This is a genomic window from Anaerococcus obesiensis ph10 (assembly GCF_000311745.1).
In the GTDB taxonomy this organism is placed as follows: Bacteria; Bacillota; Clostridia; order Tissierellales; family Peptoniphilaceae; genus Anaerococcus; species Anaerococcus vaginalis.
Genome location: NZ_HE978533.1, coordinates 30,087 through 87,757 on the forward strand (window position 1 = coordinate 30,087; position 57,671 = coordinate 87,757).

Annotated in this window: 54 protein-coding genes and 1 CRISPR repeat array (1 of these 55 only partly in view); of the genes, 18 read left to right on the top strand and 36 right to left on the bottom strand. The window is 28.1% G+C overall.

What is annotated here, in order from left to right; genetic code table 11:
- Positions 1-103 precede the first annotated feature (103 nt).
- Positions 104-646, bottom strand: coding sequence for an ECF transporter S component (locus tag HGAG_RS09405; RefSeq protein WP_019118903.1), 543 nt, complete (start codon positions 644-646; stop codon positions 104-106).
- Positions 647-866: 220 nt separating this feature from the next.
- On the opposite strand from HGAG_RS09405, the gene HGAG_RS12215 reads away from it, so the two are divergent.
- The 3 genes from HGAG_RS12215 to HGAG_RS09415 are packed head-to-tail and all read left to right on the top strand — an operon-like array spanning position 867 to position 1,864.
- Positions 867-1,187, top strand: a complete 321-nt coding sequence (locus tag HGAG_RS12215) for a hypothetical protein (protein WP_244263858.1) — start codon at positions 867-869, stop codon at positions 1,185-1,187.
- Positions 1,188-1,192: 5 nt separating this feature from the next.
- Positions 1,193-1,522 carry a hypothetical protein gene (locus HGAG_RS12220; RefSeq protein WP_244263859.1) on the top strand — a complete coding sequence of 110 codons (330 nt, stop codon included), beginning with the start codon at positions 1,193-1,195 and terminating at the stop codon, positions 1,520-1,522.
- Between the two features lie 54 nt (positions 1,523-1,576).
- The gene (locus tag HGAG_RS09415) at positions 1,577-1,864 is read left to right on the top strand and encodes an AraC family ligand binding domain-containing protein (RefSeq protein WP_019118904.1); all 288 of its coding nucleotides are present in this window, start codon (positions 1,577-1,579) and stop codon (positions 1,862-1,864) included.
- Between the two features lie 158 nt (positions 1,865-2,022).
- On the opposite strand, the gene HGAG_RS09420 is transcribed toward HGAG_RS09415, so the two are convergent.
- The 4 genes from HGAG_RS09420 to HGAG_RS09435 all read right to left on the bottom strand — a co-directional run bounded on the left by HGAG_RS09420 (position 2,023) and on the right by HGAG_RS09435 (position 5,612).
- Positions 2,023-3,246, bottom strand: a complete 1,224-nt coding sequence (locus HGAG_RS09420; RefSeq protein WP_019118905.1) for an ABC transporter permease — start codon at positions 3,244-3,246, stop codon at positions 2,023-2,025.
- Positions 3,239-4,129 (bottom strand): ABC transporter ATP-binding protein, encoded by an 891-nt coding sequence (locus tag HGAG_RS09425; protein ID WP_019118906.1) that lies wholly within the window; start codon positions 4,127-4,129, stop codon positions 3,239-3,241. Before HGAG_RS09425 ends, HGAG_RS09420 begins: the two co-directional genes overlap by 8 nt.
- A 101-nt stretch (positions 4,130-4,230) precedes the next feature.
- Entirely contained in the window at positions 4,231-4,755 is a 525-nt protein-coding gene (locus HGAG_RS09430) for an FUSC family protein (RefSeq protein WP_019118907.1), read from the bottom strand.
- Entirely contained in the window at positions 4,752-5,612 is an 861-nt protein-coding gene (locus tag HGAG_RS09435) for a nucleoside hydrolase (RefSeq protein WP_019118908.1), read from the bottom strand. The genes HGAG_RS09430 and HGAG_RS09435 overlap by 4 nt, the downstream gene beginning before the upstream one ends.
- Before the next feature lie 260 nt (positions 5,613-5,872).
- On the opposite strand from HGAG_RS09435, the gene HGAG_RS09440 reads away from it, so the two are divergent.
- Complete coding sequence (locus tag HGAG_RS09440) at positions 5,873-6,898, top strand: PTS sugar transporter subunit IIC (RefSeq protein WP_019118909.1); 1,026 nt, start codon at positions 5,873-5,875, stop codon at positions 6,896-6,898.
- Between the two features lie 116 nt (positions 6,899-7,014).
- On the opposite strand, the gene HGAG_RS09445 is transcribed toward HGAG_RS09440, so the two are convergent.
- The 7 genes from HGAG_RS09445 to gltX form a co-directional block, all read right to left on the bottom strand.
- Entirely contained in the window at positions 7,015-10,101 is a 3,087-nt protein-coding gene (locus HGAG_RS09445) for a MiiA motif-containing surface protein (protein WP_019118910.1), read from the bottom strand.
- Positions 10,102-10,683: 582 nt separating this feature from the next.
- Positions 10,684-10,860: a hypothetical protein gene (locus HGAG_RS11665; RefSeq protein ID WP_019118911.1), complete on the bottom strand. Its 177-nt coding sequence runs from the start codon at positions 10,858-10,860 to the stop codon at positions 10,684-10,686.
- 162 nt (positions 10,861-11,022) lie between these two features.
- Positions 11,023-12,024 (bottom strand): sigma-70 family RNA polymerase sigma factor, encoded by a 1,002-nt coding sequence (locus HGAG_RS09455; protein WP_004839833.1) that lies wholly within the window; start codon positions 12,022-12,024, stop codon positions 11,023-11,025.
- Between the two features lie 89 nt (positions 12,025-12,113).
- Entirely contained in the window at positions 12,114-12,638 is a 525-nt protein-coding gene (locus tag HGAG_RS09460; protein ID WP_019118912.1) for an NYN domain-containing protein, read from the bottom strand.
- Positions 12,625-13,338 carry a 23S rRNA (guanosine(2251)-2'-O)-methyltransferase RlmB gene (gene rlmB / locus HGAG_RS09465; protein WP_019118913.1) on the bottom strand — a complete coding sequence of 238 codons (714 nt, stop codon included), beginning with the start codon at positions 13,336-13,338 and terminating at the stop codon, positions 12,625-12,627. The genes HGAG_RS09460 and rlmB overlap by 14 nt, the downstream gene beginning before the upstream one ends.
- The gene (gene cysS / locus HGAG_RS09470; protein WP_019118914.1) at positions 13,338-14,756 is read right to left on the bottom strand and encodes a cysteine--tRNA ligase; all 1,419 of its coding nucleotides are present in this window, start codon (positions 14,754-14,756) and stop codon (positions 13,338-13,340) included. The genes rlmB and cysS overlap by 1 nt, the downstream gene beginning before the upstream one ends.
- 1 nt (position 14,757) lies before the next feature.
- Complete coding sequence (gltX, locus tag HGAG_RS09475; protein WP_019118915.1) at positions 14,758-16,239, bottom strand: glutamate--tRNA ligase; 1,482 nt, start codon at positions 16,237-16,239, stop codon at positions 14,758-14,760.
- A 304-nt stretch (positions 16,240-16,543) separates the two neighbouring features.
- Here gltX and HGAG_RS09480 point away from each other — a divergent pair, with 304 nt between their 5' ends.
- Positions 16,544-19,351 carry an AAA family ATPase gene (locus tag HGAG_RS09480; RefSeq protein WP_019118916.1) on the top strand — a complete coding sequence of 936 codons (2,808 nt, stop codon included), beginning with the start codon at positions 16,544-16,546 and terminating at the stop codon, positions 19,349-19,351.
- 2 nt (positions 19,352-19,353) lie between these two features.
- Positions 19,354-20,022: a hypothetical protein gene (locus tag HGAG_RS09485; RefSeq protein WP_019118917.1), complete on the top strand. Its 669-nt coding sequence runs from the start codon at positions 19,354-19,356 to the stop codon at positions 20,020-20,022.
- Positions 20,023-20,063: 41 nt separating this feature from the next.
- On the opposite strand, the gene HGAG_RS09490 is transcribed toward HGAG_RS09485, so the two are convergent.
- The 12 genes from HGAG_RS09490 to HGAG_RS09545 all read right to left on the bottom strand — a co-directional run bounded on the left by HGAG_RS09490 (position 20,064) and on the right by HGAG_RS09545 (position 30,279).
- Complete coding sequence (locus HGAG_RS09490; protein ID WP_019118918.1) at positions 20,064-20,945, bottom strand: radical SAM protein; 882 nt, start codon at positions 20,943-20,945, stop codon at positions 20,064-20,066.
- 4 nt (positions 20,946-20,949) lie between these two features.
- On the bottom strand, positions 20,950-21,960 hold the full coding sequence (locus HGAG_RS09495) for a threonine aldolase family protein (RefSeq protein WP_019118919.1): 1,011 nt from the start codon (positions 21,958-21,960) through the stop codon (positions 20,950-20,952).
- 199 nt (positions 21,961-22,159) lie between these two features.
- Positions 22,160-24,232 carry a heavy metal translocating P-type ATPase gene (locus HGAG_RS09505; RefSeq protein ID WP_019118921.1) on the bottom strand — a complete coding sequence of 691 codons (2,073 nt, stop codon included), beginning with the start codon at positions 24,230-24,232 and terminating at the stop codon, positions 22,160-22,162.
- A gap of 1 nt (position 24,233) precedes the next feature.
- Positions 24,234-24,560 carry a DUF6110 family protein gene (locus tag HGAG_RS09510; protein ID WP_019118922.1) on the bottom strand — a complete coding sequence of 109 codons (327 nt, stop codon included), beginning with the start codon at positions 24,558-24,560 and terminating at the stop codon, positions 24,234-24,236.
- 228 nt (positions 24,561-24,788) lie between these two features.
- A complete protein-coding gene (locus HGAG_RS10995; protein WP_019118923.1) occupies positions 24,789-25,001 on the bottom strand; it encodes a hypothetical protein in 213 nt (70 codons plus the stop codon).
- A gap of 27 nt (positions 25,002-25,028) precedes the next feature.
- Positions 25,029-27,179, bottom strand: coding sequence for a ferrous iron transport protein B (feoB, locus tag HGAG_RS09520; RefSeq protein WP_019118924.1), 2,151 nt, complete (start codon positions 27,177-27,179; stop codon positions 25,029-25,031).
- Positions 27,180-27,404 (bottom strand): FeoA family protein, encoded by a 225-nt coding sequence (locus HGAG_RS09525; protein WP_019118925.1) that lies wholly within the window; start codon positions 27,402-27,404, stop codon positions 27,180-27,182.
- Positions 27,405-27,406: 2 nt separating this feature from the next.
- Positions 27,407-27,625, bottom strand: a complete 219-nt coding sequence (locus HGAG_RS09530; RefSeq protein WP_004839809.1) for a FeoA family protein — start codon at positions 27,623-27,625, stop codon at positions 27,407-27,409.
- 447 nt (positions 27,626-28,072) lie between these two features.
- Complete coding sequence (locus HGAG_RS09535; protein WP_019118926.1) at positions 28,073-28,288, bottom strand: hypothetical protein; 216 nt, start codon at positions 28,286-28,288, stop codon at positions 28,073-28,075.
- A gap of 19 nt (positions 28,289-28,307) precedes the next feature.
- Positions 28,308-28,823 (bottom strand): hypothetical protein, encoded by a 516-nt coding sequence (locus HGAG_RS09540; RefSeq protein WP_019118927.1) that lies wholly within the window; start codon positions 28,821-28,823, stop codon positions 28,308-28,310.
- 118 nt (positions 28,824-28,941) lie between these two features.
- Complete coding sequence (locus HGAG_RS12515; RefSeq protein ID WP_154645854.1) at positions 28,942-29,019, bottom strand: hypothetical protein; 78 nt, start codon at positions 29,017-29,019, stop codon at positions 28,942-28,944.
- 393 nt (positions 29,020-29,412) lie between these two features.
- The gene (locus tag HGAG_RS09545) at positions 29,413-30,279 is read right to left on the bottom strand and encodes a DegV family protein (protein WP_019118928.1); all 867 of its coding nucleotides are present in this window, start codon (positions 30,277-30,279) and stop codon (positions 29,413-29,415) included.
- Between the two features lie 252 nt (positions 30,280-30,531).
- On the opposite strand from HGAG_RS09545, the gene HGAG_RS09550 reads away from it, so the two are divergent.
- The 8 genes from HGAG_RS09550 (at position 30,532) to HGAG_RS09585 (ending at position 38,397) form a co-directional block, all read left to right on the top strand.
- Complete coding sequence (locus HGAG_RS09550; protein ID WP_019118929.1) at positions 30,532-31,578, top strand: exonuclease/endonuclease/phosphatase family protein; 1,047 nt, start codon at positions 30,532-30,534, stop codon at positions 31,576-31,578.
- A gap of 191 nt (positions 31,579-31,769) precedes the next feature.
- Positions 31,770-33,659 (top strand): BglG family transcription antiterminator, encoded by a 1,890-nt coding sequence (locus HGAG_RS09555; RefSeq protein WP_019118930.1) that lies wholly within the window; start codon positions 31,770-31,772, stop codon positions 33,657-33,659.
- Positions 33,646-34,290 carry a bifunctional 4-hydroxy-2-oxoglutarate aldolase/2-dehydro-3-deoxy-phosphogluconate aldolase gene (locus HGAG_RS09560; protein WP_019118931.1) on the top strand — a complete coding sequence of 215 codons (645 nt, stop codon included), beginning with the start codon at positions 33,646-33,648 and terminating at the stop codon, positions 34,288-34,290. Before HGAG_RS09555 ends, HGAG_RS09560 begins: the two co-directional genes overlap by 14 nt.
- Positions 34,291-34,755 (top strand): PTS sugar transporter subunit IIA, encoded by a 465-nt coding sequence (locus HGAG_RS09565; RefSeq protein WP_019118932.1) that lies wholly within the window; start codon positions 34,291-34,293, stop codon positions 34,753-34,755.
- Positions 34,748-35,047 (top strand): PTS sugar transporter subunit IIB, encoded by a 300-nt coding sequence (locus HGAG_RS09570; protein ID WP_019118933.1) that lies wholly within the window; start codon positions 34,748-34,750, stop codon positions 35,045-35,047. Before HGAG_RS09565 ends, HGAG_RS09570 begins: the two co-directional genes overlap by 8 nt.
- A gap of 12 nt (positions 35,048-35,059) precedes the next feature.
- Entirely contained in the window at positions 35,060-36,340 is a 1,281-nt protein-coding gene (locus HGAG_RS09575; protein ID WP_019118934.1) for a PTS galactitol transporter subunit IIC, read from the top strand.
- A gap of 4 nt (positions 36,341-36,344) precedes the next feature.
- Positions 36,345-37,493: a galactonate dehydratase gene (gene dgoD / locus HGAG_RS09580; RefSeq protein WP_019118935.1), complete on the top strand. Its 1,149-nt coding sequence runs from the start codon at positions 36,345-36,347 to the stop codon at positions 37,491-37,493.
- Position 37,494: 1 nt separating this feature from the next.
- Positions 37,495-38,397, top strand: a complete 903-nt coding sequence (locus tag HGAG_RS09585) for a phosphotriesterase family protein (protein WP_019118936.1) — start codon at positions 37,495-37,497, stop codon at positions 38,395-38,397.
- A 702-nt stretch (positions 38,398-39,099) separates the two neighbouring features.
- Here the strand turns inward: HGAG_RS09585 and HGAG_RS09590 are convergent.
- From HGAG_RS09590 to HGAG_RS09630, 9 genes are all read right to left on the bottom strand, one after another.
- Positions 39,100-39,612, bottom strand: coding sequence for a nitroreductase family protein (locus HGAG_RS09590; RefSeq protein ID WP_019118937.1), 513 nt, complete (start codon positions 39,610-39,612; stop codon positions 39,100-39,102).
- A 75-nt stretch (positions 39,613-39,687) separates the two neighbouring features.
- A CRISPR array of direct repeats spans positions 39,688-42,368; the repeat unit is 30 nt; unit sequence ATTTCAATACATCAAATGTTATCAATCAAC.
- Positions 42,369-42,502: 134 nt separating this feature from the next.
- Positions 42,503-42,784, bottom strand: coding sequence for a CRISPR-associated endonuclease Cas2 (gene cas2, locus HGAG_RS09595; protein WP_019118938.1), 282 nt, complete (start codon positions 42,782-42,784; stop codon positions 42,503-42,505).
- Positions 42,784-43,782, bottom strand: a complete 999-nt coding sequence (gene cas1b, locus HGAG_RS09600; RefSeq protein WP_019118939.1) for a type I-B CRISPR-associated endonuclease Cas1b — start codon at positions 43,780-43,782, stop codon at positions 42,784-42,786. Before cas1b ends, cas2 begins: the two co-directional genes overlap by 1 nt.
- An 8-nt stretch (positions 43,783-43,790) precedes the next feature.
- On the bottom strand, positions 43,791-44,276 hold the full coding sequence (gene cas4 / locus HGAG_RS09605; RefSeq protein ID WP_019118940.1) for a CRISPR-associated protein Cas4: 486 nt from the start codon (positions 44,274-44,276) through the stop codon (positions 43,791-43,793).
- Entirely contained in the window at positions 44,273-46,795 is a 2,523-nt protein-coding gene (locus HGAG_RS09610) for a CRISPR-associated helicase/endonuclease Cas3 (protein WP_019118941.1), read from the bottom strand. The genes cas4 and HGAG_RS09610 overlap by 4 nt, the downstream gene beginning before the upstream one ends.
- Positions 46,785-47,522, bottom strand: a complete 738-nt coding sequence (gene cas5b / locus HGAG_RS09615) for a type I-B CRISPR-associated protein Cas5b (protein ID WP_019118942.1) — start codon at positions 47,520-47,522, stop codon at positions 46,785-46,787. The genes HGAG_RS09610 and cas5b overlap by 11 nt, the downstream gene beginning before the upstream one ends.
- A gap of 1 nt (position 47,523) precedes the next feature.
- The gene (locus HGAG_RS09620) at positions 47,524-48,477 is read right to left on the bottom strand and encodes a type I CRISPR-associated protein Cas7 (RefSeq protein ID WP_019118943.1); all 954 of its coding nucleotides are present in this window, start codon (positions 48,475-48,477) and stop codon (positions 47,524-47,526) included.
- Positions 48,464-50,233: a hypothetical protein gene (locus HGAG_RS09625; protein WP_019118944.1), complete on the bottom strand. Its 1,770-nt coding sequence runs from the start codon at positions 50,231-50,233 to the stop codon at positions 48,464-48,466. The genes HGAG_RS09620 and HGAG_RS09625 overlap by 14 nt, the downstream gene beginning before the upstream one ends.
- 11 nt (positions 50,234-50,244) lie before the next feature.
- Positions 50,245-50,931 carry a CRISPR-associated endoribonuclease Cas6 gene (locus HGAG_RS09630; RefSeq protein WP_019118945.1) on the bottom strand — a complete coding sequence of 229 codons (687 nt, stop codon included), beginning with the start codon at positions 50,929-50,931 and terminating at the stop codon, positions 50,245-50,247.
- A gap of 412 nt (positions 50,932-51,343) precedes the next feature.
- Here HGAG_RS09630 and panD point away from each other — a divergent pair, with 412 nt between their 5' ends.
- Genes panD through HGAG_RS09645 form a run of 3 tightly spaced genes read left to right on the top strand, consistent with a single transcriptional unit; the run spans position 51,344 to position 53,580 of the window.
- Positions 51,344-51,727: an aspartate 1-decarboxylase gene (panD, locus tag HGAG_RS09635; RefSeq protein ID WP_019118946.1), complete on the top strand. Its 384-nt coding sequence runs from the start codon at positions 51,344-51,346 to the stop codon at positions 51,725-51,727.
- 54 nt (positions 51,728-51,781) lie between these two features.
- The gene (panC, locus tag HGAG_RS09640; RefSeq protein WP_019118947.1) at positions 51,782-52,621 is read left to right on the top strand and encodes a pantoate--beta-alanine ligase; all 840 of its coding nucleotides are present in this window, start codon (positions 51,782-51,784) and stop codon (positions 52,619-52,621) included.
- 2 nt (positions 52,622-52,623) lie between these two features.
- Entirely contained in the window at positions 52,624-53,580 is a 957-nt protein-coding gene (locus HGAG_RS09645; RefSeq protein ID WP_019118948.1) for a bile acid:sodium symporter family protein, read from the top strand.
- Positions 53,581-53,621: 41 nt separating this feature from the next.
- On the opposite strand, the gene HGAG_RS09650 is transcribed toward HGAG_RS09645, so the two are convergent.
- The 3 genes from HGAG_RS09650 to dsdA are packed head-to-tail and all read right to left on the bottom strand — an operon-like array spanning position 53,622 to position 57,425.
- A complete protein-coding gene (locus HGAG_RS09650; RefSeq protein WP_019118949.1) occupies positions 53,622-54,731 on the bottom strand; it encodes an alanine racemase in 1,110 nt (369 codons plus the stop codon).
- A 12-nt stretch (positions 54,732-54,743) separates the two neighbouring features.
- Positions 54,744-56,093, bottom strand: coding sequence for a GntP family permease (locus HGAG_RS09655; RefSeq protein WP_019118950.1), 1,350 nt, complete (start codon positions 56,091-56,093; stop codon positions 54,744-54,746).
- Positions 56,094-56,105: 12 nt separating this feature from the next.
- The gene (gene dsdA / locus HGAG_RS09660) at positions 56,106-57,425 is read right to left on the bottom strand and encodes a D-serine ammonia-lyase (RefSeq protein WP_019118951.1); all 1,320 of its coding nucleotides are present in this window, start codon (positions 57,423-57,425) and stop codon (positions 56,106-56,108) included.
- 134 nt (positions 57,426-57,559) lie between these two features.
- On the opposite strand from dsdA, the gene HGAG_RS09665 reads away from it, so the two are divergent.
- Positions 57,560-57,671, top strand: partial view of a helix-turn-helix domain-containing protein gene (locus HGAG_RS09665; protein WP_019118952.1) — the beginning only. The gene runs 458 nt beyond the window's last position; the window shows 112 of its 570 coding nt (coding positions 1-112); the start codon lies at positions 57,560-57,562; its stop codon lies off the right edge, out of view.

Consider the following 57,671-nt stretch of genomic DNA (forward strand, 5'->3'; position numbering starts at 1 on the left):
CCCCTTAGTAACGAAGTATTAAAAATTAATTGTAATTTAGTAAATCATAGAAAAACATTAAGCTTAAAAAATAAAAAAATCTGCATTTAAAAAAGGACTATTTCTAGTCCATTTTCACTCTTTTTAAAAGTGCCATTGCAAAAATAGCAGTAATTATTACAGAAATAACTCCATTTATTGAAGAAACTCCAAGTTTTTGTACAACTTCTACCATATTTGCTTCAAATGACAATCCCATAGCAACTTTATTTTTTATAAAAGTGTATAACAAATAAAGAATAATATAGGTTATTTGTCCAAAAAATCCTGCAAGAGCTGCTTTTGCTTTTTCATTTTTTATTTTTGTTTTGTGAAAAATCAAACCTGCCACAAAGCCCATCATAAATTTATTTATAAATGTAAATGGTGCTGATGCAAAATAAAGTGGATTTGTTAAATCAAAAATTGCAGAACCAACTCCTGCTGCAAGTCCTCCAAGTCCTGGTCCTAAAATTATTCCTCCCAAAAGACAAAAGGCATTTCCTAAATGAAATCTTGTATCTCCCATTGGCGTTTTGAGTGGTATTTGAAAAAATGCTGAAAAAATAAATACCAAGGCTATAAAAAGACCTGTATATGTAAGTTTTTTTGTAGATAATTTAATCATGAGTCCTCCTATTTTTATTTCTACGTTTTTCTATCACAAACTAATTATATAATACAAAGGAAAATGTGTAAATATATCATTTTTCTATAAAATATTTTATAAATATCCATTTTCAAATTTAAAATGCAATTTTTTTCTATAAAATTAAAAATGTAACATGAGTTACAGAAATTAATTTGAATTTTTTATATAATAAATTAAAAACAAAAAGGAGTTATAGATGAGCGAATTTTTAGGACCAATACATTATATGATGTATGAAAAAATAAAATTTCAAGATAAAATTACAAATTTTCTTTTAGATGGCAATACAAAAGAAATTGACGAAAAAATTAAACCAGTTTCAACTGATAATTTGGAAAATTTAATAGACCAAGAAAATATTCACGGCTGGCTTGATTCAAAAATTGATGTTGTAGAAAATAGACTTGCTTTTGCAATTAAAAATAGCAAAAATGCCAAGGAAAAATTATTTGATTTTGGAAAAAACAAGCAGTTGGAAAAAAATTTTCTGATTATAATGAAATTTTTAAGGATTTAAATGCCATGATTCTTGATGGAATGCCATGTGACAACGGACTTTCTGCAACAATTGATGAAAATGGAGATTTATTTTTAATTACAAATGTAAATACTCACGAAAAATATTTCAAAGATTTTATAAATCCAGAAGATTCTCTTTCAAACACTTGCGAAGGAGGCCACAGCCACGACCACCACGAAGCTTTTGAAATTAATAAAAATGGTTTTGAATTAAAAGAAGAAATTTCTCCATATCATGAATATAGGTACGAATTTTTAAAAGGATATTTTGAAAATTCTCCCTACGCAGTTGACCTTGTTTGTGGAATTAATTATAGAATTTACAAAAAATAAAAAATATTATACAAAATGGATAAGTATATCTTGGAAAAATAATAAGGAGGCTATATGAAAAAATTAAGTGCAAATATTTTAGATGGCAAATTTGAACATTTGATAGACGAAGACAAACTACAAATCACCCACCTACAAATCAAACAAGGTGAGGAAATTCCAAGCCATAAGTCAGATAAAAACGTAGTGGTTGTAATTTATAAGGGCAAGGTTAATTTCACTGGAGAAAATAAAAGTGAGATTATAGTGCCAGGTAATATAATAACTATGAAACCTAATGAAATGCACTCTTTAAAGGCAATTGAAGATAGTGATTTGATGGTTATAAAAGCAAAAATTTAAAAATAAAAAAAGGATGTTGCAAAATGATTAATCGTTTCAAAATAATCATAGGGAATTCTCATAAAGTTTCGTAACAATTGGCCATTAAACTCAACACGAAACTTAAAAAATTATGATTGTAAGACGATAGTAATTCACACTTTGCAACATCCACTTTTTTATTTGTTTTTCTTTTTAATTTTTAACTTTTTTTCTCTTCCAAACAATTTATTTGTTGAATAATTTAGGATATTTTTCTTGTAAACTCTTGCTGCGATTATATACATTAGAACTATTCCGCCTAACAAAATTACTAAGGAAATCATTCCTTGTAAAAGGCTTGCGTTTTCGTAGATCAATCTCATTGGCATAAAAAATGTTGACAAGAATGGGATGTAGGATAAAATTTTTATAAAATTATTTGGCTCACTTCCTACAAATGATGTGGAAATAAAATAGCAAAACATAATTATTAGCATAATTGGCGTTGCCATTTTGCCTGCATCTTCTTGCTTTTGTACCAAAGAACCAAGCATAGCTGAAAGGATTATATATAAAATCAATCCCAAAACCATAAATAAAACTATTTCTCCAACTAATTTATAATTTATTCCTTCAAAAATTTCAGAAATATTAAATCCTAGCATAGTTTTTATTTTTTCGTAAAATCCTGTAAATTTAATTATGGCAAATCCAACAAGTCCCAAGGCTAAATAAATTCCAAAATGAACTAGCATAGCAAGAATTGTTCCAAAAATTTTTCCAGCCATATAAGTGCCAGCTTTTACTGATGAGAAAATAAATTCTAGCATTTTTGTGCCTTTTTCAACTGCAATATCTTGCATTATTATTTGTGAATAAAAAATTAAAACAAAATACATTACAAAAATTGTAGCAAATAGGGCTAGCATATTTCCTGGATTTTTTAAATTATCTTTTATTTCGTGAAGATTTACTTCTGGTTTTTGGCTAATTATTGCATTTTGCTTGGCGTCAATATTAGAATTTTTCAAATTTTCTTTTCTTTGCATATCCTCTGCCAAAGAATTTATTACAAGCATAGGAGTTCTTGCTGTTGTATCTCCATAATAATCAAAATTTAAAAGTCCGTCTTTGTTTTTCACTTCAAGGTAGGCTGAAATATCTTTGTTATCAAGAGCTTTTTTCGCCTCATTTTTTTCTTTAAATTCAAAATCTACCATAGGATTATTACGGAAATTTTTCTTGTATTTTTCTTCCGTTACAACTGCAATTGTGTCTGGAGTTTTGGTTGAGTAAGAAATGTAGGAAATTATTCCAATAACTACAGCCATAATAAAAGGCATAAGAACCATAACCCAAAAAGTAGGCGATTTAAGGTGTTTTTTTAAAGTATCAACTGATACAGTCATAAATCTATTCATTTTCTTCCACCTTTCTTGCAAAAATTTCATTTAATGTAGGAGGCGATTGGTCAAAATATGGAACAAATCCAATATTATCTACAATTTTTTTGAAAATAACTTTTGCGTAATCTTCATTTTTCAAAATAAAAGTCCACTTATTACCATCTTGGCTAATCATTTCTATATTTTCATCGTTTAAGAAAAATAAATCTTCGCTTGATTCGACTACAATTTTATTTCTTTCGTAAGAATTTCTAATTTCTTGAGGCGAACCATTCAAAACAATATTTCCTTTTTTAAGCATTATCAATTTTTTGCAAAGACTTTCCACATTTTCCATATTGTGAGATGAAAACATAATTGTCGTTCCTTCTTTATTTACATCTTTGATTATTTTTTCCAAAAGTCTGATGTTGTATGGATCAAGACCAGAAAAAGGCTCATCCAAAATTACAAATTCTGGTTTATAAATTAAAGCACAAAGAAGTTGAACTTTTTGTTGGTTTCCTTTTGAAAGCTCCTTGATTTTTGATGATAATTTTCCATCAATTTCAAAATATTCAAACCATTCTTTCAATTTTTCATCAGAAATATTATTCATTTTATTTAATTTTGCAAAATATCTTATTTGATCTTCTACTTTTCTTTTTGAATCAAGAGATCTTTCTTCTGGCAAAAATCCAATTTTTTCCAAAGGAACTTTAGAAAATTTTTTGCCATTATAAGTAATCTTGCCATCATATTTTGAATAAAAGTTCATTATACACCTAAAAAGTGTTGACTTCCCAGCGCCATTTTGTCCTATAACTCCAAAAAGTTCTCCATCTTTCACTTCAAAATCAAGATTATTTAAAGCAAGAAGATCTCCAAAACTTTTACTTAATCTTTCTACTTTTAACATACGTACTCCTTAATTTTTTAGATACTAAAACGTATCCATTATTATTTTATCATAGAAAAGTAAATTAAAAAAAGGTGCTGTTGAAAAATTATGAATAATTATTATTCTTCAACATCACCTTTATTATTTTTGTATTTAATATATTTTAAAATTTCAAAATCAAGAGAATTTACCAAAATTGCAATTACAACTCCTACCAAAGTATCCAAAGTTCTATTTAGGGCAAAATTTATAGCTCCAAAATTTTCTCCATAATGATTTATTGAAACAGATGCAAAAACAATGCACATAATAGAAATTGCATTTGGCTTATCCATTGATGATAAAATCCAAATTAAAAATGCCATTATTATAGAAATCAAAAAATAATTTCCTATGTCATTTGTAAAATTTTTCCTAACAAATAAAAGATATAAAAATCCAACAAATCCTCCAATGCAAGTTCCCAAAATCCTATTTAATCCAATATCAATTGAGCCGTTTACGTCATTTTTTGTACAAATTATAGCAGCTATGGCAGAATAAAATGGCAAGGCATTTGCCGATCTAAAATGCGAAAATGTAAAAGATAAAAATACAGCCAAAGCTGTTTTGAAAATTCTTTGTCCCGGTTTTTTTAATTTCATAATCCAAGCCTATCAAATAAAAAATCAAAAAATGTATCTTCATTTACCCTGTTTGCTATATATTTTTTATTTTTTGAATTAATTTCAACAATACTTCCCCTATCAAAATCTTCATTTACCTTGATAGCTTTTTCTTCAAAAATAAATGCTTGTGGTTTCAAAACCATATAAAGCAAAATCCCTGCCTTTATTTCTCTTTCATTTTTTGGATAAAATTTATAAAGATTTTTGATATTTTCAAAAACAGGATCAGAAGTTGATTTTTTCAAAATTTCATCAGGCAAGGTCAATGAATTCGAAATATCTATTGGCAAAATAAAAGTTTCAATATCTTCTTTCAAAACAATATTTGTAGCCTTTGGATCGGTAAAAAAATTAAATTCTGAATTTTTTGTAATATCTCCAGAAGAAAAATTTGAACCCAAAATAAAAATATGGTCAATGTATGAAACAAAATCATCATATTTTATTATTGCTTTTGCTATATTTGTAAGAGGACCTGTCGCAATAATATCAAGCCTTCCACAATCTTTTGCCAAATCATATAAAAAATCTTCAGGACTTGCATCAGATAAATAATCTTTTTTCTTGTCAAAAATTAGAGAATTTTCTCCCCTAATCAAAATTTCTTGATTTTTCAAATTAGAAGATGAGCCCTCACAAATTGGCAAAATTAAATCTTCCATATTTGCCATAGAAAGAATATTTTTTGCGGCAAATTTTGAATCCATAAAAGAGCTTACAGAAGAAATTCCAACAATTTCAAATTCATTAGAATTAAATGCCATTTTAAGCATCAAAATTTCTGATAAAGTAAAATTTGTATCTATATAAATAAATGGTTTTTCTTTTTCCATAATTCACTTCCTTTTTTTAAAAATTATACCAATATTAATTGAATTTTCTATCAAATTTTATAAGCAAAAATATAAAGAATATATTTTTAATTTTTACAATCAATTAAAACTTCTTGGTTTTTAATTTTATTTTCAAAATATATAGTTGTTTGACAAAATACAAATTAATTAAATAAATATAAGAAGATGACCGATTTTTGTGAATATTTACAAATAATAATTTATATAATAAAATAGTTTTTAATGATTAGGAGGAAAAAATGAAAGAATTTTTAAAAAGAAAAGGAATAAGTTTATCGGCAAAAGTTTATTTTATTGATGCTCTAGGCTCAATGGCTTTCGGACTTTTTGCAACTCTTTTGGTTGGAACAATTTTAAACACAATCGGCAAATCTTTTGACATTAAATTTTTGTCAGAAACAATTTGGCCCCTTGCCCAAGAAGCCACAGGACCTGCAATCGCCGTATCAATCGCCTACGCTTTAAACGCTGACAGATTAATTTTATTTTCATCAACAATTGTAGGACTTTCTGCAAATAAATTGGGAGGTCCAATGGGAGTTTTTATCGCAACATTAATCTCCGTAGAAATTGCAAAAATAATTTCAAAAGAAACAAAAATCGACATAGTTTTAACTCCAGTTGTGACAGTTTTAGTTGGAGTAATGATTGCAAATTTAGTAGGGCCTTTTATCCAAACGCTCATGACAAAAATCGGAATAATTATAATGGATGCAACAAGACAAAAGCCTTTTATAATGGGGATTATTGTTTCAGTAATTGTAGGAATTGTTTTGACTCTTCCAATTTCATCGGCTGCTCTTTGTATGACCATAAGTCTTTCAGGACTTGCGGCAGGAGCTGCGACAATTGGTTGCTGTTGTCAAATGATAGGCTTTGCAGTAATTTCATTTAAAGAAAATAAAACCCAAGGCTTAATTGCTCAAGGACTTGGAACAAGTATGCTCCAAATGCCAAATATAATGAGAAATCCAAAAATTTTAATTCCGCCAACACTTGCCTCAGCAATACTAGGACCTTTTTCAACAATAATTTTTAAACTAGAAAATTCTCCAATAGGAGCCGGCATGGGAACATGCGGTTTGGTAGGACAAATTTCAACTTTCACAGCAATGAGCCATGTCCCATTTTTAAAATTATTATTTACAATAATAATAATAATGCATATAATCCTTCCAGCCATAGTTTCCTTAATAATTTATTATTTCATAAAAAAAATCGGCTGGATAAAAGATGGAGATATGAAGTTGGATTTCTCCAAATAAAATTTATTTAATAAAAATATTTTAAATTTAAAAATGGACTATGCAATGCACAGTCCATTTTTATTTGTAATTTTTTAAATTCTTATCCAAGTTTTCATCTATTAAATTGAATTTATTTATTTTTTTCTTTTTTTAGAAACAAATAGGCCGCCTACAGAACCTGCCAAGATTGTCAAAATACTTGCTGATGAACCTACTCCAGTTTTAACATTTTTTGATTTATTATTAGCTGGTGTAAGTTTTGCTTTTTTAGAATTTGATGTGATTTCTTTAGCTTTTTCACTTACAAGCTTAGAGCCATCAATCATATTTTTTGAACCATCTGGATATGTTATTGTTACACTACCATTTTTTGTCACTTCAATGTTGATAGCCTTTGGATTTGATTTTTTAACCTTACTAGCAATTTCTGCTTTTTCCTTATCAGTCAAATTATTTTTATCTTTAACCAAAGTCTTAGCCGGAATTACTGCTGGATTATTTTGAGCATCTGTTTTATTATTTTGTGCTTGTGCCATTTTCTCAACCAAATCGCTAGCATTAATTGTATCCTTAGAATTATCTGGATATGTTATTGTTACATTTCCTTTTTCATCTACTTCTACTTGTGTATTTTTTGGGAAATTATTTTTGTTTATGTCTTTTATTTTATTTTTAATTTCCTCTTTTTCTTTTTCTGTTAATTTTTCTAAATTATTAACTTTTATTTTATTTTTTGGAAGTAGTGGATTAATTATTTCAGAAATTGGCATTTCTGGTTTTTCAATTTCTGTTGCAGCACCTTTTGATTCTTGGAAAACTAATTTTCCTGATTCAATCATATCCTTTGATTTATCTGGATATGTTACACTTACATTTCCTTTTTCATCCACTTCTACTTGTGTATTTTCTGGGAAATTATTTTTGTTTATGTCTTTTATTTTATTTTTGATTTCCTCTTTTTCTTTTTCTGTTAATTTTTCTAAATTTTTAACTTTTATTTTATTTTTTGGAAGAATTGGGTCAATTGTATCAGCAATTGGTTTTTGTTCTAAAGCAGCTAGCATTTGTCTTTTCTTATTAATTTCAAGTCTTAGATTTTTTATTTCCAAATCTAGTCCCTTAATTTTTTCATCTATTTCTTTTATTTTTTCTCTTAACTCTTTTTCTTTTTCATCTTCAGCCTTTTGTTCTTCTTCTAATTTCAAAAGTTTTTCTTTAAGAGTTTTTATCTCATTTGCTGTCTTTTCACTTAAAGCCTTGCTAGCATTTTTTTCTTTTTCTAATTCTTCTATTTCTTTCTTATTTGCGTCAATTTTTTCTTGAATTTTTGCTTTTTCTTCTTCAAGTGCTTTAATCGCTTGGTCTTTGTTGTCTATAGCCTTTAATTTATTTTGTTTTTCTTCAATGCTATTTTGAATATTTTTAAGATTTTCTTTTTCAGCATCTACTTCTTCTTTAGCTTTTTCAACAAGTTTTTCTTGTTCTTCTTTTGCTGCTTTAAGCTCATTGACATTTTTTTCAGTTTCTGGCTTGATTTTCTTTATATCTTCAATCTCTTTTTCTAAACGCTCAATTTTTTTGTCAAGCTCAGCTTTTTTAGCCTCTAAATTTTCATAATCTTTAAGCTTTTCTTGTTTTTCTGAAATTTCTTTTCCAAGTTTTTCTTTTACTTGTTTTATAATATTTAATGCACTTTCTCCACCAATTTTTTTATTTTCAAGTTCTTTTATATCTTTTTTTAATTTCTCAATTTCATCAATTACATCTTGTGGTGTTTTATTATTTAATTTTTTTTCTAATTCTTCTTTTTCTTTTTGAATTGGTGCTATTTGAGCTTTTTTAGCCTTAATATTTGTTTTTATTTCTTGTATTTGTTTATCAAGTTCTTGATTTTTCTTAGCTAAGTCTATTGCATCTTTTTTAGCTTGTTCTTTCTTATTTGAAAGTTCAGCAATCTTATTTTGTATATTTGTGTTTTCTTGTTCTTTTTCTTGAATTTGTTTTTTTGAATTTTCAATTATTTCATCAAAATTAGGAATAACACCTTGAGGAGGATTACCAGCTTTTTTAGCCTCTTCATAGTTTTGTTTAGCTTCTTTTGTCCTTTCAATATGTGTATTCAAATTTTGAATATTTCTTTTATTTTCTTCGATTTTTGCTTGTTCGCCTGAAATTTTATTATCAAAGTCTGCTACTTCCTTGCCTTTTTCAGCGATAGTTGCAGAATTTCTTGTCTTTTCTTCCTCTAATTCTTTTACTTTTTTTTCAAGAGTAGACATTTCATCTTCAATTTTTTTAATTTCTTTTTCTTTATTTTCAATGTTTTTATCCAAATCAGTATCATAATCTGGATATTTATCTATCAATTTTTGCAATTCAGCCTTTTTCAATTCATAACTAGCATTAACAACCTTTAATTGATCCTCAAACCCTTTTTTATCTACTTCATTTTTCTTTTCTTTTGCTTTCAAATCAGTGATTTCTTGTATAAGGCTTGTCTTATTAGCGATTATATTGTTTAAACTTTCTTGAATTTTTTCTCTTTCTTCTTTAGCTTTTGGAAGTTCTTGTTCATACTTAGCCAAATCAGCTGTATATCTTTCTAAAAGAGCATTTTCTTTCTCATAAGCTTTTTTCTTTTTATCTAATTCTTCACTAGATTTTTCTAGGCTTTCCTCAAGTTTTTTCTTTTTATCTTCACTAGCTTTTTCTTTTTCCTTATCTTCTTCTATACTTTCTTCAAGAGCCTTCTTATCCTTTGCTGGATCAAAGTTTTTTATATCCTCAATTTCTTTTTCCTTTTTCTCAAGGGCTTTTCTTAAATTTTCTTTTTCCTCATTAGCTTTTGCTAATTTTTCATCAAAAGATTTAAGAATTTTTTGGTTTTCAGCTTCTTTATCCTCAAGTTCCTTGATTTTATTTTTTAAATCATCAATTTCCTTAGCCAACTTGTCATTTTTCTTGGATAATTTATTAGAAAGTTCAGATTTTTCTTTAAGCAAGTCTTCTTTTTCTTTTAATTTTTCATCCAATTGCTTTTCTAATTGAGCAATTTCTTTTTTAATAAGAGCAATTTTATTTTCAATTTCTCCCTTACTTTTCATATTTATAGAATTTACATTAAGATTTTCTTCAGCTCTTACCATTTTTCCATTTGAAAAAATAATGCTAGAAGACAAAGCAAGCACCATAGCGTATTTTGCTAATTTTTGTTTTTTCATAATTTATACCTCATCTTTTATATTGTATTAGTTTTGTTTTATACATTATTTTCATATCTTACCAAAATATTTCTAAAGTGTCAACAAAAAATTTTCAAGAAAGTTTATTGATTTAATTTAGCAAACTTAATAGGTGTATGTTAGTAAATATGAGCTTTTTGTGAAATAAAAATGTAAGAAATGTGAGGGATTTTTTAAATAGCAAAAGCAAAATTTGATTTTTAAATAAATATATCTAAAATTTACTCTGGGGAGAAAAAAATATTTGAAATTTTAAAAATAAAAATAAATAAAAATTATTTATTAGAAAATTTCAAGTTGTTAATAGAATTTTTTGTGAATTTTTAAAAAATTTTCAAAAAAAGAAAGTGCAAGCACTTTCTCAGACTGTTGACAAACTAAAAAAATATCCATTTCGAGCGAACGTAGTGAGTCGAGAAATCTCATGAGATCTCTCCGTGCGTTCGTTTCACTCACACTAAAACTCATTTATTTCGCAAACTTTTTCGTGATTTTTCACTTAGTTTTAGGGATGATTGTGCTAAATGAAGGCACAATCATCTAGTCGAGATGGACTGTAGATTAATCTCTATTTTTTCCTGTAAACTTTTTTATACAAAAATATACAATAGCAAAAGTAAAGTAACTTATACTTGCATTTGTGTTATAAAAATCAATATCCAAAATCAAGTTTAAAATTAAAGTTATTAGAAAAACTCCACCCATTACTGTTAATGTTTCATTTAGAGGATTTTTCATAAAATAGTCATCTCCCTTATTTTCTATAAAATAATATCAGAATTATTTTATCGTAACAACTTCCTATTAGAAACCTACCCGTTATGAGCTTGTTCAAACATTTAATATTTTTAGAGATTATTTTTGTGAATTTAAAAATCGTGCCAGTGGCACGATTTTTAGCTAGTCTTGATCGCTGTATTGTTTTAGTTTTCCTAGGGCTTGATTTTCTATTTGTCTTATTCTTTCTCTGGATAGATTATAAATTGTTCCTATTTCTTCTAGGGTTTTTGGTTTTTCGTTATCCAAACCGTATCTATAAATTATTATTTGTTTTTCTCTATCTGAAAGTTGATCCAAAGCTTTCATTAGGAAATCTTCCATATCTTTTTTTAGGATTTGATCGTCTACTGGAATTGAATCGTCTCCTACCATATCCATCAGCTCATCGCCTGTTGAATCTTCTGAGTCAAGATTTATGTTTAGGCTTGTTGAATTTACTTGATTTCTGTTTATCAAAAATAAATCGTCGGCTTGTTTTTTGTCGATTCCTTCTTGTTTTAAAATCTTGTATAATTCTTCTTCGCTTGCTTCTGGATTTGCTTTTAATATTTGTTTTAATTTGTTTAATTTTAAATATTTTCCAGCTGGTATTCTTATTGTATGACCTTCTTTGTTGATTGCTTTTCTTATTGCTTTATCAATCCACTTGTAGGCGTAGGTTGTAAATTTGTATCCTAATGTTAGATCAAATTTTTCTGCAGCCCTTATCATTCCAAGCATGCCTGATTGGACTAAATCTTCAAGTTCAAGGTCGTTTCCATGTGAGCGATAAAAATATGAAGCCCTGCTTCTGACTAAACCTTGGTTTTTATCTACTAAGGCTCCAAGGGCATTTTGATTTCCTTCTTGAAATTGTTCTACAATTTGCTCATTTGTTAAATCAGAAAGCCTAATTATGTCAGATCTTTGCCTTGCAACGATAGAATTTTTTATTTTTTTTCTATCTTCTTCCTCTTCTATTTCCAGTTCTTCATCTTCCAAAAACTGTTCAAATTCTTCTTTTTCATCTTCTGTTAAGCCCTTATAAATTTTTTGGGCTTGTTTTTCATCAATATCATCTTCATCGAAAAAATCTTTAAATTTTTCAAAGACTTCTTCGTCATTAAAATCTATTTTATCCATATAACCACCATAATTGATCTGCCTAAGCAGCCAAGTTCTTATAAAAATGATTTAAATTTTTATAAATTGAATTTATCTACCTTTACCATTTATTTTTCCAAGTCTTTTTTTATATCATCAAGTTTTTTTATTATTTGATCTGATAAGGGAAATTGCTTGAAATTATTTGAGAAATCTTTTTTTTGATTTCTTTTTATTTTTACCCTCTTATTTAAAAGATCATTCCTAAGCTCAAGGGCAGTCATCCTGCTTGCTCCTCTTTCGAAAGCAAGTGATTGAATTTGCCCATCGTCGGTTACAACTTTTACATTGTGACGACGTGCATATTTGTTTGTCATTTTTTCAATGTAGGTATCTGCTGTTTGAAATTTTTTGGTATAGACTATTTCTATGCCTAGTTTTTCAAATATATTTTCTTTTTCACCGTCTGAATTGTAGGCATCAAAGACTACAATAACTTTTTCATTTGAAAGGGATGCGTATTCTGCCATCTCGTCTATTAATTTTTCACGAGCAAGCTCTAGGGAATTTTCTTTTATATGAATTAATTCAGGCCAAGAATTTATTATGTTATAGCCATCAACATAGGTTATATTTTTTTTAGTTAAAGCCATTTTGTCTTAGACTTTCATAGATTGCGATTGCACTTGCTACCGATGCGTTTAATGAATTTATTTTGCCAAGCATTGGTATTTTTATTAGTCCATCGCAATTTTCTCTTACAAGTCTTGAAAGTCCCTTTCCTTCATTGCCAACAACTAGGGCAATTTTTCCTGTAAGATCTGTTTGGGTAATATCTCCTTCTGCTTCTCCAGCTAGTCCATAAACCCAAAAATTTTCTTTTTTTATTTCTTTTATGGCCCTATTTATATTCTTAACCATGGCTATATCAATGTTATTGATTGCACCTGCACTTGTTTTGTAAACTGTTGAATTTACTTTTGCAGATCTTCTTTCTGAAATAATTATTCCATCAAATCCAAAGGCCTCTGCACTTCTAATTATTGCACCAAGATTGTGAGGATCTTCTATTTGGTCTAGAATCATTAATCTTTTTTTATCTTTTAAATCATCAAGGTCCTTGTATTTGTAATCTTCTACTTCAATTTCAACACCTTGGTGGTTGCCAGAAATTTTTGAAAAATAATCCTTGTCTTCATAAAAAATCGGAATATTTTTATCTTCTAATTTATTTATAATTTTATCAATTAGCTTGTGATTTTTGCCTTTATTATTTAAAATATGAGCTTTTTTTATATTTTCTCCTGCATCAATGGTTTCAAGTACAGATTTTCTTCCATATATACTTGCCATTATTTAAGCTCCCACTTGGTTCCTTCTCTGGTATCTTTGATTAAAATTCCCATTTCAGAAAGTTTATCACGAATTTGGTCAGCTTTAGCAAAATCTTTTGCTTTTTTCGCTTCTTTTCTTTCTTCAATTAATTTATTTATCAAATCTTCATCAAGAGAGTCATCTGTTTTTTTCCTATTTTCTATTCCAAGAACATCTTCAAGTTTTATAAATAAATCTCTAGTTTTTTCTACAAATTCTTTTGAAGAATTTTCATCTAGTTTGGTATTAGCAAATTTTGAAATTTCAAATAAAACTGTAAGGGCATCTGCAGTGTTTAGGTCATCATCCATAACTTTTCTAAAATTATTTTCAAAATTATCAAGCTCTCTTACCAATTCTTTTTCTTCATCTTTTAAATTTCCACTTGCTTTTTCTAAGAGATCGTCCATCCTAAATTTGGCATTGTTTAATCTTTCTAGGGAATTTTTTGCTTGCTCTATTATTTCTCTTGTGAAATTTATTGGAAGTCTATAGCTTGCAGACAAAAGCCAAAATCTTACAACCATAAGGTCGTATTCTTTTTTAATATCGTGTAGGGTAAAGAAATTTCCCAAAGACTTGCTCATTTTGGTTCCATCAACTTGGATCATGCCGTTGTGCATCCAATAATTTGCAAATTTTTTGCCTGACCTTGTTTCTGATTGGGCAATTTCATTTTCGTGATGAGGGAATTGTAAATCTTCTCCACCAGCATGAAGGTCAATTGTTTCTCCCAATATTTTTTTACTCATGGTTGAACATTCTATATGCCAGCCCGGTCTACCCTTGCCCCAAGGAGAATCCCAAGAGATTTCTCCCTCTTTTTTTGTAGCTTTCCATAGGGTAAAATCCATAGGATTTCTTTTTTTGCCCTTGTCCTTATCATCTAATCTGTTTGATGCGCCTTCTCTTAAATCTTCAATATTTTTTCCAGAAAGATGACCATAATCTTTTGCTTTTGAAATATCAAAATAAACATCTCCATCAGATTCGTAGGCACAATCCTTATCCACCAATTCTTTTACAAATTCTATAATATCATCGATAGTTTCTGTAGCTTTTGGGTGAATGGTCTGATCTTCATCAAGATTTAAATCTTTTGCATCTTCCATATAAGCTTTTATATACTTATCTGTAACTTCCTTAGTTGATATTTTATCTTTAATGGCCTTGTTTATAATTTTATCGTCAACATCTGTAAAATTTACAACATATTTTACGTCATTGCCAAGATATCTTAAATACCTTCTCATTGTATCAAAAATTACCAAAGGACGGGCGTTTCCTATGTGCATATAATCATAAACTGTTGGGCCGCATACATACATTCTTACCTTATTTTCATCAATTGTCTTGAAATCTTCTTTTTGTCTTGTGAATGTATTATATATTTTCATATTAAAAATTTTCCTTAACGTAATTTAATCTGTCGATCATTTTTTCCTTGCCCATAATTACAAAGGCATTTACAAGTTCTGGTCCGTGAACATTTCCTGTAAGTCCTGCCCTAACTGGGAACCATAAATTCTTTCCTTTTATTCCTGTTTCTTTTTGGATAGATTTCATTATGGTTTTTGCAAAGTCTAGGTCAACTTCATCAACTTCTTCAAGTTTTCCAATAAAGGCATCAAATAAAGTTTTAGCATCATCAGTTTTTATAGCTTCAACCGCTTCATCAGTCCATTTCATATCTTTATCATCTACATAATAAACATATGCCTCATCCTTGATGTCAGAAAATTTATCAATTGCTGATTGCCAAGTTGCTGCAAGAAGATTTAATTTTTCTTCTGGATAATCTTCGCCGAAAAATCCTGCTTCAATACAATATGGTTTAATTGCAGCTGCTAAATCTTCAACGCTCATTTCCCTTACATAATGACCGTTAACCCAATCAAGTTTTCTTACATCAAAAACTGCTCCGGTTTTATTTACCCTATCAAAAGTAAATTGGTCAGCAAGTTCTTTCATTGTAAAAATTTCTTCTTCACTATCAGGTGACCATCCCAAAAGAGCCAAATAATTTATAAGTCCTTCTGGTAAATATCCTCTTTCGATGAAATCTTCAACCATTCCATCTCCATTTCTCTTAGAATATTTTTTGTGATCTTTATTTAAAACTGTAGGAAGGTGGATATATTCTGGAGCTTCCCATCCAAAAGCTTGGTATAAAAATACGTGTTTTGGAGTTGAAGAAATCCATTCATCCCCTCTTACAACGTGAGTGATTCCCATTTCGTGATCGTCAACAATAACTGCAAAATGATAAGTTGGATATCCGTCTTCTTTTATTAAAACTTGGTCATCCATATCATTTGTATTAAAGGTGATTTTTCCCTTAATTCTATCTTCAAAAGAAATATCTGTATCTTTTGGAAGTTTTAATCTTACAGTATATTTTTCTCCGTTAGCAATTTTTTCTTTTGCTTCTTCTAGTGTTAATGAACGACAAAGTCCATCATATTTTGGAGTAAGACCATCAGCTTTTTGTCTTGCTCTTAAATTGTCAAGTCTTTCTTTTGAGCAAAAACAATAATAAGCCTTGCCTTCTTCGATTAATTTTTCAATATATTTATCATAAATTCCAGCCTTAACCCTATCAGATTGGATATAAGGACCGCAATTTCCTTTTTCGGTAATTTCTCCATTTTCATCAAGCATAACACCTTCGTCAATTTCAATTCCTGACCATTTTAAAGTCTTCAATAAATTTTCCAAGGCTCCTTCAACAAATCTGGTTCTGTCTGTATCTTCAATTCTTAAAAGCATTTTTCCACCAGTATGTCTTGCATAAAGGTAATTAAAAAGTGCTGTTCTAAGTCCACCGATGTGGAGGTAACCCGTTGGTGATGGTGCAAATCTAACTCTTGTTTCTGTCATAAGTCCTCCTTAAAAATATCACTTTTATTATATAATATCTCGACTAATTTATAAACTTATATTTTTTTGAAATTTTTCACATTTTTTAAAAATAGCGAAAACGAAAGGGAGTGCAAAACTCACTCCCTCCCAAATACTTCTTATATATTAGCATAAAAAATAATTTTTTTCAAGATTTATTATCAATTATAAGGATCTACTTTTAAATGAAAATAAATTATTTTTCAAAGAATAACTTCCTATTACTAATTGATATTTTTATATTTTAAATATGATATAATTAAATAAAATTAAGGAGGAACAAATGGCAAGATATTTAATAGGCAATTCTAACGATACTTGGAATTTTTATCAAGCTTATTATGCTTGTAGTCCTGGCGATATTTTAGAATTAAAAGAAAATTTTCATCTAATTTTAGAAGATGGATTTTTTGAAATAGATAAAGATTTGACCTTAGAAGGTCACGTTAATTTTGAAGATAATACAAATTATTATACAAATAAAATTGTTGGAAGACTTAACATAAAAAATAAAGCAAATGTAAATATAAATAGTTTGTGGTTAGAATCAAATAATAAATTTGATAATATTTTAAATATTAAAGATTCTTCCACTGTTTTTTTAAATAAAGTAATAATAGATAGGACTGATCTTATAAAATTAGATTCTAGTCAAGAAAAATATCCAGAAGTTTATGTTTCTGAAAATTCAAGCTTAAATTTTGAAAATGTTAGTACATTTGATAAGGGAGATTTTTATTCTAAATTATATGCAAAAAATTCTAATATAGAAATCAACAATTCAGACTTATGTCTTTCTTTATCATTTGATTATTCTAATGTAAGTATTAACAAGTCCTGTATAAAAAAATATTACACAAATGCAATAAATGCTAAACATTCAGATTTAAAAATTAATAACTCCACTGTCAACGGAGGAGATACCCAAAAAAGATATCCTTGTTTATACATATATAACACAAATATAAATTCAAATAACAATTTATTTATACAAAAAAATTACCCTAGCTGCTTGTTTTTAAATGAAAACTCATATTTGATCTCTAATGATGACATAGTTTCATCTGTGGATATTAATTCTAGTAGAGCTTTTATTTCAAAATTAACTGTTAATGAAATATTTTGTATAAATCAAAAATCTCTTGCAATTGTAGAAGACTCCTTTAATTTAAAAGGAGAGAATAATGAAAAAATTGACTTGCTTATTCAAGATAACTCTATACTTAAAGCTTACGAAATTTCCCTTAATAGATATTTTGCCCCTAATATTAGAATTAATGGTAGCTCTACCTTATTAACTGAATTTTTATCTATTAACGGCGAATATTATTATGATGAAAATTCTCCAATAAAAATAGAAAGGTCTGATGATTCCTATTATAAGGTCGGCTTAATTGAAAATGATAATTTGGATGAGGAATTTTTATATGACGATATAGATGATGATGAAAATATCTCATCAAATGAAAACGAGCTTTCGCCATACGATAAGCTTAATAAATTAGTTGGATTAAATTCTGTAAAAAATGAAATAAACAAAATGATTAGGATGGTCGAATTTAATAATAAAAGAATCCAAATGGGTTTTCTTCCTGAAGAAAATTCGCTCCATTCTGTATTTCTTGGAAATCCTGGAACTGGAAAAACAACTGTAGCAAGGCTTATCGGAGAGATTTTATTTGAATATAAGGCCTTATATAATAAGGAAGAATTTATTTTCATTGAAGCTAGTGAATCTGATTTGATTTCATCTAATGTAGGTCAAACTGCTGAGCAAACTTATAAATTATTAGAAAAAGCAAAAGGCGGAATTTTATTTATAGATGAAGCTTACACCTTAAATAAGGGAGATTCCTCTGTAAATTTCGGTCAAGAAGCTATAAATACTATTCTTAAATATATGGAAGATCACAGAAGTGAAATTATGATAATTTTTGCTGGATACACTAAGGAAATGGAGGAATTTTTAGATACAAATCCTGGTCTAAACTCTAGAGTTGCCAACAAATTTGTTTTTGAAGATTACTCAAGTGATGAGATTGTTCAAATCGGAGAAAGTATTTTAATTGAAAAGCAATATGTAATAGAAGATAGAAATTATTATGAAAAAAATGTGAAATTTGCTTATGAACAATCTATAGATAAATCTAACGCTAGATGGATTAGAAACTTTAACGAAAAACTACTAAAAGTATTTGCGACAAGAGTTATAGAAAGTGAATCAACAGATCTTTCGACTTTAACAAACGAGGATATTGATCAGGTATTTAATATTGGCAAATACAAAAACTATGATGGAAAAGATGAGGATGCTTATAATAAATTACAAAATCTTATAGGAATAGACCAAGTAAAAAGGCAAGTTGATGAATTTATTTCTATGGCAGAGCTAAATAAAAAAAGAAGAGATTCAGGACAAAAAATCCAAAACTTCACTTTGCATTCCTTATTTCTTGGAAATCCTGGTACAGGAAAAACCACCGTCGCTAGAATTTTAGGTAATCTTCTCTATCAAAAATCTATTATAAAAGAAAATAAATTTATAGAAGTTTCAAGATCAGATCTTGTCGCAGGTTATATAGGTCAAACTGCAATTAAAACAAGAGCCGTTTTAAAATCAGCACTTGGTGGAATTTTATTTATAGACGAAGCCTACAGCCTATCACAAGGATCTGATAATGATTTTGGAAATGAAGCAATAGATGAAATCTTGAAATTTATGGAAGATTATAGAGAAAGCATAGTAATAATATTTGCTGGATATAGCAAGGAAATGAAAGAATTTCTATCTTTAAATTCAGGTCTTCAGTCAAGAGTTCCAAACAAATTTTATTTTGAAGACTACACTGTAGATGAGCTTGTAAAAATCGGCTTATCAAGCTTAGATAAATTCGCATATAAGGTTGATGAACAACTCTACTATCAAGTTGTAAAAAACAATTATAACAAATCAAACGACCATAGTAATGGACGATGGATTAGAAATTTTAACGAAAAATTAATCAGAATAATGAGCCAAAGAATTTCAAATACAAATGAAGATGATGTAAACACAATTACAATAGAGGATTTGGAACAAATTAAGGAGTAAAAATGGCTAATCAAAATCAATATATTAAACCACCATCAAAAGATAATAATAAAGTTATTAATAATGATGACGAATATATTACACCACCTTCCAAAAAAGAAGCAGAATATGTAAAACCTCCAACAATTGAAGAAACTACCAATCAAAATGTTACTTATGATAATAAGTCTAAAGATGAATTTATTGACCCTTACAAAAATCCATCTTATTTTTCCACACCAAAAATGGGAATAACATTTTATATAAATTCATATATAATAATTTCTTCAATTTTTATTCTTATTAGCTTTGATTATAGCTTTCTAAAAGGAATGCTTTATTTAGCGTATTTTTTATTAACAAATTATACTTATTCGTGGTATGCAGATTATAAAAGATATGTTGGTGGAAGATTTTCATCATTTTTCAATCCTTATGGAGCTGTAAATATGGCAAAAGCTTCAAGCAAATTTATGAACTATCACGAATCATCCACTAGCACAAATTGGCTTGGCGAAACAAAAACAACCTATAGGAGAGATGTAAGTACATCAACATTTGTATTTTTTATTGTCCTACTATTTACAGAGCTAATTAAATATTTTATAACCATACCTTTGGCCTTCTTAACATTATTTTTTCATAAAAGAACCATAAGAAAATATAATGAGGCTGTTGATAATAATAACTAAAAAATAGGCTGTTGCAAAAAAATCTTGCAACAGCCTATTTTTTAAATTGCCCTACCCATATTTTTGGAATCTAGGATTTTTTCGTCTAGATTTTCTAGGGCGTCTTCTAATTTTTTTATCATTTTTTCTTTATTTCTCATGTGAGATGTTACTTTTACAAGATTTACTATGTGTCCTGATGAGTAGAGGACATTTCCCGGAACATCTAGATTTTTTAATAATTCTATTTGTTCTTCTAGGTTTTCTCTGTTACTTGTTTCTTTAAAATCTCCTTCTTCTCTCATTTTATATAATTTTGACCCTCTTTGAACGTCTGTACTCATTATAAAAATTCCTATTGGTGGATAGAGGTTTAAAAATTTTGCTGTTTCTCTTGCATTTTCTTTTGAATTTCCATTTCCTGCAACTCCTTGCATTACTATGGCGTTGTAGGTCATGTTTGCATATTTCATTTTCTCTATACCTTTTTTATAATCTTTTAGATCTGCTCCCTTATCAAGCCAGTCTAGGACTTTTTGATTTCCTGTTTCTACTCCAAACCAAAGTTCATTGTAGCCTTTTTCTCTTAAGAGTTTCAAATCTTCTTTGGTTTTATTTTTTAAATTATAAAAACTTGCGTAGGAAGTTATTGTTTTTACTTCTGGGATATATTTGTGGATTAAATCGGCAATTTCTACTAATTTTACTGTTGAAAGGACAAAGGGATCTCCGTTTAATAAATAAATTCTTTCTATTGGTCTTGGATAGGTCATGGAAATTTCTAAAATATCACTTTCTACATCTTTTAAAGGAGAAATTCCAAAATTTGTCATACCATACATGGTACAAAAGGCACACTTATTGTGGGAACAGCCGTAAGTAACTTCCAAAAGTGGAGTGTAGGCTTCAAGTGGTGGTCTATAAACTTGTCCTGTGTAATGCATAATACTAAATCCTTTCTAAAAATTCTTCGATTTCTTCTTCTTTGCTCTTGTAGGTTGTTACAAATCTTGCTACGAATTTATCTTCTCTTTTTTCTCCCACTTCAAAATAAGCAAATTCTTCCCATTTTTTTATATCTTTATCTGAAATTTCTACAAAAACTTGGTTTGATTCAAATTCATAGGCAAGCTTGTAGCCTTTTTCTTCAAAGCCTTTTGCCAATTTTTCTGCCATTTTGTAGGCTTTTTTTGCTCCTTTGATATACAAATCATCTTGGAAGAGTCTTTCAAACATAATTCCTGTAACAAAACCTTTGGCAAGCATAGCTCCTTTTTGTTTTTGCAAATTTCTGAAATTTTTCTTCAAATTATCATTTACAATTACAAGGGCTTCCCCGAACATAAGTCCGTTTTTTGTTCCTCCAAAATAAAAAATATCGCAAAGTTTGGTCAAATCTTTAAATTTTAGATCAGATTTTTCATTTGCCATGGCGTGTGCTAGTCTTGCCCCGTCCATAAATAAATATAAGTCGTGTTTTTTACAAAAATCGTAAAGCTCTTCCAAATCTTTTTTACTATAAAGTGTTCCAACTTCTGTTGTGTTTGATATATAAACTTTTCTTGGAACTGTGTGGTGTTCGTTGGTAAAAGATTTATATTTTTCTTCCAATAATTTTTTTGTGATCTTTCCGTCATTTGTTGGAATTGTTTCGATTTTTATTCCACAAGCCTCGATTGCTCCTGCTTCTTGATCTTCAATGTGGCCTGTTGTTGCAGAAATTATTGATTCTTGTGCCACCATTCCTACACTTGCCCCAAGAATATTTGCTCCTGTTCCCCCGTGGATAAAATAAATATCAACATTTTCATCTTCTAATTTTTCTTTAATCAATTTTTCAGCATTTTTGCTGTGATCATCAACCCCATATCCTGGATTTATTTGGTCAAGATTTTCTTTTATAGCATCTAAAATTTCTGGATAACAAATATCTGAATAGTCATTTCTAAAATTAATCATAAATTCTCCTTATAAAAAACGATTTTCTTATTCCTATCATACATTTTTCATAAGTTTTTTCCATTTTAAAATTTACAACCATCACTTTGTTAGTCGAATTTAATTCCTAGGATTTCTTTACTTTTAATATTTTTAAAATTTTATTTACTAATTAATTAAATTTTCCCAAAGAAAAAACCAAAGCTTTAAACTTTGGTTTTTAAAATTTATATTTTTTCATATTTTCACTTGCTATAGCTACAGTGGAAATATTGTGTAAAAGTGCTGATTGAGTATTTGTTATAAACGATGTTAAACCTAACGCTATCAATAAACTATTAAAGGCAATTATTTTTTCATAATCATTTTTTACCCTCTTATCTACACTTCTTGAAAGTTTTACAAGATCAACTAATTCTTTGAGCGAATCTGTTTTTATTGAAACGTCAGAGATTTCTTTGGCAAGATCTGCACCTTTTGACATAGAAATTCCCACGTCTGCCCTTGATAGAGCAATTGAATCGTTTACTCCATCTCCTATCATTATAATTTTTCTTCCCATTTGTTTCATTTTTCTTACATAATTTTCTTTGTCCTCTGGAAGAACTTGGGATTTATAAAAATCTAAATCAAGTTTTTTGCTTACAGCTCTAGCAGAATTTTCATTATCTCCTGTAAGCATAGCAATATGAGTAAAACCTAAATCTCTCAAAGCCATTACTGTCTTTTTTGCATCTTCTCTAATTGGATCATCAATGCATAAAACCGCCATCAATTTATTGTCATAAGCCATAAACAAAAGAGAATATTCTTCTTTTAATGAATTTATCAAATCTCCTTGTTGGGAATTAATTTTTATTCCTTCGTCTTCAAGAATAAAATGTTCGCTTCCTATGAGAGCTGTTTTTCCATTTATTTTTGATTTTATACCATGAGCCATTATATATTCTGGCTTTGAATGCATTTCTTCGTGGCAAAGATTTTTTTCCACAGCTTTTTTCACAACAGCTCTTGCTATTGAATGAGGAAAATGTTCCTCAAGGCAAGCAGCTATTCTTAAAGCCTCATCCTCATCAATATCAAAGGAAATTACTTTTTTGACTTCTGGCTGGGACTTGGTTAATGTTCCAGTTTTATCAAAAATAATTGTGTCAGCTTTAGCTATGCTCTCAAAATATTTTCCACCTTTTACCAAAATATTTTCTTCTCCAGCCTGACTTATAGCCTTCATATATGCAATTGGAATTGTAAGTTTTAAGGCACAAGAATAATCTACCATCAAAAATGATTTTGCTTTTATGAAATTTCTTGTAAATAAATATGTTAATCCTGCCCCAATAAAAGAATATTTTACCAAAGAATCAGCCATAGATTCTGCTTTTAATTGAGCAAGAGATTTATTTTTTTCACTATCTTCAATAAGTTTTATTATGTGATTTAATCTAGAATCTCCATATTTTTTATTAGTTTTTACTAAAAGCTCTCCTTCTTCAAGAACAGTCCCTGCAAAAACAGTAGAATTTTCATTTTTTTCAACAGCTTTTGCCTCTCCAGTAAATGAAGCCTCATTTACCATGGCAAATCCCTCAACAACTTCTCCATCCACAGGAATTTTACTTCCCATAGAAATATAAATTAAATCTCCGATTTCTACATCTTTTAAATTTTTGATTATTTTTTGATTTCCATCTTTTACAAAAACTTTATCAACATTTAAAGCAAGCGAAGATTTTAAATTAAGTCTTGATTTTTTTAAGGTATAATCCTCAAGCTCTTCTCCCAATGATAAGAGGGCCATTATGCTAGCCGCATCCCCAAATTTTCCTGTAATTATAGAAATTGTAATTGCACTTGCATCCAAAACTGCCACATCTATCTTTCTATTTTTTATGGATTTTAAGCCTTCCTTTATAAAAGGATAAGCTCTCAAAAGTGTAAAAAATGGCCTAATACTGATAGGCATAAGATAACCAAACACAATTCTCTTGTATGCTGAATTTCTTAATATATGAAAAATTGATTTATCAACCTGAGGAATAAAATCCGCATCTTCAATATCAAAATTATCCAAAGATTTCAAATCAAAATCTAGGATAAATCTTGCAATATTTCCTATCAAATCTTCATCATAATTTACAATAATAGATTTTGATATATAAGAAATTTCACAAGATTTCACGCCCTTTACTTGTTCAATTTTGTACTTTAATTTATTGATGTTAGATTTTTTTAGATAATCCTCGTAAATAAACCTACTTCTTCCAATAGTTCTCGCCTTTATGGCCGCTCTCATCCTAGTCCTCTTTAATTTCTTTTATTATTTCTTCCTTAACTTCTTCTTTAGCTTCTGAAGCAACATTTTCTATATCAAGCTTATCTTTTGCTTCAGCTTCAAGTCTTTCTTCTATTTCATTTTTAATTTTTGCTTCAGCCACTATATCATCAGTTGTAACTTTTATATTTTCTACAGTCTTATCAACAGCACTTTTTGCTTTCAATCCTTGTTGGACTGTAGCTACAGCAGCCTTTTTTGCTAATTTTGATGTAAGAACCTTTCCCCCAATAGCTCCCGCTATTACTCCAATACCTGTACTTATAATTTTTTTGTTTACTTTAATCATCTTTTCCTCCTATTTTTTTTATTGAAATAATTATAACCGCTTTAATTATTTTTTGCAAATTTTTTTAGCTTTATTTTAAATTTTGCTAATAAAAATCTTTATCATTTGTAATGATTTCTAATATCGGCAAAATTTATTGTGAATTATTTTATATTTTTAAAAAAGAGCTTTTGCAAATACATCCTTCATGGAAATAATCAATTTACAAAAGCCTTTCTTAATTAAGAATTATTTTAAAATTAAATCAGTCACAATATGGACATGATTTAGATTTTTCTTTATTTTTTTCTTTTTACTTTGACACTTTCCACTATTGCAAGAAGTTTTTTGAGCACAGTCTTTGCAACCAAAATTTGAGCCTTCTTTTATAAATCTAGTATAGATAATATAAGAGCAAGTTCCCAAAATTATTATCAAAAGTATCCAAGATTGTATATTCATAAAACCATCCCTTCATAATGATTTTTTTTATTTTCTTGCAAAATTTAATTTGTAAGATCTTTTTTCTTCTTTGTATTTTACAGGTCTAAAAATCAAATACAAAACACCTATCAACACTATTATTGCAAGTATTGTCATAAATGAAAATTCTTTATATACAAAGAAATTTGCTAAATGATAGAAAATAAATGCAATCGCATAGGCAAATGCCATTTGGTATCCTATAGCAATAAGTGTCCATCTATTATTATTCATTTCTGTTTTTATAGCTCCAACTGCTGCAAAACATGGCATACAAAGCATATTGAAAAGCAAGAATGAATATCCAGCAACTGGTGTTCCTATAGCTTGGTTGAAAGCTGTAATTAATTGTCTATTTGTTTCATCAAGATCTGCTCCAATTCCAAGAACAACACCCATTGTTGAAACTACGTTTTCTTTTGCAACGAATCCTGTAATTGTTGCTACTGCTGATTGCCATTGTCCAAATCCTAATGGTTTAAATAAAACTGCTAAATATCCACCCAAAACTGCAAGCATTGAGTTTTCTGATTCAGCTTCTACCAATTTAAATGAGAAGTCAAAGTTTGATAAGAACCAAATAATTATTGATGATACTAAAATTATTGTTCCTGCTCTTTTTACAAAGCTCATTCCTTTATTAAATACATCTCTTAAAACTGAAGTAACCCTTGGTGCGTGGTATGGTGGAAGTTCCATAACAAATGGAGCTGGCTCTGATGCAAATTCTTTAAATTTCTTTAAAATAATTCCAGAAATTATTACAGAAACTATTCCAATTATATAAAATGAAAATGTAACTAGGGCTTGGTTTTCTTTGAAAAATGCTCCAGCGATTAAAGCTATTACAGGAAGTTTTGCAGAACATGGCATGAAAGATGTAGTTATAATTGTAATTCTTCTGTCTCTTTCATTTTCTATTGTTCTTGATGATTGGATTCCTGGAACTGAACAACCTGTTCCAATCATTACTGGTATAAATGATTTTCCAGAAAGTCCAAATTTTCTAAATACTCTATCCATTACGAAAGCAACTCTTGCCATGTATCCTATATCTTCAAGAATTGAAAGTAGGGCAAACAATACTAACATTTGTGGTAAAAATCCAAGAACTGCTCCAACTCCAGCAATAATTCCATCAGTTACAAGTCCTACTAAAACATCGTTAATTCCCATATTTGTTAGAAAATCTGCAACGGCAGGTGTCATTGTATCTTCAAAAAATCCATTTACAGCATCAGTTGCACCAGTTCCTAAAGTTGAAATTGCTATATAATAAATAATAAACATTACAAGGGCAAAAATTGGAAGTCCCAAAATCCTATTTGTAACTATTTTATCGATTTTGTCAGTTGTTGAAAGTTTTGGAGGAGCTTTCTTTAAAACTTTTTCTCCAACTTCTCCAAGAGCTTCATATCTTTCTGTAGTTATAATTCCCTCAGCAACATCATCTTCTTTTTTCTCAAAATCTTCTCTTAAAGTCTTTATATTTTCTTTTTGGCTAGTTGATAAAGAAATATTTTCAAACATATCTTCATCATTTTCAAAAGCCTTTATTGATAAATATCTTTCTAATTTAGAATCAACAGAATCTGAAATTTCACTAGAAATTTTTTCTAAAACTTCTTCTAGCTCTCCAGAATATATCAATGGCTTAGGCAAAGATAATTTATTTTGTGATTTTACAATTTTTTCTATTAAATCTTTTGTTCCTTTTTTCTTACTAGCAACAATTTCTACAACTGGGCAGCCAAGAATTTCAGAAAGATTATCTTTATCAATAACATCGCCGTTTGATTTAACAATATCCATCATATTCAAAGCTATTATTGTTGGAATACCAAGTTCAATAAGCTGACTTGTAAGATAAAGATTTCTAATCAAATTTGAACCATCAACTAAATTTACAATCAAATCTGGTTTTTGTTCAACCAAATATTCTCTTGAAACCACTTCTTCCATTGTATAAGGAGAAAGTGAATAAATTCCTGGCAAATCTTGGATAATAATATCCTTGTGCCCTTTTAATTTTCCTTCTTTTTTATCAACCGTAACCCCTGGCCAGTTACCCACTCTTTGGCTTGAACCTGTAAGCTCATTAAAAAGAGTAGTTTTTCCTGAATTAGGATTTCCAGCTAAAGCAACTGTATAGGTCATCTATTCCTCCACTACTATATTTTTTGCATCTTCTTTTCTAAGAGTTAATTCATAACCACGCAAATTAACTTGGATAGGATCTCCCAATGGAGCAATTTTTCTTACATAAACTTCAGTTTTTTTTGTAAGACCCATATCCATAATTCTTCTTATGGTAGCTCCATCTCCCTTAATTTTTTTTATTATAGCAGTTTCTCCTACTGCTACATCTTTTAAAGTTTTCATTATTATATCTCCCTCACGTATATTCTTTTTGCTAAGTCTTTGTTAAGAGCATACTTGCTATTGTCAACCATAATAATGTAATTTACTCCATCAAAGAAAAATAATTTAACTTTTTTCCCCTTTACAAAACCTAAATTTGAAAGATGGGTTTTCATTTCATCATTTCCAGTTACTCTAATAACTTCTGCTTCTTGTCCATTATTTAATAAGGTTATTGGCATATATTCCTTCTTTCTATTTATTAATCTATTATTTTAAATAAATTTATTTATGGCTTATAATTATATGATTTTTCGTAATAATAGTCAATATCAGCAATCTCTAAAAAAAAAGAAATCCAGCTAACCGAACCAGTGAAGTTTTACTTAGTCATAATAATAATAATATGTAAAATAATGATATATATTATCACTATCTTCATTAACAATTATACACCGAATAATCTGATATTGAATATCATTATATTGGTTTTATTTTTTGAGAACATAAATATAAATAAAAAAATTTTGTTATTAAAAGATTTTTATTTTCTACAACTAAAAAAATAATAAAAATTTAAATTTCTTCATCTATGTTTTTCATTTTCTGTTTTCCTTTCTTTATGTTTTTGAGCAAAGAAAAAACAGTAAACTATTTTTGATTTACTGTTTCTTAAATCTATATTTTTCTTATTTGAAGCTATTTTCTATTATCGTCTGTACTTGCCCTAATGGAATATTAAATATTATTCCATAAATAGACATTCCAAGTAGTAATATTGCAATAAGAATTCCTATTCCATAAAGACAGCCATTGCTAACCTTATCTTTTTTAACTTTTATATTTATAAAACTATATATTAGGAATACTGTAAGTATAAAAGCCAAAATATAATTTGGTAACATATTAATAATAAATTACCTTTTATTTACAAAATTTATTCCAAAAATCCACCCAACTACTATGTACTTCTCTTTGGTCAATGTAAGTAAATGTATCTTCATCATACCAATCATGGTTGACTATATCATCAATAGTCTCAGGAACAAAAAAGTTAAAAAATTCTTTCTTAAACGAATTTCCATATTGTAAATAATATGCACCTACCATCTTTGTAAAATTGGTTTTCTTTACATCTTGCGGTTTATACAAAAGAGCTTCTCCAACCTGACTTAAATCAGGGCTTACTTCAAGAAAAACTAAACTTAGGTCATCTTCCTTATAGCCAAGTATAAAACTTCTGTATTTATAGGAAACAGTACGAAGCACTGCGAAATTAGCACCGCCTATATCTTCTGAATAAGCATAAACTATTTTATATTCCGAACCATTATTTACTTTAGCATCAAAAATTTCTCTCATGCGATTTTTATTTTCATAACTTTTTGCTTTATCAAGCTCAACTGTTTTCTTGCCTCCAAATAACCCAAACAATCCCATTTTATAATCTCCTATCTTTTCTAACTTTTTATAGCATTATATCTTTTTTGATTAAATTTTTCCATAATATTTTTTTACAACTTATAGTTTTGTTTTTTATAGCTAAGCAGTCTATTTTTTATTCTTTCCGTTCCGATTGTACTATCTTAAACAGCTTATCTTGAAATGTTTCCTTACTCCTTTTGTCAAAAAATATTTGTTCTTAGGGTCTTTTATATATCCGTATGGGACTTCTGTTGCTACTGGTTTTCCGCTTGCTCCTTTGTCATGAGCATTATCTCATTTCCAAGTTTTTATTATTTTCTCTGCCCCTAAGAGCTTAACCTTTTTTGGCACATTCATTACTAAAACAAAGTGTGAGAGCACTGAATAAGTTTGTGAAGCAAAGCATATTTTAGCGTGAGTGAAACAAAGGCAAGGAGAGATCTCATGAGATTTCTCCGCTTGTTGCACACGATAAATCGGGATAAACAACCGAAACGGGAAAAAATTTACTTTGCCAATAGCCTGATCCCAAATAATTGGGCTTGGGTTATTTACAAACTAGTTAAATTCGATTACAAAAATATTTTATTTCAAATTATTAAATCTAATTTATTGGGAAAACTGAGCAGAAAATTACTCCATCTCCTAAGTGGGAGCCTATTACTGCTGTTACGTCTATTATTTTAAAATCTAGGGCATTTCCTATTTCGCTACTTAGTCCTTCTTTTAAAATTTCGATTTCTTCTCCACTATCTGCTCCGCCAATTATTATTTGATAATCCTTGTATTTTTTGCAAAGCTTTTTCAAATATTTTATTAATTCTTTGTATGATTTTTTCTTTCCTGTGACTTTTTTTATTAATTTTATTTCTCCATCTTCTATGCACAAAACTGGAGAAAATGAAATTAAATTTGCAAGCTTGGCTATAGTTTTTGGAAGTCTTCCGCCCCTAACCAAGGCATCCAAATTTTTTACAACTCCTGCCACGTTGCAATATTTTAAATTATCCAGACTTTTTTTGTAGATTTCATCAAGTCCCATTCCATCTTTTGCATAAATTGCAGCTTTTATTACAGGATAAATTGCAGCTATTGTGGCTGTATTTGTATCTATTATTTTAATTCTTGCATCTGAATTTTCTTCTACAAATTCCTCTTTCATCATATCCATCATTTGATAAATTCCAGAAAATTTCTTTGTAATTGAAAATACTATAAAATTTCTATATCCTTTTTGGTATTCTTCTTCCAATAATTTCAAAAATTTCCCAGGAGATGGCATAGAAGTTGTAACTCTTTCTTTGCTTTCCTTATATTTTATAAAAAAATCTTCCCTACTTAATTCGTAAAGGTCAGTGTAAGATTTGTCTTTGAAATTTATATTAAAAGGAAGTATTGAAATATCATATTCCTTTGCCATATCAAGGTCTATATTGCATCCCGAATCAGCTATAATTTTTACTTTTTCCATAATAACTCCATCAATTAAAGGCTCTTTATTTATATTGTAAATATTTTTTAATACATAATCTTTCGTAAAGTAACTATACTTTTCTAGAAATTTAAAACAATCTTATTAAATTTATTTTACAAAGTAATTATAGAGATTTTATTTATTTTCCTATTTTAATTTTCTTTCCTTATATATAAGAAGAAAAAAGGGGTATTTATATTATACAAATAACAAATAAGGGAAATTTCCCAAAAATTATAGAGGTGAAAAATGAAAAAAGCATTCAAAATTATCTTTTCCATAATAGGAATAATTCTAATAGGAATTTTGATTCTCCTATCCTATCTTTGGATAAAAGAATACAGACCAGAAAAAATTGAAAATGTAGAAATCCAAGGAAAAGGCGAAAAAAATCCAGAAATCGGCAAAAATTATACAATAATGACATGGAATATCGGTTACGGCGGACTTGATAAAGACACAGATTTTTTTATGGACGGAGGCAAAATGGTCTTTCCAATAAACAAAAACCATGTAGAAAAATCAATTAACCACATCATTAATTCAAGCGAAAAAATAAATGCCGACATAAAATTTTTCCAAGAAGTAGATATAAATTCAAAAAGAACCTACTACATTAACGAGTACGAGAAAATAAGAAAAAAACTTTTGGGCAACACGACTTTCACCCTAAATTTTAAGGCATCATTTATTCCATACCCAATCCCACCAATGGGAAAAGTTGAATCAGGAATAATGACCCAAACAAATTTTAAAATACAAAAATCAAAAAGGTACCAACAAGAAATCCCTCACAAATTTCCATCAAGACTTGTAAATCTAAAAAGAGCCTTCAACCCTTCATACATTGACATAAAAAATTCCGATAAAAAATTAGTAATAGTAAACGTCCACCTAGACGCTTACGAAAAAGGAAACAAGGGAAGAATCGATCAAACAAAAGAAATAATAAATTTTGTAAACAAAGAATACAAAAAAGGCAATTACGTGATAGTAGGCGGAGATTTTAACCAAGAGCTAACAGGAAACTACAAAGAATTGCCAGAAGGAATTTGGAATCCAAATATTTTGCCAAAAGAATTGCTAACAGAAAATATAAAACTCTACTACGACAAAAACGGAGAAACATCAGTAGTAAACGACAAACCATACACAGGAAAAGACGCCTACCTTTCAACCATAGACGGATTTATGGCAACAGATAATATAAAAATAAAAACAATAAAAACCCAAGAAAAAGAAAATTTCCAATACTCCGACCACAATCCAGTTTTGATGGAATTTGTTTTGAAATAAAATTTAAAAGTTAATATCAAATAAAATATAAAAAAGTGCTTTTGTAAAATGAAATTTATTTCATATATTGCAAAAGCGCTTTTTCATTTAGAATTAATAAATAAAAATTTTAAATTTGCTGTTTTAATGTGGAAGTTGTTTGATTTTACTCAATTATTTAAAAATGATAACCTTTTATTAAGGAGGATAAGGTGAAAAATAATATTCTTAAATTTATTGATTTATTAAAAGAAAATAGTAATTACAAGCCCGCTTCTTACTATGCAAAATCTTTAAATTTATCCACTAAGACAATCTACAAATACATCGATGAAATCAACTCTTTAAATGATAAATCTCATCTGTTTATAGATAAAAAACCTTCTTTAGGGATTGTTTTAAATGATAATTCTAATATTGATTTGTCAATAAATAAATTTTTTTCACACAATGATTATTTAGATATTGAAAGCAGAAGAATTTATTTAATCAAAATGCTTATTGGAAATTCCTACAAAACCACTATAACTGATATTTCAGATAAATTCTATATTAGCAAAAGTTCAATTTATAATGACATTAAGAATTTCAATTATTATATAAGAAAATTTGATGTTGAAATTTTTGTACAAAATGATTTTTTGGAAATTAAAGGTTCTGAAACACTTATACAATCAGCTCTTAAATATCTTATATATAACGTGATTTATAAATACAAAGTTTCAATAGATGAAGTTCAAAGGGAATTGTTATCAAATAGGGCAAACTTATTTTTAAAAGATATCATAGATTTTATAAATTCTATAGAAAATATAAATATACCAAATTATTACTACGATTCATTTTATATTTCTACAGCAATATTTTATGATCGCAGAAGTTGTGGCCATAAAGTCCAATATCTTGATGAAATTATAGACTTAGACAAAAATATTGAATATAAAATTAAATCTTTATTAGTAAGTAATTTTTCTTGTGTAAAATCTTGTGAAATAAAATATTTAATAAATTTAATTTATACGCATGGCTTATATAAGTATTCATATAAAGATAATTTGATAGATGTTTCATTGACAAAAGAAATAATAAGCAAGGTTTCTAAGGATATAAATAGTGATTTAACTAACAACCAAGTGCTTATTTCATCTTTAAAATATCATCTTCCTTTAATGGTATCTCGTTTACAAAATGATATTTATATTTACTTTAAACTTTTAGAAGATATTAAAAATGAATATTTTTCTTTATATAAAATCGTTTGGAATGCTCTTGAATTGATTGAAAATACCTACAAAGTTACTTTAAACGGCAATGAAGTTTCTTTAGTTCTTTTACATTTTTTAATAGCTATCGAAAAACAAAACAACTTTAAAAAAATTATAATTTTATGCCAATATGGAATGGTGTTTTCTCAAATAATATTGGAAAAGGTTAAAAAATTTCTTCCTAAAGACTGTGAAATCATAGTTAAAAATTTGGAAGATATTAAAAATAACAAAGTTATTGCAGATATGATAATAAGCTCTATTGATTATCATGATCCTGATATTCCTGTAGTTAAGGTTTCTCCTACCATAACAACTGAAGATTATATAAATATAATAACTACTTACAATAAATTTGATTTACTTGATTCGAGAAAAAATTCATTTGCATCTATTGATAAATATTTAAGAGAGGACTTAATTTATACAAACTTCAAAGTTGATTCGAAAGAAGATTTTATTATTAAGGCTTTTGAAATTCTTAGAAAAAAAGATTTGGTTTATGATGATTTTAAAAATTCTATCCTAGATAGAGAAAAACATGGAAGAACATTTTTTGAAACAGGAATTGCTCTTCCCCATGCTAATTCAAAAACGATAAAAAAATCTAATATCTCTATATTTACACTAAATAAAGATATTAAACGGAATGAAGGATGCGTTAAGGTCATAATATTATTTAATTTTATAGAAAAAGATAATGATGATTTTAAAAATTGTATAAACGAAATATATAATATCATTTTTTCTTTCGAGGAAATAAAAAAGCTAAGAAATAAGTCAGTAAAAGAAATTTTGGAATATTTTAAGGAAGGTAATAATAATGAAAGAAATTAAAAACTATCCCAGATTAACAATTATCCTTAGAGGATACTCTTATGAAGATGCTTTGTATCTTATAAAGATTCTTGCTGATTCTAAAAAAAATGTAGGTATAGAAATTACAAGTAATACAGATAATTACCTAAAAATTATAAAAGATGCTTCTAAAGAATTTGGGAAAAAGATTATGATAGGTGCTGGCACAATATTAAATTTAGACCAAGCAAAAGATGCTATAACAAACGGTGCAAAATTTATATTAAGTCCAGTAACTCTAAGCAAAGAAGTTATAGATTATGCAAAAGAAAAAGGAGTATATACAGTACCAGGTGCTATGACTCCAAGTGAAATCTACAAAATGGTTCTTTATGGTGCTGATATCATTAAAGTATTTCCTTTTTCTTCATTAAAATCAAATTACGTTAATCAAGTTATGGGCCCACTTGATAAACTAAATATAATGGCTGTAGGAGGTGTTAAAAAAGAAAATTTAAAAGAGTTTTTGACTTGTGGTGCAAGTTATGTAGGTGTTGGTTCTTCCATGTTTAATAAGGAAGATGTAAAAAATAGAAGTACGGAAGAATTGTTAAAATCAGTAGATAAAATGCTTGATATAATCAATTCTTATGAAGAAAGTAGCTTATAAATGGAACTTATATACGCAAATATAAATGTTGAATACTCAAATACTTTTGAGTATTTTAAAGAAACTTTTGAAAAAATGTATAAAACAAATTCAGTTTGTGAAAAATATCTGGATTCAATTATAGATAGGGAAAAAATATTTCCAACTGGTCTTAAAATAGGAAATATTAACATAGCCATTCCTCATACTGACCATAAGTATTCTAATGTTGAAGGAATAGTTTTATCAACTCTTAAAAGCCCCCTAATTTTTAAGAGAATGGATGATCCTGATAAAGACGTTAGTGTTGATATAATAATTCACTTATTTTTCAATACTGGAGATAAAAAAGTTGAAGTTTTACAAAAACTTATGGCTTTGGTGCAAAATCAAGAAAAGCTAAAAGAAATATTAAAATGTAAAAATGAAAATGAAATTAAAAATATCATAAAAAATTTATTTAAGGAGAAAGTAACAAATGAGTAGTAAAACAATAATCGTTGCATGTGCATCTTCAATGATCACATCAACTATAGCTGTAAATAAAATCAAAAATCTTGTAGAAAAACACAAATTGGCTCAACCAAAAATTTTACAAATGAAATTTTCAGAAATATCAGGTGCATTAAAAACAAATGATGTTGATTTGATTGTTCCTACTGGAAAGTTAGGCAAGGATATTAGTGGTAATATACCAGTTGTATCTGGAATGCCTTTTATAACGGGAATTAACGAAGATAAAACTATCAATGAAATAGTTGAAATACTAAGTAAATAATAGGAGGATTTTATGCAAATTATAGTAGATGGATTAAATTGGATAGCATCTCTCGGTCCAATGGTAATGATGCCTATAATAATTTTTATAATAGGTCTAATATTTAGAGTCAAAATAAAAATTCTGATTAAGTCTGCTCTAATGACAGGAATAGGTTTTGCAGGAGTTAATATAGTTATTAACTGGTTTATCCAACAAGTAAGTCCTGCAGTTCAAAAAATGGTAGAAAATTGGGGCATTCAAGCAAGTATTTTAGATGTAGGCTGGCCTGCAAGAGCAGCTGCAACATGGGCTTTCCCTTTAGCTGCAGTTGTTGTATTTATTGTAATCGGAATTAATATATTAATGCTTATTACTAAAAAAACAAAAACTGTAATGGTAGACTTTTGGTCTTATAACCACTTTATCTTTACAGCAGCAATAACATATTTTGTTACAAATCAAAATGTATTTTTGGCTCTTTTAGCTGGAGCAATTGATGCAATAATAACTTTTAAACTTGCTGATTGGACCACACCATTAGTTGAGGATTATTTCGGTATGGAAGGTGTAAATTTCCCAACAGCTAATTCAGTTGGTTGGGCACCTATAGCTTACGGATTAAATAAACTATGGGATCTTATTCCTGGATTAAATAAAATTAATGCTAACCCTGGCAAAGTTCAAGAAAAATTTGGTTTTGTCGGTGAGCCTATGTTTATGGGACTAATATTTGGAATGCTAATAGGAATCTTGGCAAAAGAAAATATATCAACAATTTTAATACTTGGTATGGCTACAGCAGCAACTATGGTTCTTACTCCTGTAATGATGAGAGTTTTAATGGAAGGTTTGCTACCTTTTGCTGAATCTATAAAAGAATTACTTAATAAAAAGTTTCCTGGAAATCAATTTACAATGGGTATTGATGCTGCTTTGACAGTTGCAAACTCTAGCGCTATAGCTGTAGGTATAATAATGGTTCCTATTACTTTAGTTTTAGCTGCAGTATTGCCAGGTAATAAATTACTTCCTGTTGCAGATATAGCTTACCAAGCAATGTGGTTAGCTGCATGGCCTGTAGCATTTTCAAAAGGAAATATTTTTAGAGGTGTTTTATCAACAACAGTTATTACAATTTGTGTATTGTTAATAGCAACTTCACTTGCACCAATTCATACACAATTATCTGTTCAAGGTGGATTTGTTCTTCCTAATGGAATGGATTTAGTAACAACAGAAGATGCTGGAACTCATATTTTAGGATTTATTATTTCTAAAATTTTTGGATTATTAGGTGGTATTATAGGATAAAAATATGAAAATAACAGATATAAAAGTATACAAAGTAAAACCTAGATGGATATTTGTAAAAATAATTACTGATGAAGGTATTTCAGGTTGGGGAGAATTAATCTCCGGAACAAAAACTGAAACAGTTGTAGCTGGTGCTTATGAAATTGGCAAAAGAGTTCTAATAGGTAGAAATCCTTTTGAGATTGAAAGACTCTTTCAACAAATGCACAGATCTTTTTTCAGAGGTGGACCTATAAATGCAACTATAGTTTCAGGATTCGAAATGGCTCTATGGGATATTAAAGGTAAGGCTTTAAATGTCCCTGTTTATGAATTGCTCGGAGGTGTTGCTAGAGATAAAATTAAAGTTTACTCATGGATTGGCGGAGATAGACCATCAGGAGTATTAGAACAAGCTCAAGATAGAATTAACAGAGGTTTCGATTCTATAAAAATGAATGCTACCGAAGAATTACACTATATAGATACTATAGAAAAAGTCGATAGTGTTATCGAAAGAGTAAGCATATTAAGGGAAAATTTTGGAAATAAAATCAATATTGGTATAGATTTTCACGGAAGAGTTCATAAACCTATGGCAAAGGTTCTTGCAAAAGAGCTTGAACAATTCCATCCAATGTTTTTAGAAGAGGTAGTTCTTCCTGAAAATTATGAGTATTACAAAACCATATCAAATCTTGTTTCCACTCCTCTTGCTACTGGTGAAAGGGAATATACAAGGTGGGCATTCAAAAAAATATTCGAGCAAAAAGCCATTGATATTATTCAACCTGATGTTGCCTTATGTGGTGGCATATTAGAGCTTAGAAAGATTGCTGCCATGGCTGAAGCTTACGATATGGCAGTTGCTCCACACGCTCCGTATGGTCCTATAGCACTTGCTGCAACTTTGCAAGTGGATTCATGTACACCTAACGTATTTATACAAGAGCAAAGTTTAGGAATCCACTATAATAAAGGTTTTGACCTTCTTGATTTTGTTAAAAATAAAGAAATATTTGAATTTAAAGACGGTTTTGTTGATATTCCTAAAAAAAGTGGTCTAGGAATTGAAATTGACGAAGACTATTTAGATGAGATTGCAAAAGAAGGTTTAGTTTGGACCAATCCTTCATGGAAACACTATGACGGAACTATAGCGGAATGGTAAAATGATTAGAACAGTAAGGGGAAAAATTGACGGAAAAAATTTAGGTAACACCCTAATCCATGAACACATATATGTAAAGCCAAATGAATTATTTGATTATTACGATTATACCTTAGATAACCCTGATAAAATGATTGAAGAATTAGATTTTTTCAAAAAATCCAATGGCAGAAGTATTGTTGATTTAACTCCAATAAACTATGGAAGAAATCCTATTGCACTTTTTAATATAGCTAAAAAAACATCTGTTAATCTTATGTTTGTAACCGGATTTCATAAAGAAGAATTCATGCCAAAATGGCTTGATAAAATGACGGATGACGATATATATATTTTTTTAAAAAGAGAAATTTTAGAAGGTGTCACAGAAAAAAATCTCTTACCAGTTGCAATGAAATTTGGAACAAGTAATAATAAGATAACTGCCAAAGAAAAAAGAATTATAGAAATCGAAGCAAAAGTCCACAGAGATACCAAAATTCCATTTATTACACATTGTGATAAAGGAACTATGGGTATTCAACAAATCCAATTATTAGAAAAATTTGGAGTTGATTTGAAAAAAGTATGTTTAAGCCATGTTGATTTAACAATGGATTATGCCTATATTTTGGAAATAGTTAAAACGGGAGCCTCAATCAGCTTTGACCATGTGGGAAGAGATCCACTTTATGAAGATTTTAATAAAATAAAAATACTTTCAAAGTTAATACAAGCTGGATATATTGATAAAATTAATATATCGGGAGACATGGGTAGAAAAAAATATTTAAATTCTTACAATGGAAAACCCGGTTTGGACTATATTCTAACGGACTTTAGAGAAAATTTTATAAAAGAAATTGACGAAAAATCATTTGATAAAATCTTAATAGAAAATCCTAAAAGATTTTTAGAATGGTAAAATGTCTTGAATTTGCTAACAAGTGTAACACTTACAAAAATAATAGTTTGATATTTGTAAGTGTTACACTTTTATTTTTAAATATATAATAAATTTTATTGATAATGTAACTATATTATATTCTAAAATCTGCATTAAAATATCCTAATCATTCATGTATATACTTTAGATTCAGCTATAATATATTAAAACATGTTTTAAATTATCTACTGTAATAAATACTATGACTGATATTCTAATTGACATCTTAAATTGCATTAAGTCTGCTGATAAACTTGTTTCTGGTAAGAATTTTTTGACATTAATTTATAAATTTAATGGATATATATTATTGATGTCACTTTTTGAAAAAAGGTAGTTTCTAATCTTTTTTAAATTACATTTAGATAATTTAAAAGAAATTATTAATAGTAAGAAGAATGCTCCAAAATCATTTTATTGTATTATTTAGAATGTATAAATTTTATTTTTATGTTACCTTCCCAATTATATAATTACTTTTATTGCAATATCAAAAATAACATCTTCTATTTACAAAAATTTCTCTAATTTTAGAGCTATGACATTTATTAATAGAAACTTATTAATTTCTATTAATGATTTTTAAGAATTTTATTGTTTATTATCTAACTATAAAATTCAGCAAAAGCTTTTATAATTAGCAAAAATAGATTTTAAAATCAAAATATATTTTAATTTTTCCTAAATAAATTTTACAGTTTCATCAATATTTTTGCGTTTATAATGATTTTCTAAAGGCTTAACTCCATCATTCGCATAGCCCAAATCAATCATTGCAACAATTTTTTCATTTTTAGGCAAAGAAAATTCTTCGCTAGCCTTATCAGGATCAAAAAGATTTACCCAACAAGAATCAACATCAAGGCTTGAAGCTGCCAAAACCATGTGACTTGCAACAATCGTAGCATCTTCAACACCAGTATTATATTTTCCTCCCGGATAAACAAAAGCCTCACTCTCATCAAAAGCTACAAGCAAAACAAGAGGAGCATTATACCTACAAGGAGTAAGCTCATCAATTTTTATAAGAGCATCATTTGATTTTGCAACGTAAATTCTTTGAATCTGATTGTTCTTAGCAGTAGGTGCAAGCCTGCCCGCTTCAAGAATAATATCAAGCTTCTCCTTTTCAACTTTTTTATCACTAAAATTTTTACAAGAATAACGATTCTTCACAAGTTCAATAAAATTCATAATACCTCCTTTAATAAAATTTCAAGTAATATACAATATCATATATTTAATTTAACTATATAGTGAAAAGTTCACACTTCAATACATCTAATGTTATCAATCAACTAACTCTTTTAACAGTTGTTTGTTCGACTTCATTTATTTCAATACATCAAATGTTATCAATCAACCCTATTAAAGAACTTGCTAAAAGGTGGTCTTGTACATTTCAATACATCAAATATTATCAATCAACTAATTCTAGTCTTGGTCTTATAAAAGGGCAGTTAAAATTTCAATACATCAAATGTTATCAATCAACAGAAAGAGGCTAGGAGATACAAGGAATTGAAACTTCTATTTCAATACATCAAATGTTATCAATCAACTAAAACTGGAGTAAGCACGGCTTGGACAACTATTGGATTTCAATACATCAAATGTTATCAATCAACATTGAAAAAGCAAAAGATTTAACCCTAGCAGATTAATTTCAATACATCAAATGTTATCAATCAACTTTATAATATTATTTTTCAAATCTATATTATCTACTTATTTCAATACATCAAATGTTATCAATCAACAAATGGACAAGAAAATCAGTGTCTTCTTGTTCTTGAATTTCAATACATCAAATGTTATCAATCAACATTTAAACTTTAAAGACACAAAGTCTGGTAAATATAATTTCAATACATCAAATGTTATCAATCAACGCTTATATACTCCAATGGAAAAATTTTTAATTGTGTAATTTCAATACATCGAATGTTATCAATCAACTAATTTTAAACATTCTGGATTTTATTTACCAAAAAGATTTCAATACATCAAATGTTATCAATCAACGGCAAAAATGCAGCTAAAAATCTACTACAAATCATTATTTCAATACATCAAATGTTATCAATCAACCATACTACTCATATTAGTAACTTTGCTCGTGTCAAAATTTCAATACATCAAATGTTATCAATCAACTTCTGAATTATGCAATAAAAAAGCAAAAGAATTATTATTTCAATACATCAAATGTTATCAATCAACGCTTACCAGGAAATACAAGAAAGAAGGCTATTACGTATTTCAATACATCAAATGTTATCAATCAACATTGAAAGCGCCTGTCTTTGTTCCAAGATTACTACTATTTCAATACATCAAATGTTATCAATCAACAAAAAACCGTCAACAATACCTTGTATATTCAACATAATTTCAATACATCAAATGTTATCAATCAACATTTATATGGATGATTTTATTAACGCATCAACTTTATTTCAATACATCAAATGTTATCAATCAACTGTTTAAAACTTTAACATCTGCTTAAAATTGAGTATTAATATTTCAATACATCAAATGTTATCAATCAACAGGCTATTATCTTTATACTAGGAGAATGTTTAAGATATTTCAATACATCAAATGTTATCAATCAACCAGCGATTATAGTTTGAAAGATGTTTTGCGATTAAAATTTCAATACATCAAATGTTATCAATCAACGCACTTAAAGATTTATTTAAAGCAATAGTATCTTGATTTCAATACATCAAATGTTATCAATCAACCAAGATTTTTCTTTGGATTATAGGGGCGATTTGTTATTTCAATACATCAAATGTTATCAATCAACTGAAATTGTCCAGGACTTAAAGACTTGTTTAAAGCTAATTTCAATACATCAAATGTTATCAATCAACGGATATATTCGCAAATTGGAAGTTACATATAATAGATTTCAATACATCAAATGTTATCAATCAACTACTTTTATTGCTATTACTGTTTGGTATGGTCTTAAATTTCAATACATCAAATGTTATCAATCAACGTAAAAGTATAAGCCGTAAGCCAATAATGTAATCCTATTTCAATACATCAAATGTTATCAATCAACAAATGCAGCATGATTAAAAGTATTAATATCATAACCATCTATTTCAATACATCAAATGTTATCAATCAACAATCTTTAAAAGACAATCCACTTACCAAAACTTCAGATTTCAATACATCAAATGTTATCAATCAACCTCTTTTGCTAGATGAGTCTAGTCAAATTAAGAAATTTCAATACATCAAATGTTATCAATCAACACATAAAACATTACTTGGTTATTCTGATTCTGTTTAATTTCAATACATCAAATGTTATCAATCAACTACCTACGCCCCAAGCACCCGCTATTACTTCTTTTGATTTCAATACATCAAATGTTATCAATCAACAGAAGACTTATCTAGTAATATGATTATATGCGTTCTATTTCAATACATCAAATGTTATCAATCAACTCTGGAATAAATTAAAATATCAACAAAAAAATATGTTATTTCAATACATCAAATGTTATCAATCAACTGAGCTTAAAAAGATTAAAGATTTTACACTTTTACTATTTCAATACATCAAATGTTATCAATCAACCCTGACCAAGAATAACCCAAGGCTGATTCACTCGTTATTTCAATACATCAAATGTTATCAATCAACGTCAAAATCTCCACTAAAAAAGCACCTCTAAACAGATTTCAATACATCAAATGTTATCAATCAACTTTTAGATAATAGAACGACTGAGGATTGTAAAGACCTATTTCAATACATCAAATGTTATCAATCAACGGTGGATTTAGTACCACAAAAAGGAGAATGTACTTTAACATTTCAATACATCAAATGTTATCAATCAACTGTATCATCATTTTTAGTAATATCTTCTAAAATTTTTTCTATTTCAATACATCAAATGTTATCAATCAACCAACGTAAAATACACAATTATTTTACTCTTACACCTTAAATATACCCTTTTTACAATATTTTCATTTTTTTTACCAGCTAATCCAATTTTTTTACTTTGTTTATTTTTAGAGTTTTTTATAATTTTGCTGGGAGTTATAAGATCAAATCTTCTTCTAATGATTTGTATTTTCCTATAGTTTCTTCTTCAAAGGATTCTTTGTTGTACATTTTTATTATTGTTACAAAGTCTTCTTCTTTTTTTATTGTTTTTTCAATTTCTCTTTTTAGAGCAATAATTTTTGACGGGCTTATTTCTCCTCTAAATACTGAATTTTGGTGGTGAGTTAAATATTTTTTGCAAATTTTAAAGACTTTATTTACTCTTTTTTCTCCAACATCATAGAATAGAAATACATAATTGTAATTTTTCCCCATCAATATTTCCTTTCTAATAAATAAGGTTCGAATTCTTTGTCTTCTAGTATATATTTTATTAATTTATAGCAATCTAGTTTTATTTGTGTTTGATAGCTCACATTTCTTTTTAATTTTTCATTTTTAAATTTTGTTTCTATTCTTTTTTCAAAAGCTGCTATAAATATTTTCTTACCTTCATCATTTAAAATACAATAATTTTGCTCTTTTAAAAAATGATCTTCTACTCTAATTTTTCTATTATTTACCAAATCAAATATTGTTTTAAATACTATTATAGGCTTGAAAGCTTCACTCATATCTAGGGAAAGAGAAAATCTTGATTCACTTGGTTCGTGTAAATAACTTATGGCTTGATTTAAGTGAGTCCTGTAGATTGCTGTTATAGTTTTTGTGTATAAAAGTGAGTTTCCAAATGATATTAGGGCATTTATTGGATTATCAGGAGGTCTTCTTACTCTTTTATTCAAAATAAAATCTTCATTTAGAAAATATTTGAAAGAATCGTAAAATCCTTGCCAAATTTTTCCTTCTATATATAAAACTTGTTTTATGTTATTTGATTTTTCAAGCTCATTCGGAATTTCATTTTTTAGATAATCAAGGAAAGTTTTAACTTCTTTTTTATCATGTTTATAGTAATGATAAAGAACTTGGTAGATATTTTTCCCTATTGCTCCTACAATTTTTTTAGCTATTTCTATCCTTTTTTTATTGTATGCTTCTACTTGTTTGACTAAAAGTTTTCCACTTATATATTTTTCCCTTGGATAAAATGTTCCTGAATAGTTTCCATAATAATTAAAAAAATGTAGGACTATATGCTTACTTGCAAGAAAATCTAATAATTTTGTATTTATTGTAGTCTCACTTAGTATGTAAAGCTCTCTTATGCTTTCTATTGGTATATAAACATTTTTTCCATTTACTCTATAGCACAAGGAATTGTCTTTTCTTTTTATTTGTCCATCTGTTAAAAGATATTTTGTTTTTCCCATATTCCCACCTAGATTTTGCAATATTCATAATAGGCACATTTGGTACATCCCTTAATTTTTTTGAATTTTGGGATTTTTTCTTTTGAAATAAATTCTTCTATTTCTTTAAGTAATTTTTCTAGTTCTTTTTCTTTTTTATCATCTAAGTCCAAATATTCTATTTTTTTACCTTTATTGTTTTCAACAAATTCTAATTTTCCTTTTTTGACTATTCCTTTTTTCTTCAATATATAAAGATAATAGTAAAGCTGCCATCTAGCAGCTTCTTTGTCTGCATCTGACTTTTTTATTTCTACTAAATATTTATCTGTAATTTTATCAACTACTATATTGTCTATTTTTATCTCAGAATTTTTCTTGTTTTTGCTTTTATTTAGGTGGATTTCTTTTCCTATTTTTACAAGTTCACTGTTATCTTCGAAATTCAATTTATTTGCAAATAAATAACACTGCCTTTTGCAATGAAAATAATAATTTATTATTGTTCCATTCATATTATGTCCTCAAATTCATCATTTTCATTTTTATAGTTTAATCTTTCATTGTAAATATATTTTTCCCCATCTTCTATATAAACAAGATTTCCTATTATATCATTTGCTTTTCCAATATATTTTACAAAATCTCTTTTTGTAATTCTATATAGAAAATCTGACATTTGAGCTTTCTTTTCTGAAAGTTTTACAATTTTTTCACTATAATTCATATCTTTATTTTCAATAAGGTTTACGTATTGATCCCAAATTTCAAATCCATTTATTTCTTTTCCATTTATCCTTAAATTTCTATTTAAAAATAATTCAATCATTTGCCTATTATCATCAATTAATTCCATGTGTTTGGATATTTTTTCAAAATTTAATTTAATAAGGTCTTTTCCAAAATTTATATAGGCATATTCATCCCTATCATTTTTTGCTTTTTGTAATTTTAAGGCAAAATATCTAGAAAAATCTTTTGTTTCAAGATCTTTTCTTCTATCCTTATTTCTTAATGTCAAAATATCTTGGGCATTTTTATAAATTTTCTTTTCATCTGCCATATCAAAAAAATATGCTACAGCATCATTTTTTAAAGCCGATCTTCCAATTCTTCCCAAAAATTGTTCTTCATTTTCAAGCATAGATATATCTTTGTAACCAATATCCATGTCAATATCAATACCTGCTTCTACGACCTGACTCGCAATTAATATGGTTTTTTTAATAACTTCTCCACTTATCTGTCTGATAACTTGAGACTTTCTTCTCAAATTATCATCGCCTGTTAAAATCAAAATATTATATTGGTTAAAAAATTCCTCCTCATTTAAAATTTTAAAGAAATTTTCCGCATCTTTTTTTCTAATAAATTCAACCAATATTTTTTGATGGTTTCCTATATTTTCTTTCATGTGTTTTAAAAGATGATCATAGTCAATCTTTCCCAAATCTAACAAATCATAGTTTATTTTGACCCTATTTTTAAATAAAGGCTCATCAAAAATTTCTCTTGGATTTTTAATTAATTTTCCTATATTTTTCTTTTTATCATCATTTAATAAAGCTGATAAGTCAGGAAGAGTTGCTGACATTATAATTATTTTTAAATTAAAAATCTTTGCATAAATTTCCAACATTTCTATAATTTCATTCCACAAATCTTCTCTATAAGCTTGAATTTCATCCAAAACAATGACAGAATTTGTAATTTGATAAAGACCAAATATATTTTTTCTTTTGTTTGAAAAAAGCGTATTAAACAGCCCTACATTTGATGTGATGATAAATGGAGAGTGGAGAAACTGTCTATCCAATAAAGATTTTATATAATAATCCCAATCTCTCATAAAATCATCATTGTCACTTTTTCCAATTGGAGTTATTGAATTTATAATTGAAATTTTTTCTTCAATACTGGTTTTTTTATAATATTTTAAGAGGGTATTTTTATTTTGCTCCACCAAGGTATTAAATGGATAGGCATAGATTATTTTATTAATCTGATCATTTAATAATTTGAAAGATAAATTCATAGCAGTATTAGATTTGCCAGAACCTGTAGGAGCTTCTAGGAAAAATATATTCTTATCACTTTCCTTTTCTAAATTTTTTTCTGCATTTAGAAAAATTTTTGTCCTAAGATCATTTATATTTTCTTTTTTCTCATAAGACTTGCTTTTTTGGCTTTTTCTAATATTTTTTATAAGTTTCGAATTATTATATATTTTAATAAGGTCATTTTGGTCAATTTTTGGAAGCTTTGTCTTATATCCATTCATATAATCAGTTGTAGCATAAAAGTCAGATGAAACTAAAATAGAGTAGATTAGTCTTGTGTAGATGTATATTTCTTTTGATTTTGATTTTTTGAAATCTTTATAAGAAGAATCCATATCAAAATCATAGATTAAATCCATAATATCATTTGAAATTTCTTCAAAATCATCAAAAAATTCTTCTTTTATGTTTTCATCTTTCTTTAAATATTTTAAAGTTTTGTAAAATTTACTTGTTTCATCAATAAATAAATCAAAAAAATTATGAATTGAATATGAAAAGTCTGATAAATCACTATGATGTCTTGAAATTACAAAGGCATTTAAAAAAATAAGATAATATAATTTTTCTTTTAATTTATCATCAATTTTTAAGTTTCTAGTTTTTCCAACAAAAATATAAAGGTAAATAAATGATGAAAGTATAGAATGTTGACCTTCTATCCCCAAATCTGTAAGGTCTATTTCAAAGTTTTTTAATTTATTTCTTTGAAATCTAGAATTTATCTTTCCCAAATCGTGAAACAAAATTACTGAATCTATTAAATCTTTAAAATATGTATATCCTTCCTTTTCATCGAAAATACTTAGGAAAAATCTTTCAAAGACTTTCCCCAAGTTTTTTTCTTCTAGAATTTTTTTATAATATTTAAAAGTTTTATTTATGTGATCTTGTAATTTTTCTTTACTATCTCCAACTCCATCAATATGGGCTAGATAATTGTCAGAATTTTTAACTATAAAATCAAGTTTCATAAATTCCTTCTTCACTGTAAAAGACAAGTTTTAAATTATTATCTAAATCTTTAAATATGACATTTTTATCTGATTTTTTTCTAACTTCTCCATTACTTGCTAATGTTTTTTTTCTTATATATCTTTCGGTGTCTTCTTCTAAGAAAAACGGAAGATTTTCTTCATATTTATAAATCTTACTTTTTAGCCTTAGTTTAAAATCTTCATCCCAAAAAATGGAATTTATAATATTTTTATCACTTTTTTCTATATCAACAATTTCACAATCACTAATATTTGCCATGTGATCATTTGTTCCAAGATAAGGAGTAAAAATTGTTTTTTTATTTAAAATATATTCTTTTATCATTTCACTTTGGTCACTATCTAATAAAATATAAATTAGCCATGAAGGATTTTCTAGCCAAACTTGTTTTACTATTAGATTTCCACCTTCTTCATTCGATGCAAAAGCTGTAGAATTATTAAATATTTGCAACTTTTTATCAAAAATCCCATCATTTCCCTCTGAAACTATAGAAATTTTAAGATCTTTTAATTTTTTATAAAACTCAGGATATTTTTCCCTGCCTTTTTCGTTATATCCTTTGTACCCAACAATTGCTCCCAAAAGTCCTAGAAGGGCAACTCTGTGAATTTGTCCATAAGTATAATATAGATAAGTATTTACATCTGGCTGTTTGAAAAAACCTGTTTTCCCACTTAATCTAAATCTCAAAGCTTTCATATTAAGCCTCGATTTTTTCTCTTGTGTATATATTATAAATTTCTATATTGTCTGGAAAATCAACCAAGTCAATTTTTTCATTATCGTAATAAATTTGAATTTTTTCTATATCATTTCTTTCTTCTATAATAGATTTTCCTGTGAAAATTATCTTATCTTTTAAGTTTTCTTCAAAATTTTTTTCAAATTCAATGTAATTTGCAAGACTTGGAAGATAAGTATCTAATTTTGTTTCAACAAACATAGAAAATTCATTGTTCGCTCCTTCTTTTGCATTCGTTGCGTATGAAGTTGCAGAATCAATTGCTGCTAATTTGAATTTTTCATAATCTTTTTCGCTATAGCCTTCTGTAACTCCTAATTTTTTGTAATCATCATAAGCTTTTGGATTTATTACAAAAGAATAAAAATAATGAGCCTCATCTGATACAATTTTATTTCCTAAAGTAGAATTTTGAGCATCTTCTCCTGATTTACTTTTTTCTTTTGCATTAGGGTCTCTAAAAGGAGATAAAATTTGTTGATCTAGAGCCCTGCTATCTTCATATTTGTTCATCCCTTGGGAAATTTGCACAGCTCCAGTTATAGAAATATTATTTCCTTTTTCTGCAAAAGTAGCTCCAAAATTTTTTACATCTGTTGCAGAAAACAAGTTAGTCAAAATTTTTTCTGATTCACCAGACTTTATTTCTGTATCAAAAACTTGTTCATACCTTTCTTTTAAAGTTCTAGGTATTAGATTTCCTTTATTATCTATTATGTAACTTTTTATATAAATCACCTTCTCGCCTTGTTCAGACCATTTTTTCTTCATTGTATATTTTAAAGCCTTATCTGATCCAAAAATTTCACCAGAAGACAAAGATTTTGGAAATCCAGAAAAATCTGCATTCCAATTTGCCATCTTTGATCCTATACCAATAATTCCATAAACTCTCTTATTAAGCTCTGTCATTTTCTTCTCCTTCACTTAGTTTTTTTCCATAAAGATATGATTCTTCTAAAAATCCTGCCATTATCCACTTATCATCAGCCTTTTCCTTTTCAAATTCATAAACAAGAATTTGGCTTACTGCCCTGTTAAATCTTACATCTTTAGTGCTAATATTGTGGGCATAAGTTACAAGCAAATGTTTTAAATTTTCAATTATCTTAGAAGTTTTTTGTTCATCCAAGAAATTTCTAATAAAGGTTAAATTTTTATCGCTAATCTTTGAATGATTGAGCAATTTTCTCAAAACTTGTCCTAGGGCAAACAAAATTTCTTCATCACCTTCAAGAGAAATATCTCCTGCTGATTCTAATTTTCTTTTCATCTTTTCTTGAAAATCCATGTAATTTTCCTCCTTTTTTTTAAAATATTCTTTTAAAGATAAATAATAATTAAATTGAGTAATAGCCTTGGTCTTATAATCATTTGTAAGAGAATATTTAATAGAATCTTTCAAAAGCTTATCTAAGATCCTTACAACTTCTTTATTCTTATTATTTATTATTGCAACTTCCAGACTTTTTCCATAGTTTAAAATTATAATTTTGAAATTTAATTCTTTTATATTTAAATTATCCAAATTATACTTATTTCTTTGGTAATAATTATAGAAAAAAACTGCATCTATTTTATTTAAAAGTATATTTTTTTCAGTAACAAGACCGTATTTCTCTTCTCTTTTAGAAAAATCATCTGCCTTAGCATTTTCTGGCAAATACTCTTCAATATATTGGTTAATTTGAATTTCTATATCATCAAAATCATTTGAATAAATATTATAATCCAAAATAGCTGCCTCTTTTTTTTCAGGATACAAGAACAATTCAAATCCTATAAAATTCTTATTTTTTTCAAAACCTATTTCTTTATTTACTGTATTAAAATATATTTTGTTATTTCCTCTTTTTACAGATGAAGAAAGGTAAGAAAAAAATAAATTTTGTAGCTTTGCCGTATCCATACTTATTAGATATGGTTGTTTTACTTTTCTAGATAAATTTTCCAAATAAGGCTTTTTACCATCTATTCCTAAATTATCATCAGAAACACCAAAAGTTTTTCCATTAACTTCTATATTATATTTATTCTTATTAAATAAATTGGTAAGTAAATACCTATCTTGCTCTCTTTGGTAAGCTTTTTTTGTTTTTTCTTCATCTTCATAGACAAAAAATATTTTGAAATAATCTTTTGAGCTTGTATCAATATCAAAGATATTTTTATTATCAATATTTTCAATAAGCCACTTTTCGATTTTTTCAGCCTCATCTACATTGACGCCACCCAGTTTTTCTTCATTCTCCAAATAAAGATTTTTTGCATTTTTATCCTTATATTTTTTGAGTGGATTTTTTAAAATTGAAAAATATCTTTCTATTGCATCTTTATTAATCTTATCTTCATAAGAATTTTCCTTGAAGAAAAAACTATAATAATTAGAACTATGGATTGACTTTTTTGAATCTATTGGTTTTTGAGTATTTATAATGTTAGAATAAAAATCCAACTTTTTAATAAAAGAATAGTTCAATGGTTGATTTTCAATTTTCTTTTCTTTTTTGTTATATTTAATCTTAAAACTTGGACTTACTTCCCAAGGACCTTTTTCTTTCATAGTAACAAGATAATATTTACCGTCTTTGGGAATATATCCTCTCAAAACCATATCAGGATCTTCATCCAAATTTTTTTTAAAAATCTCCAAACATTCTTCTAGCACATAATCACCTCCTAAATTAAATATTTGTAGCCCAAAAATCCTGCCCCATAAGCTGCATTTTCGCTAAAAGTTACAGCAAGTGCAAAATAAGCTAGGTCTTGACTTCTTTTATCCATATTTATTTCAAGTTCAAGCTTATCTCCCAAAAGTTTTATGTTTTTAAATTTAAAAGCGATTGGCCCTTCATTTAAAAACTTAAGACTTGTATAAAATTTCCCCTCTTCTACATTTTCATCAATGAAAAATTTGTATTTTTTAATTAAATTGTCTGTAATTCTCTTTTCAAATTCTTCTAAAGTAAAATTATCTTTCCAATATCCAAAATCATTTTTTATTATTATAGGATTTAAGGTAAATAATTTTGAAATCGGTGATTTTGGAATTATCCTAACATCCACAGTCAAGTTTTTGAAAACCTTATCCTTGTAATCAGAAAACCCATTTAAAATATAATTTACAAATTCTTCATTAACTGACCTAATTCTATACTGATAAACCATATTTTTTTTGTAGAACTTTTTTATTGGATATAGATTATCGTGGCAATAGGATTTATAATTTTTTGCATTATGCATATTTAAAAATTTTTCATTTTCTGACAAATAAGAAATTATTGATTTTGAAATGAATTCCAAAGAATCTGATGAATCAATATCTTCTAATAAAAATGTTCTAATTTTTAGTTCGTAAACTTTCATTTTCACCTTCTTTATTGCAAATATATTTTTAAGCTGATTAATAAAATAATAATTAAAAATTTTACATCTCACGTTAATAATTAAACTCTTATCAATTTTCTTACTATTTAAAATTCATCTAATTAATAATCAACTCTAATAGTTTTTTACCCACGATAAATTTAATAAATCATTATAAAATTTTTAAAAAATTTCTCCCCCACACATTGTTAATTTTATATTAATGATTTATAATACCCCTAGAGATAGTATTTAAGTTTTAAAACTATACTCTTTTACACCATTATATTTAAATTTTTAAAAATGAGCTTATATATTTAGTGAGACTCAAAATATTTTGTTACTTGCGCAAGGTTTTTGTCTGTTTATTAAATATAAACTGCTTTTACCTTGCTTTTTTTAAGGAGATTTTATGGAAATTGAAATGTTAAAAGGAAAAATTCATAGGGCTACTGTGACTCAGGCTGAACTTGACTATGTTGGTTCTATTACTGTTGATGAGGCTTTGCTCAATGCAGCTGGAATTAGAGAGTATCAGAAAGTGCAAGTAGTTAATATTAACAATGGAAATCGAATTGAAACTTATACGATTGCTGGCGAGAAAGATAGCGGTGTTATTTGTTTAAATGGTGCTGCGGCAAGACATTTTTCGCCTAATGATTTGGTTATTATAATGGCTTATGCCTCTTATAATGAAAAAGATTTAGAAAATTATAGTCCGAAGGTTGTTTTTGTTGATGATAAAAATAAAATCAAAAAAATTTCATCTTACGAAAAACATGGAACTTTAGTGTAAATAAATTTTAGTGGTGTAATAGGCTATCTCTAAATATTTTTAGAGGAGAAGAAAATGAAAGTTATCAAAAAAATTGATGAATTGAGAGATGTTTTAAAGGATTTTAAAAAAGAGGGAAAATCAATTGGCCTTGTTCCTACAATGGGATTTTTGCACAAGGGACATGCAAGCCTAATTAAAAAAGCAGTTTCAGAAAATGACATCGTAGTTGTTTCTGATTTTGTAAATCCAATCCAATTTGGACCAAATGAGGATTTGGAGGCTTATCCAAGGGATATAAACGCTGATAGCAAATTGTGCGAAGACTTGGGAGCTGATTTTATTTTTAATCCTGAACCTTCAGAAATGTATCACGACAAAAAAGCCTTTGTTGATATTGAAGGTCTCTCTGATAATTTGTGTGGCGCAAGAAGAGCTGGACATTTTAGGGGCGTTTGTACTGTTTGTACAAAATTATTTAATATTGTTGGCCCTAATAGGGCGTATTTTGGACAAAAAGACGCCCAACAACTTTCAATCATCAAAAAATTAGTTTTTGATTTAAATATTCCAGTTGAAATTGTTGCTTGCCCAATTGTAAGAGAAGACGACGGACTTGCCATGTCTTCAAGAAACACTTATCTTTCAACTGACGAAAGAAAAGCTGCTCTTTGCCTTTCAAAAGCAATTTTTGAGGGGGAAAAAATAGCAAAGAATGGAGCAAGTGTAGGTGAAGTTTTGGAAAAAATGAAAGAAATAATTTCATCAGAAAAACTTGCAAAAATCGACTACATCCAAGCAGTTGACCTTGAAACAATAAAAGACGTGGACAATTTCAATAAAGATACCTTGGTAGCCATTGCAGTATATATTGGAAAAACTAGATTGATCGATAATTTTATTTATGAGGTATAAAGATGGAAAAATTTTCAAAAATTTCAGATAAAATAACTCAAAATATCGGTTTAATTATTGTAATATTTTCTGTTGTAGCCTATTTTATCCCAGATTATTTTTCTTGGATGACAAATTACACAACAATTTTTCTTGCCCTTGCCATGTTTGGAATGGGAACATCCATAGATTCAGATTCTTTTAAGAAAATTTTAAAAAATCCTAGGGATATTTTTATAGGAGCCTTGGCACAATTTACAATTATGCCCTTGCTTGCATGGATTTTAGCGGTAGGATTTGACGTAAACAAGGATATTGCCTTGGGAATAATTCTTGTAGGATCTTGTCCTGGAGGAACCGCGTCAAATGTAATAACTCACATAGCTGGCGGAAATGTTTCAATGTCAGTTTCTATGACAATTTTATCAACCCTTCTTGCCCCAATAGTTACACCATTTTTGGTTTATCTTTTGGCAGGAAGATGGGTTGAAGTTTCAATTTTAGCCATGTTTAAATCAGTTGTTACAGTCGTTTTAATACCAGTTTTGATGGGAATTTTTGCAAAAAATTTAAGCCCCGAAAAAATGGAAAAATCAAAATCAATTTTCCCATTAATATCATCCCTTGCAATTATTTTAATAATTTCAGGAATAATCGGAGCAAATGCAGAAAAAATTGCAAAATCTGGACTAATCGTTTTATTAATAGTAATGATTCACAATGCCCTAGGACTTTTATTAGGACTTGGCGTTGCAAAAATTTTCAAAATGGATTACGACAAGCAAACAGCCCTTTCAATCGAAGTTGGAATGCAAAATTCAGGCCTTGCAATCCAACTTGCAACAGCAAATTTTGCCCTAAACCCACTAGCAACCCTTCCAGGAGCAATTTTTTCAATCTGGCACAATATTTCAGGTTCAATTTTCGCATCAATCAGAAGAAAAGACGAAAAAGATCTTGCCTTTGCTAGGGAAAGATAATTATAAAAAAAGATGAGGAAATTAATCCTCATCTTTTTATTTTATATTTCTTGCTTTTGGGAGTTTCCTCTTATATCAACTTCTATTATTTTTTCAAGATCATCATTTCTGTAACCGTAAAAATAATTTGTTAGGTTTGCTGTTGAGCATGAGTGGTTTGGAATTATTTGGATTCTTTGTCCAACTTTTAATCCCTTTTTATCATCTTGAACTTTTCCTACTTCTTCTGATAGGGATTCTATTAAAGAATTTTCATGTCCAACTATAACTCCATGGCCCTTTATCGAATCATTTCCGTGTGCTCCCTTATCAAGTCCCAAACATTTTGCTCCTGCATCTATCATAAAGGTATTTTCTCTTGGGTTTGATGTGACTGATGCCAAAACTCTTAGGGCACAGTCTTTTTCTTTTGCGATACCCAAAGACATTTGAATCGCATCCAAAAATACATAATTTCCTGGATGAAATACATTTATCGTATCATCTTTTACAGCCTTTAGATATGTTGGGGTTGATCCTGAAGTCACATATTTTATTTCATATCCTTCATCTTCCAAAACTTTTTTTGCATAAGCCAAAGTTTCTATTTCATCTTGTACAAATTTGTCCACTTCTTCTGGAAGAGAAGCTGAATAAACATGGCCCGGATGGGATGATATTCCTACAAAATTTAAATTTTCAAAATCTTTCATTTTTTCGGCAAACTCTAGAATATTTTCTTTTTCTATCCCAAATCTATTTAATCCACAATTTACAATAATGGTGTAATTGATTTTTACCTTTTCTTTACAAGCTTTTTCGTTTATTAGTTTTCCTGTTTCTAGATTATCAATTCTTACTATAAAATTGGTTTTTTTGGATAAATTTATTATTCTTTCTATTGCAAGTTCATCTGAAACTGGATAGGCATACATGATATTTTCAAATCCAGCATCCATTGATTTTTCACACTCATCCAATGTTCCACACAAAACGCCTGTCGCCTTATTTTCTTTTTGCATTTTTAAAATTTCGCTTGATTTGTGTGTTTTAATCATTGGCCAGATTTCTTTATTATTTTCTATAGCCAAATTGTGAAATTTTTTTATATTATTTTCTAAAGCATCAAGATTTAAAATTATTGATGGTGTTTTTAATTCATTTAATTTCATTTTTTCTCCTTATTAAAGAAGTATTAATTTTAAAACAAAAACTACTGCCAAACCTGTTAGAGCTTGAAGAACTGATGCTATTGAGAATGATTTATATCCAAGACCTGTATCGATTTCTAATGTTGAAGTTGCTACCCAGAAGAAATCATCGTTTGCGTGGAAAATCATAGAACCACCAGATGCACAAGCGAGCATCGCAATAACTAGTCCCATTGGACTTGAAATTCCTAAAACTCCTAAAAGTGGTGCAAGCATACTTGCTGCTGTAACCATAGCAACTGTTCCTGATCCGATTGCTGTTCTAAATATTGCTCCAATTATAAATGGCGCGAGTATTCCTATATCTATTCCTGAGAAAAAGTTTATTAAAATATCTTGTAATTGTGATGCTCTTAATATTCCTCCAAAAGCTCCACCTGCTCCTACTATCAAAACTATTTGTCCAGCTGTTTTTAAAGCTTCTCCAAATCCGCCATCAAATGTATGAATTTCTTTATCATCTCTATTTAAATTTTTATAAGAAATTAGTGCTATGATCATTCCTATTAACAAAGCAATCATTGGTTCTCCAATAAAGCTTATTATATTTAATAAAGTATTTGCACTTTGTTCATCTTTTGTCATCATGTCCGCAAAAGTTTTTACTAGCATCAAGACAATTGGCAAAACTATTGGTGCAAATGACATAAATACTGATGGTAATTGTTGGTCTTTTTCAATTTCCATTTCATGTTTTGGTTGAACATAGTATTTTTTTCCTATAAATTCTCCATAAAAATGTGCAACTAACATAACTGGTATTGATACTAATGCGCCAAAAGCTATTACGTATCCTAAATCTGCCCCAACAATTCCTGCAACTGCAAGTGGACCTGGTGTTGGTGGAACAAACATATGTGTTGCATGAAGTCCCATTGTTAACGAAACTGCTATTGATGTCATAGAAATTTTTGTATCTTTACTAATTCTTTTTGCGATTGGTGCAAGAAGAACCACTGCTGCATCGCAAAATACTGGAATTGATACAAAATATCCTGTTATAGCAAGACCCAAGGCAGCGTGTTTTTCTCCTGTTATTTTTAAAATTGTTTGAGCCATAGTTTCTACAGCCCCACTTTTTTCAAGCAAATATCCTGTAACTGTCCCAATGGCAATAACAATTCCAATTCCTGCTATGGTTGATCCCATGTTTTCTTGGAAAGCTGTTAGCATATCAGAAAGTGGCATTCCAGAAATTATTCCAAAAGAAAATCCTGCTGCTAATAGAGCAAAAAATGGATGCAATTTTAATTTTACTGTAGCAAATATCAATATAAATAATGATAAAAATAAAGCTACGACTGTTAAGGTTGATGTGTTCATTTTATCCTCCAATTATAAATAAGTTTTTAAATATTTTTCCATTATTTCATCTGGAACTAGTTTTCCACCTGTTGCCCAAGCAAAATGATTTATATTTTCTTTAATATCAAGCAAATTATTTTCTTCCAAATATTTTCTACTTTCCTCATACTCAAATAATTTGATAGGTCCTTCAAAGGCAGAACAAGCTGATGGTTCAATTTTTATATCTTCGCTATTATTTAAATCTCTCATATAATCAAATAATTTGTTATCGTTCATTGTAAAAATTCCAGAAATTATAGGCTCCATTACCTTTCCAACAAAACCGGATGGTCTTCCAACAGCAAGTCCGTCTGCTTCTGTTTTTCCATCAATTCCAAAATCTTGTACGCAAATATCTCCATTTAATCCTGTAGCCATTCCAATCAACATAGATGGGGCATGAGTTGGTTCAATGTAGAAAATGTGGCAAGAATCTCCAAAAACTTTTTTAAGTCCAAAAGAAACTCCGCCTGGTGATCCACCAACTCCACATGGAAGATAGAAAAATGCTGGATGGTCTTTGTCAACTTTTATTCCTTGATCTTCTATTTGTTTTTTAATTCTATTTGCAGCAACTGCATAGCCCAAAAATAGGGTAGAAGAATTTTCATCATCAACAAAATAAGAATTTGGATCTTCGTCAGATTTTTTTCTACCAAGCTCAACTGCCTTTGTAAAATCTCCATCATATTCTACAACTTCAGCTCCCTTTGATCTTAACAAGTCTTTTTTCCATTGTTTAGCATCATTTGACATGTGAACAATAACTTTAAAACCTAAAGTTGCTGAACTAATTCCAATAGATAAACCAAGATTTCCAGTAGATCCAACTTGGATTGTATGTTTTGAGAAAAATTCCCTAAACTTATCACTAGCTAAAATTCTATAATCATCATCTTCTTTTAGCATTCCAGCTTCCATTGCAAGTTTTTCAGCATGGTATAAAACTTCATAAATTCCGCCTCTTGCCTTAATAGATCCAGCTACAGCCAAGTGAGAATCCATTTTCAAATATAAGTTTCCTTCCAAAGAAGTTTTTCCCTTTAAAACTTTTTCCATATTAGGAATTTTTTTAAGAGGAGATTCAATAATTCCATTTGTAGCTTTCGTATCGTCAAAATATTCCATCAACAAAGGAGCAAATCTTTTTAATCTGTCCTCAGCATCTTTTATATCGTTTTCATCAAAAGGAAAATTTTTCCAAACTTCTTCGCCAGTTTTTTTCTTTTTATTAATCCAAACTGTTTCCTTTTTTTCTGCCACTTCTTTTAATACCGGTTCTCTTTCAACAAATTTCGTGATGTCCATTTTTACCTCCTAATTAAATTATATTAAACTTTATTTAATTTAATTTAATTCTATCACAGAAGAAAACATTGTCAAGCTTTTATAAAAAATAAAATCAATGGTATAATAATAAAGCAAACAAAAATATAGAAAGGGTGATTAAAATAGATAAGCTAGGATCAAATATAAAAAAATTTAGAAGTATAAAAAAATTATCACTCAAAGAACTAGCAAAAGAGATTGACGTATCTCCATCTATGCTTAGCC

What these genes read in the sequence shown, in the direction of transcription:
- HGAG_RS09620 (WP_019118943.1), bottom strand. Translation starts at nt 48,477, where the DNA reads ATGACAGAGCTTAATAAGAGAGTTTATGGAATTATTGGTATAGGATCA.
- HGAG_RS10995 (WP_019118923.1), bottom strand. Translation starts at nt 25,001, where the DNA reads ATGAATATACAATCTTGGATACTTTTGATAATAATTTTGGGAACTTGC.
- HGAG_RS09610 (WP_019118941.1), bottom strand. Translation starts at nt 46,795, where the DNA reads ATGAAACTTGATTTTATAGTTAAAAATTCTGACAATTATCTAGCCCAT.
- HGAG_RS09425 (WP_019118906.1), bottom strand. Translation starts at nt 4,129, where the DNA reads ATGTTAAAAGTAGAAAGATTAAGTAAAAGTTTTGGAGATCTTCTTGCT.
- HGAG_RS09545 (WP_019118928.1), bottom strand. Translation starts at nt 30,279, where the DNA reads ATGGAAAAAGTAAAAATTATAGCTGATTCGGGATGCAATATAGACCTT.
- HGAG_RS09630 (WP_019118945.1), bottom strand. Translation starts at nt 50,931, where the DNA reads ATGAAAGTTTACGAACTAAAAATTAGAACATTTTTATTAGAAGATATT.
- cas4 (WP_019118940.1), bottom strand. Translation starts at nt 44,276, where the DNA reads ATGAATGGAACAATAATAAATTATTATTTTCATTGCAAAAGGCAGTGT.
- HGAG_RS09405 (WP_019118903.1), bottom strand. Translation starts at nt 646, where the DNA reads ATGATTAAATTATCTACAAAAAAACTTACATATACAGGTCTTTTTATA.
- HGAG_RS09530 (WP_004839809.1), bottom strand. Translation starts at nt 27,625, where the DNA reads ATGCCAATAACCTTATTAAATAATGGACAAGAAGCAGAAGTTATTAGA.
- cas1b (WP_019118939.1), bottom strand. Translation starts at nt 43,782, where the DNA reads ATGGGAAAAACAAAATATCTTTTAACAGATGGACAAATAAAAAGAAAA.
- cysS (WP_019118914.1), bottom strand. Translation starts at nt 14,756, where the DNA reads ATGAAAATATATAATACATTCACAAGACAAAAAGAAGATTTCAAGACA.
- HGAG_RS09540 (WP_019118927.1), bottom strand. Translation starts at nt 28,823, where the DNA reads ATGGGATTGTTTGGGTTATTTGGAGGCAAGAAAACAGTTGAGCTTGAT.
- HGAG_RS09505 (WP_019118921.1), bottom strand. Translation starts at nt 24,232, where the DNA reads ATGAGAGCGGCCATAAAGGCGAGAACTATTGGAAGAAGTAGGTTTATT.
- HGAG_RS09645 (WP_019118948.1), top strand. Translation starts at nt 52,624, where the DNA reads ATGGAAAAATTTTCAAAAATTTCAGATAAAATAACTCAAAATATCGGT.
- cas2 (WP_019118938.1), bottom strand. Translation starts at nt 42,784, where the DNA reads ATGGGGAAAAATTACAATTATGTATTTCTATTCTATGATGTTGGAGAA.
- rlmB (WP_019118913.1), bottom strand. Translation starts at nt 13,338, where the DNA reads ATGGCAAGTATATATGGAAGAAAATCTGTACTTGAAACCATTGATGCA.
- HGAG_RS09495 (WP_019118919.1), bottom strand. Translation starts at nt 21,960, where the DNA reads ATGATTAATTTTAGAAATGACTATTCAGATATTTGTTATCCAGAAATT.
- HGAG_RS09590 (WP_019118937.1), bottom strand. Translation starts at nt 39,612, where the DNA reads ATGAATTTTATTGAACTTGTGAAGAATCGTTATTCTTGTAAAAATTTT.
- HGAG_RS09550 (WP_019118929.1), top strand. Translation starts at nt 30,532, where the DNA reads ATGAAAAAAGCATTCAAAATTATCTTTTCCATAATAGGAATAATTCTA.
- HGAG_RS09575 (WP_019118934.1), top strand. Translation starts at nt 35,060, where the DNA reads ATGCAAATTATAGTAGATGGATTAAATTGGATAGCATCTCTCGGTCCA.
- cas5b (WP_019118942.1), bottom strand. Translation starts at nt 47,522, where the DNA reads ATGAAAGCTTTGAGATTTAGATTAAGTGGGAAAACAGGTTTTTTCAAA.
- HGAG_RS09535 (WP_019118926.1), bottom strand. Translation starts at nt 28,288, where the DNA reads ATGTTACCAAATTATATTTTGGCTTTTATACTTACAGTATTCCTAATA.
- dgoD (WP_019118935.1), top strand. Translation starts at nt 36,345, where the DNA reads ATGAAAATAACAGATATAAAAGTATACAAAGTAAAACCTAGATGGATA.
- HGAG_RS09445 (WP_019118910.1), bottom strand. Translation starts at nt 10,101, where the DNA reads ATGAAAAAACAAAAATTAGCAAAATACGCTATGGTGCTTGCTTTGTCT.
- HGAG_RS09510 (WP_019118922.1), bottom strand. Translation starts at nt 24,560, where the DNA reads ATGATTAAAGTAAACAAAAAAATTATAAGTACAGGTATTGGAGTAATA.
- feoB (WP_019118924.1), bottom strand. Translation starts at nt 27,179, where the DNA reads ATGACCTATACAGTTGCTTTAGCTGGAAATCCTAATTCAGGAAAAACT.
- HGAG_RS09585 (WP_019118936.1), top strand. Translation starts at nt 37,495, where the DNA reads ATGATTAGAACAGTAAGGGGAAAAATTGACGGAAAAAATTTAGGTAAC.
- HGAG_RS09655 (WP_019118950.1), bottom strand. Translation starts at nt 56,093, where the DNA reads ATGAACACATCAACCTTAACAGTCGTAGCTTTATTTTTATCATTATTT.
- HGAG_RS09490 (WP_019118918.1), bottom strand. Translation starts at nt 20,945, where the DNA reads ATGCATTACACAGGACAAGTTTATAGACCACCACTTGAAGCCTACACT.
- HGAG_RS11665 (WP_019118911.1), bottom strand. Translation starts at nt 10,860, where the DNA reads ATGAAAAATCCTCTAAATGAAACATTAACAGTAATGGGTGGAGTTTTT.
- HGAG_RS09455 (WP_004839833.1), bottom strand. Translation starts at nt 12,024, where the DNA reads ATGGATAAAATAGATTTTAATGACGAAGAAGTCTTTGAAAAATTTAAA.
- gltX (WP_019118915.1), bottom strand. Translation starts at nt 16,239, where the DNA reads ATGACAGAAACAAGAGTTAGATTTGCACCATCACCAACGGGTTACCTC.
- HGAG_RS09440 (WP_019118909.1), top strand. Translation starts at nt 5,873, where the DNA reads ATGAAAGAATTTTTAAAAAGAAAAGGAATAAGTTTATCGGCAAAAGTT.
- HGAG_RS09460 (WP_019118912.1), bottom strand. Translation starts at nt 12,638, where the DNA reads ATGGCTTTAACTAAAAAAAATATAACCTATGTTGATGGCTATAACATA.
- HGAG_RS09560 (WP_019118931.1), top strand. Translation starts at nt 33,646, where the DNA reads ATGAAAGAAATTAAAAACTATCCCAGATTAACAATTATCCTTAGAGGA.
- HGAG_RS09485 (WP_019118917.1), top strand. Translation starts at nt 19,354, where the DNA reads ATGGCTAATCAAAATCAATATATTAAACCACCATCAAAAGATAATAAT.
- HGAG_RS09480 (WP_019118916.1), top strand. Translation starts at nt 16,544, where the DNA reads ATGGCAAGATATTTAATAGGCAATTCTAACGATACTTGGAATTTTTAT.
- HGAG_RS09420 (WP_019118905.1), bottom strand. Translation starts at nt 3,246, where the DNA reads ATGAATAGATTTATGACTGTATCAGTTGATACTTTAAAAAAACACCTT.
- HGAG_RS09570 (WP_019118933.1), top strand. Translation starts at nt 34,748, where the DNA reads ATGAGTAGTAAAACAATAATCGTTGCATGTGCATCTTCAATGATCACA.
- panC (WP_019118947.1), top strand. Translation starts at nt 51,782, where the DNA reads ATGAAAGTTATCAAAAAAATTGATGAATTGAGAGATGTTTTAAAGGAT.
- HGAG_RS09650 (WP_019118949.1), bottom strand. Translation starts at nt 54,731, where the DNA reads ATGAAATTAAATGAATTAAAAACACCATCAATAATTTTAAATCTTGAT.
- panD (WP_019118946.1), top strand. Translation starts at nt 51,344, where the DNA reads ATGGAAATTGAAATGTTAAAAGGAAAAATTCATAGGGCTACTGTGACT.
- HGAG_RS09525 (WP_019118925.1), bottom strand. Translation starts at nt 27,404, where the DNA reads ATGAAAACTTTAAAAGATGTAGCAGTAGGAGAAACTGCTATAATAAAA.
- HGAG_RS12215 (WP_244263858.1), top strand. Translation starts at nt 867, where the DNA reads ATGAGCGAATTTTTAGGACCAATACATTATATGATGTATGAAAAAATA.
- HGAG_RS09565 (WP_019118932.1), top strand. Translation starts at nt 34,291, where the DNA reads ATGGAACTTATATACGCAAATATAAATGTTGAATACTCAAATACTTTT.
- HGAG_RS09415 (WP_019118904.1), top strand. Translation starts at nt 1,577, where the DNA reads ATGAAAAAATTAAGTGCAAATATTTTAGATGGCAAATTTGAACATTTG.
- HGAG_RS09430 (WP_019118907.1), bottom strand. Translation starts at nt 4,755, where the DNA reads ATGAAATTAAAAAAACCGGGACAAAGAATTTTCAAAACAGCTTTGGCT.
- HGAG_RS09435 (WP_019118908.1), bottom strand. Translation starts at nt 5,612, where the DNA reads ATGGAAAAAGAAAAACCATTTATTTATATAGATACAAATTTTACTTTA.
- dsdA (WP_019118951.1), bottom strand. Translation starts at nt 57,425, where the DNA reads ATGGACATCACGAAATTTGTTGAAAGAGAACCGGTATTAAAAGAAGTG.
- HGAG_RS12220 (WP_244263859.1), top strand. Translation starts at nt 1,193, where the DNA reads ATGATTCTTGATGGAATGCCATGTGACAACGGACTTTCTGCAACAATT.